The following is a 53,911-nucleotide window of genomic DNA, read 5'->3' as shown; positions in this document are numbered from 1 at the left end:
ATCGCGGTGACCGGCAGCGCGAGCGAGCGCGCGCTGGTCGACGCGGTGTGCGAACGCGCGGGCCCGCGCGCGGTGCCGCTGGCCGGCGCGCTGCCGCTCGGCGAACTCGGCGCGCTGATCGAGACGGCCGACCTGCTGCTGTCGAACAACAGCGGACCCGTGCATCTGGCCGCCGCGCTCGGCACGCCGGTGGTCGATCTGTACGCGCTGACCAATCCGCAGCACACGCCGTGGCGCGTGCCGCACCGTGCGCTGAACGTCGACGTGCCGTGCCGCAACTGCTACCGCAGCGTGTGCAACCAGCCCGGCCATCCGTGCCTGACCGGCGTGAGCGTCGACGACGTCGTCGCGGCGACGCACGCGCTGCTGCGCGGCAGCGAGCGCCATGCGCAGCGGGCGGCCGCGCGAGCCGCCGCGCACGGCGACGCTGTCGCGCTCGACGCATCATCGAACGTGATTCCCTTCGCGCACGTCATCACAAGGAGCTGACGCATGCCCGAACCGATCTATACGCTCGGCATCAATGCCGCGTTCCACGACAGTGCCGCGTGCCTCGTGCGCGACGGCGTCGTCATCGCGGCGGCCGAGGACGAACGCTTCACGCACGTGAAGCACGCGAAGCGCCCCGTGCCGTTCTCGACGTGGGAGCTGCCGTATCACGCGATCGACTACTGTCTGGCCGAAGCGGGCATCGCGCTCGCGGACGTCCATCACGTCGCGTACTCGTACGACCCGTGGCTCGAGCTCGACCGTCACGGCGACGAGCCGGTGCTGACGCTGCCGCTGTCGCCGTCCGCGCATGCGCCGCGGGCGGACGGCGCGTCGCCGTGGCATCCGCTGTTCCTGTCGTCGATCGTGAACGCGCCGCGCCAGCTCGCGGGCGGCGCGCCGCACCATCTGCAGCGGCGCTTTCGCGGCGTCACGCACGAAGGGCCGTTCCGCTGGCATTTCGTCGAGCATCATCTCGCGCACGAGGCGAGCGCGTTTCTCGCGGCGCCGTTCGAGCGCTGCGCGGTGATGACGATGGACGGGCGCGGCGAGCGCGCGACGACCAGCTACGGCGTGTTCGACGGCCGCGACTACCGGCGCATCGGCCAGGTGAACCTGCCGCATTCGCTCGGGCTGCTGTACGAGCGCGTCACGCAGTATCTCGGCTTCCTGCATTCGTCGGACGAGTACAAGGTGATGGCGCTCGCGTCGTACGGCAAGCCGGTGTATGCCGACCAGATGCGCAAGCTCGTCCGCTATCGCGGCGAAGGGCGCTACGAGGTCGTCAACGAGGATCTGGTCGCGCTGTTCGGTCCCGCGCGCGAGCGTGGCGGGTCGATCGAGCCGCATCACTGCGACATCGCGCACGCGCTGCAGCTCGTGCTCGAGGAGACGGCGCTGCAGGCGGTCGACTGGCTCGCCGCCGAGACCGGCGAGAAGAATCTCGCGATGGCGGGCGGCGTCGCGCTGAACTGCGTGATGAATGCGCGGATCCGCGATCGCGGTCCGTTCGACGACGTGTGGGTGCAGCCGGCCGCCGGCGACGCGGGCACCGCGCTCGGCGCCGCGCTGTGGACCGATTTCCGGATGCGCGGCGCGCGCGGCGACTGGCGGATGGACCACGCGTATCTCGGCCCGTCGTATAGCGACGACGCGATCGAGGCGTTCCTCAAGGAAGCGCAGCTGCCGTACCGGCGGCTCGACAACGTCGCCGCGCAGACGGCCGCGCTGCTCGCCGCCGACCGCGTGATCGGCTGGTTCCAGGGGCGCATGGAGTTCGGTCCGCGTGCGCTCGGCGCACGTTCGATCCTCGCGTCGCCGATCGATCCGGACATGCAGCGCAAGCTGAACCGGATCAAGGATCGCGAGGACTTCCGGCCGGTCGCGCCGGTCGTGCTCGAGAGCAAGTCGCATCACTGGTTCACGGGCGGCCGGCGCCGGCCGCTGCGCGCGCCGTTCATGCTGTTCGTGTACGACGTCGCGCCGGGCGCCGACGAGACCATCCCCGCGGTGCGCCACATCGACGGCACCGCGCGCGTGCAGACCGTCGACGAAAGCCAGCATCCGCTGCTGCATGCGCTGCTGACGGAGTTCGATGCGCTGACCGGCGTGCCGGTGCTCGTCAACACGTCGTTCAATACGCGCGGCGAGCCGATCGTCTGCACGCCGCGCGACGCGATCGAGTGCTTCTGGACGTCGCCGCTCGACGCGCTCGTGATCGGTTCGTTCCTGCTGGAGAAGCAGCGATGAACATGCGCGACACGCAGCTGCCGCCGACCGTGTCGGTCGTCGTGCCGACCTTCCGCCGGCCCGACCTGCTCGAACGCTGTCTCGACGCACTGTGCGCGCAGGTGCTCGATCCGACGACGTACGAGATCGTCGTCGTCGACGACGATCCGGCCGGCAGCGCGCGGCCGGTGGTGGACGCGTGCCGCGCGCGCGTGAGCGACGTGCCGGCGATCCGCTACATGACCGCGCCCGATACGCAGGGGCCGGCCGGCGCGCGCAACGTCGGCTGGCGCAGCGCGCGCGGCGCGCTGATCGCGTTCACCGACGACGATACGATTCCCGACCCGACGTGGCTCAAGCACGGCGCGGCCGCGCTGCTCGCCGAGCCGTCGGCGGCGGCCGCGGCCGGGCGCATCGACGTGCCGCTGCGCCCGCGCCCGACCGACTACGAGCGCGACGCGGCCGGTCTCGCGCACGCGGAGTTCGCGACCGCGAACTGCTTCGTGCGGCGCGCGGCGCTCGAGCGGGTCGGCGGCTTCGACGAACGCTTCACGCGCGCGTGGCGCGAGGACGCGGACCTGATGTTCGCGCTGCGCGAGCATGCGGGGCCGATCGTCGAAGTCGACAATGCGCGGATCGTGCATCCGGTGCGTCCCGCGCGCTGGGGCGCGAGCATCGGCCAGCAGTCGAAGGTGTATTTCGACGCGCTGCTGTACAAGAAGCACCCGACCACGTATCGCCGCCATATCCGCCCGGTGCCGCCGTGGAACTACTACGCGGCCGTGCTCGCCGCGCTGGCGGCGATCGTGTGCTTCGCCGCGCGCTGGCCGGGGGCCGGCATCGTCTGTGCGCTCGCGTGGGCGGCGATCACGGCCGCGTTCTGCGTGAAGCGGCTGCGCGGCACGCAGCTCACGCCGTCGCACATCGCCGAGATGATCGTCACGTCGATCGCGATTCCGCCGGTGTCGCTGTACTGGCGCCTGCGCGGCGCGCTCCATTTCCGCGTGTTCTTCCTATGAAGCCCGAATCCGATTTCTCGTCCGGCCCGCCGCGCATCGCGGTGTTCCGTGCGCTGCAGCTCGGCGACATGCTCTGTGCGGTGCCCGCGCTGCGCGCGCTGCGACGCGGCGAGCCCGATGCGCGCATCACGCTGATCGGCCTGCCGTGGGCGCGCGAGTTCGCGTCGCGCTTCTCGGAGTACATCGACAACTTCATCGCGTTTCCCGGCGCGCCCGGTCTCGCCGAGCAGCCGGAGCCGGACGCGGCCGCGCGCGAGGCGTTCATCGCCGAGTGTCGCGCGCGCGACTTCGATCTCGCGATCCAGCTGCACGGCAGCGGCGTGCAGACGAACGCGATCGTCGCGTCGCTCGGCGCCGCGCGCGTCGCGGGCTTCGTGCCGGACGACGGCGGGACGACCGCGCTCGACTGCGCGCTGCCGTGGCGCGACAGCGAACCGGAGGTGTCGCGCTGCCTCGCGCTGATGCGCAAGCTCGGCTATCCGGACTGGGGCGACTACCTCGAATTCCCGCTCGGCGGGCTCGACTACGCGCTATGGCACGTGCTGCGCGACGAGCATGCGCTCGTGCCGGGCCGCTACGTGATCGTGCATCCCGGTGCGCGGATGGCGTCGCGGCGCTGGCCGATCGAGCGCTTTGCCGACGCGGCGCGGCAGCTCGCCGACGAAGGCTGGCAGATCGTGCTGACCGGCACGCGCGCGGAGCTGTCGCTGGCCGCCGCGTTCGCCGAGCAGCTCGGCCGGCCGTGCGTGAACCTGTGCGGCCGCACGCCGCTCGGCGCGCTCGCCGCGCTGATCGGCCGCGCACGGCTGCTGCTGTGCAACGACACGGGCGTGTCGCATGTCGCGGCGGCGCTCGGCACGCCGAGCGTCGTCATCGCGTGCGGCAGCGATACGGCCCGCTGGGCGCCGCTCGACGGCGAACGCCATCGCGTACTCGCGAGCTACCCGGCCTGCCGGCCGTGCATGTTCGATACGTGTCCGTACGGACACGAGTGCGCGACGGCGATCGGCGTCGACGACGTGATCGATCGGGCGGGCGAACTGCTCGCGGAGGAGAGACGTCATGTCACGTAAGCGGTTGCGCGTGCTCACCTGGCACGTGCATGGCAACTATCTGTATTACCTGTCGCAGGCGCCGCACGATTTCTACATCGTGACGAAGCCGCAGCATCCACCCGGCTATGCGGGCCGCGTCGGGCATCTGCCGTGGGGCGACAACGTGCACGAGGTGCCGGCGGAATGCGTGCGCGATACCGCGTTCGATTGCGTGCTGTATCAGCATCACACTCACTACCAGCACGATCGAATGCATCTGCTCAGCGACGCGCAGCGCACGCTGCCGACGCTGTTCGTCGAACACGATCCGCCACGCGAGCATCCGACCGACACGCTGCATCCGGTGCAGGATCCGAACGTGCTGCTCGTGCACGTGACGCCGTTCAACGCGCTGATGTGGGATAACGGCGTCACGCCGACGCGCGTGATCGAACACGGCGTGCTGATGCCGGAGCCGGTCGAGTATCGCGGCACGCTGCCGAAGGGCGTGACGGTCGTGAACAACCTCGCGCGCCGCGGCCGGCGGCTCGGCGCCGATCTGTTCGAGAACGTGCGGCAGCACGTGCCGCTCGATCTCGTCGGGATGGGCTCGACCGAGCTCGGCGGAATCGGCGAGGTGCCGAATCCGGCGCTGCCGCAGTTCCTGTCGCACTACCGGTTCTTTTTCAATCCGATCCGCTATACGAGCCTCGGGCTCGCGGTGATCGAGGCGATGATGGTCGGGCTGCCGATCGTCGCGCTCGCGACGACCGAGATGGCGCAGGTCGTGAGGACCGGCAGCAACGGCGTTGCGGACACGCGGCCGGCGGTGCTGATCGATGCGATGCGCATGCTGATCCGCGATGCGGATCTCGCGCGCGAGTGGGGCGCGGCCGCGCGCCGCGATGCGTGCGAACGGTTCGGCATCGAGCGCTTCGTGCGCGACTGGGACGGCGCGCTGCGCGACGTCGTCGGGTGACGGCGCCGCGCGCGGCGGCGACGGTTACGGGTTCGCGGTCGGTACGCTCGTCGGGCTCGCTCCGTTCGCCGCAGTCGCGGCGCTCGCCGCGCTCGACGCACCGGATGCGTTCGCACCGCCCGGCGTACCGATCGCGTTGATCGCGTTGCGCTCGTGCTCGGGCAGCAGCGCGAGCCGGTTGTACAGCGTCTTCAGGCTGATGCCGAGCGCTTTCGCGGTGCGCGGCTTGTCGCCGTTGAAATGCCGCAGCGACGCGACGATGAAGCGTTGCTGCGTATGCGCGAGCGTGCTGCCGATGTGCAGCGTCATCGCGTTGTGACGCACTTCCTCGCGCGGCGGCTGCCGGCGCGGCAGCTGCAGCTCGATCTGCTCGTCGGCGAGGATGAACGCGCGCTCGAGCGCGTTGCGCAGTTCGCGCACGTTGCCGGGCCACGTATACGCGCGCAGCGCCTTCATCGCCTGCATCGACAGGCGCTTTCGCGTGCGGTGCCGCGCGTTCAGGCGATCGACGATCTCGACCGCGATGTCGCCGACGTCGTCCTCGCGCTGCCGCAGCGCGGGCACGTGCAGCGCGACCGTCGCGATCCGGAAGAACAGGTCTTCGCGCAGGCGCCCGCTGCGCACCGCGTCGACCGGATCGTGATGCGTGGCCGCGACGATCCGCACGTCGAGCGGAATCGCTTCGTGACCGCCGACGCGCACGATCGTGTTCGTCTCGAGCGTGCGCAGCAGCTTCACCTGCAATTCGGCCGGCATTTCGGCGATTTCGTCGAGAAACAGCGTGCCGCCGCGCGCGGCTTCGAACATGCCGACGTGCTGCGCGACCGCGCCGGTGAAGCTGCCTTTCTCATGACCGAACAAATGCGACTCCGCGAGGTCCTTCGGAATCGCGCCGCAATTGACCGGCACGAACGGACCGCGGCGCCGCGGGCTCATGTCGTGCAGCAGCCGCGCGACGATGTCCTTGCCCGCGCCGCTTTCACCGACGATCAGCACGCTCACGCGGGTCGTCGCCACGCGCGACACTTTCAACAGCAGGTCCTGAATCGAACGCGAGTGGCCGAACAGCCGCGCGCCTTCATCGTCGGATTTCGACATGGCGTGATATCGATTTGGGAAATTTTGACCGGATGCGCGGGCGCTGAATGAAAAAATGACGGATTAAAACCGTCGCTTTTCATGTACAAAGCATACCTGTTGCACCGTATTTCCGGCATTGAATCTGACAATGCGGCTTTCAAACACGGATAGATTTATTCGATGAGCCGCGAATGCGTAACGCGCTTCTTCTATACTTCCAAGCACCATTTGAATCGCAGGACAATTTGTCCCTCCATTCATGTGCAGCGTGACGATGCGTCGCCGTGTGCCCGGCGGCGCGCCTGCACCGACTACTCATTGCGGACCGGCGAAGCACCGGCCGCATCACAAGGAGCCCAAATGCCTTATGTGCTGATCGTCGAAGACGATGCCGATACGCGGGCGATGCTCGCGGAGCTCGCGCGCGCGCAGCAGCTGACGTGCGACACCGCCGCGACGCTCGAGGAAGCCCGCACGCTCGTCGCGACGCATACGCCCGATCTCGTGCTGTGCGATCTCGTGCTGCCCGACGGCAACGGGATGGATTTGTTCGACGCGTTGCCGAAACGCGCACATTGCGAAATGGTATTGACGACCGGCCACGCGAGCCTCGAAACGGCAATCGATGCATTGCGCCGCGGCGCGACCGATTATCTGGTGAAGCCGCTGAACATGCAGCGGCTGAACAGCATCTTCGCGCGCGTGCCGCGCACGACCGCGCTGCACGAGGAAATCGCCGAGCTGCGCTCGGAGCTGCAGCGTCTCGGCCGCTTCGGCCGCATGCTCGGCAGCTCGCCCGCGATGCAGGCCGTCTACGATGCGATCGGCCGCGTCGCGCGCACCGAAGCGTCGGTGCTGCTCACAGGCGAATCGGGCACCGGCAAGGAACTGGCCGCGCAAACGGTGCACGACCTGAGCCTGCGGCGCCGCGGCCCGTTTCTCGCGGTCAATTGCGGCGCGATTGCCGCGAACCTCGTCGAGAGCGAGATGTTCGGCCACGACCGCGGCAGCTTCACCGGCGCGGAGCGGCAGCACAAAGGGTTCTTCGAGCGCGCGGACGGCGGCACGCTGTTTCTCGACGAAATCACCGAGATGCCGCTCGAGTCGCAGGTCAAGCTGCTGCGCGTGCTCGAGACGGGCCGCCTCACGCGGCTCGGTTCGACGCGCGAGGTCGACGTCGACGTGCGCATCGTCGCCGCGACGAACCGCGATCCGGAAGCCGCGATGGCCGACGGCAAGCTGCGTCCCGACCTGTATCACCGGATCAACGTGTTCCCGATTCCGCTGCCGGCGCTGCGCGAGCGCGGCGACGACATCCCGATGCTCGCCGATGCGTTCCTGCAGCGCTTCAACGAGGAAAGCGGCCGCAACCTGCGCTTCGCGCCGGCCGCGCGCGAGGCGCTGAAAACCTACTCGTGGCCCGGCAACGTGCGCGAGCTGCGCAACTTCGTGCAGCGCGCGAGCATCTTCAGCGACTCCGACGTGATCGAAACGCTGCCGCCGCCGATCATGGACGAACTGTCGAACATGGTCGATTCGCATGAAGATCGCGTGACGGTGCCGTTCGGCACGCCGCTGGAGGAAGTCGATCGCCGCCTGATTCTCGGCACGATCGCGCAGTGCGGCGGCGTGAAGGCGCAGGCGGCCGAAGTGCTCGACGTCAGCCTGAAGACGATCTACAACCGCCTCGCGCAACTCGAAGACGAAACGGACAAGCCCGAGTCCTGATCGACGCTCGCGTGCCGGCGCTCATGCGTGCGTCTCGGGCCGCGGCCCGGCTCCCGGCCGCGGGCTTGCGTCGTCGAGCCGGCGGCGCATGCGTTCGACGTGCGGCGGAATCGCGCGCCGCTCGCGCAGGATCCACGGCAATCCGGCGAACGTGCTGACGAGCCCGCGTTCGCGCCGCAGTGTCGGCAGCAGCCGCACCGTATGCGCGAGCGCGGCGCCGGCCGGCCATCTGAGCCACGCGGTCCATACCGCATTGCGCGCCGATACGCTCGCGCGCGTGCGCGCATCGCGCTGCGTGGACGGGTAATGATGAACGGTCAGTTGCGGCGCATAGACGAGCCACGCGCCGGCGCGGCACAGGTCGAGCGCGAGCAGCGCTTCCTCGCCGCCGATGAAGTAGCGCGGATGGTAGCCGCCCGCACGCAGGAACGCGTCGCGGCGGAACGCGGTCGCGCCGGCGAGCAGCCCGAGTATCGGTCGGCCCGGCAGCGTGACGGGCGCATCGAGCGGGCTGTCGGCCATCAGCCGGCACGTCGGGTCTTCGCGTTCGTCGGGGCCGACGAGCACGCGCGCGGTCACCGCCGCGACGTGCGGATACGCGTCGAGCAGGTTCGCGGCTTCGGTCAGCGAGCCGGGCGCCCACCACGTGTCGTCGTCGCAGAACGCGACGTGCGGCGTGCGTGCGACGGCCACGCCGAGATTGCGGCCCGCGGCGCCGAGATTGGTCGGCGCATGCACGAGCACGACGTGCGGAAAGCGCTCGCGCACGAGCGCGGCGGTTGCGTCGTCCGAGCCGTTGTCGACGACGACGATCGCAGGCCGATCGGGTAGCGCCGACAACTGCGACAGCGTGCGCGCGAGCTCGTGCGCACGCCGGTAGGTCAGCACGACGGCGGTCATGCGCGTCTCGCGCGGCGGCAGCGCGACGCGGGCCGGTGTTATGCGCACGTGCGGTCGCATTCGAGTCGCCAGTACGTTTCGGGTTCACGGAGGGTGGCCTGCATATGAGGTTCGAGCAGCGAAACCTGGCTCGCATACGCGGCGACGGCAGCGGCCTTCGCGGCTTCCGCGGCTGCGCGGTCGCGCACCGCGAGTTCGGCGGGCCGCGCGATCCAGCCTTGTTCGCGCCAGCCGGCCACGCGTTTGGCCATCAGCCCGTCGATCCGGCGATACGGCGCATCTTCATAGAACCGCCATGTGTGCGATGCATCGTCGTCGCGCAGCAGCGATAGCACCGCTTGCTGCACCTGCAGGTGATCGTGATGGAACAGGCCCGCCGGCGCGAGCACGCGATGACCGGGATGCGCGTCGATCGCGTCGGCCAGCGTCGCGGCGATCGCCGTCGACGCGGCCGGCATCTCGTACTGATCGTCGAAGAAGTCGAGCCACACGGGCCGTGCATCGAGCAGCGCGAGCGCGCGGCTGTCTTCGTCGCGGCGCGCGCGCATCGCTTCGTCGGCGGTGCGGAATCCCGCGCGGCGGTCCCACGGCGGTGCCGCGGTGCCGCGCGGCGGAATCCCCGCGAACACGGTGACGACGACCGAGCCGGGCGACTGCGCGAGCAGCTGCCCGCAACTGAAGACGGCGTCGTCCAGATGCGGCGATACGACGATCCAGCGTGTCGGAGCGGTCATGGCTTGAAGCTCTCCTTCGTAGGCGGCCGGGCCGGCAGTCCGGACCGCCAAGCATTCGCCGTGCCCGTGCGCTGCGCCGCGGCGCGTTCCCGTTTTCCGTCCGGCAGGAGCCCGTCCGGTGACTGAAATTGCAAGGCCGCGAGCCGGAAATTACGCGATCGCGGTAATGCTCGTCGCGATCGCGACCGTGCTGCATGCGCTCGTGGTCCGCTTCGGCGGCCAGAACATGCCGTTCCTGCTGTACTACCCGCTGCTCGCGGGCGTCGCGTGGTGCACGTCGCTGCTGTTCGGCACGGTGTCGACCGGTCAGCGCGCTACTGATGTGGACGCTGTTCCTGACCGATCCGGCCGCGTATGCGGGGCCGCTGTTCGACCGCGTCGTGCGGCTCGTCACGTTCGTGCTGACCGCTCTGCTCGTGCGCACGCTCGCCGCGATGCCGCGCCGCGCGCGGCGTGCGAACGATGTCGCGCATCGACGCGACGCGGCCGCACGCCGGCGGCTCGAACGCATGCTGCACGCGCTGCCGCACGGCGTGATCGCGATCGACACGCGTGCGCGCGTCACGTATATCAATAGCACCGCGGCCGACCTTGTCGACTGCCGGCCCGACGATGCGACAGGCCGGCCGGTGCGCGACGTGCTGCATCTGTGCGACCGCGACGGCTTCCGGCTGCTCGATGCGCTGCGCCGGCGCGACGCGAACGGCGCAGCGCCGCCGTCGAAACCGCGCGTGCTGGCCGTGACCGCGCATGCGGGGATCGCCGACGAGCGGCGCGCCATCGAAGCCGGGTTCGACGGCTATCTGCGCAAGTCCGTCGACGTGCGCGAACTCGCGGGCAAGATCGCACGCGTCATGCGGCGGGACGGCTGACGCGCAGCCGGCATCGGCCGCGCATCGAGCGCCGCGCCGCGCGGGCATCGCTCAGGTCGTCGGTGCCGCGCGATTCTGCGTGCTGATCTGCGCGAGCATGTGCGACGCGATCTGCGTGCTGCGCACCAGATCGCCCGGCCTGTGCTGCATCGCCTGCCGATGAATGAAGTAACGCGCGGTATGCGCGAGCCCGGTCGCGAACGACGTCGTCGCGCGCCAGCCGAGCCGCCGGCGCGCGGCGTCGAGATTCGGGCGGCGCTGACGCGGATCGTCGGACGGCAGCGGCCGAAACTCGATCGGCACCGTCGCGCCGACCACGCGCACGACTTCGCGCGCGACGTCGATCATCGCGATTTCGTTGTCGCTGCCGAGATTCACCGGTTCGCTCGCGTCGCCCGGTTCTTCCATCAGCCGGATCAGCGCGTCGATCATGTCGTCGACGTAGCAGAACGAGCGCGTCTGCTTGCCGTCGCCGTACACGGTCAGCGGCTGGTTCGCGAGCGCCTGCGTGATGAAGTTCGACACCACGCGGCCGTCCGCCGGATGCATGCGCGGGCCGTACGTGTTGAAGATCCGCGCGATCCGGATGTCGACGCCGTACTGGCGGTGATAGTCGGTAAACAGCGTCTCCGCGCAGCGCTTGCCTTCGTCGTAGCATGCGCGGATGCCGATCGGATTCACGCGCCCGCAGTAGTGCTCGTCCTGCGGATGGACGTCGGGGTCGCCGTACACCTCGCTGGTCGACGCCTGCAGGATGCGCGCCTTCACGCGCTTCGCGAGGCCGAGCAGATTGATCGCGCCGTGCACGCTCGTCTTCGTCGTCTGCACCGGGTCGCGCTGATAGTGGACCGGCGATGCGGGGCACGCGAGGTTGTAGATCTCGTCGACCTCGACGTACAGCGGGAACGTGACGTCGTGCCGCATCAGCTCGAAGTTCGGCGCGTCGAGCAGATGCGCGATGTTGTCCTTCGCGCCGGTGTAGAAGTTGTCGACGCACAGCACGTCGTGCCCGGCCGTCACGAGCCGTTCGCACAGATGCGAACCGAGAAAGCCGGCACCGCCGGTCACGAGCACGCGTTTTCGGTCGTAGCCCCTCATCATGCATTCTCCTTGCGGTGCGCGAGCACGGGCGGCGTGGTCGCGACCGGCGTACGGCGGCTGGTCGCCGCCGTGCCGGCGCGCGGCGGCTGCGCGACGTCGCGATAGATGTCGACGAGGCGATCGGCCACGCCGCGCCACGTGTAGAACCGGTGCGCGCGCAGATAGCCGGCGCGGCCGAGCGCGTCGCAGTGCTCGGGCTGCGCGCGCAGCTGAACGAGCCGTTCGGCGAGCGCGGCCGGATCGCGCGGCGGCACCAGATAGCCGGTCTTGCCGTCTTCGACCGTCGTGCGGATGCCGCCGACGTTGCTGCCGATCACCGGCGTCGCGCACGCCATCGCCTCGACCGGCGTGATCCCGAACGGCTCGTACCACGGCGTCGTCACGAACACGTCGGCCGCGCTGTAGTACAGATGCAGCGCGTCGCGATCGCGCCGGCCGACGAACGTCACGCGATCGGCGATCCCGTTGTCGTGCGCGAGCGCGGCGAGCCGCGCAAGCTCCGGGTCGCCGGCCGGATCCGGCTCCGCCTGACTGCCGCCGACGACGTACAGGCGCGTCGGCCGATGCGGATCGCGCGGCATCCGCGCGAGCGCGTCGATCACGTTGTCGATTCCCTTGCGCGGCACGAGCCGCCCGAGCTGCAGCACGATGAACGCATCGTGCGGCCAGCCGAGCCGCGTACGCGCATCCGCGCGCGGCACCGGCCGGAACTCGCGTTCGTCGAACCCGCACGGGACGATTTCGATGCGCGCGGCGTCGGCGCGATAGTGCGTCGTGAGATCGAGCGCATCCTGCGGGCATTCGGCGATCAGCCGGTCCGAGCGGCGCGCGAGCGTGTCCTCGATCTTGAAGCGCTCGTCCGGAAAGCCGTCGGCCGCGCCCTGGTGCAGCCGGCGCACGCGCCCGAGCGCATGAAACGTCGTGACGAGCGGAATGCCGAGACGTTTCTTCACACGCAATGCCGCATGGCCCGACATGAAGAAGTTCGCGTGCATCACGTCGACCGGATCGGGCTCGCGCCGCATCCGCTCGATCATGTAGTCGGCGAACGCGTCCATGTACGGCAGCAGCCGCTCCTTCGGCAGATCCGCGGGCGGGCCGGCCGGCACGTGAATCACGCGCATGCGCGGGCCGATCTGCACGACCTCGGGCAGGTGCGGGTTGTCGCAACGCGTATAGACGTCCACGTCGAGCCCGCGCTCCGCGAGCTGCTTCGCGACGTTCGCGACGTAGATGTTCTGGCCGCCCGCGTCGACGCCGCCGATCACCCCGAGCGGCGATGCGTGTTCACTGATCAACGCAATTCTTTGCATGGTGTCGCTCCCGATGTCGGGGCCGCGCCGGTGGGCCCCGTTCACGCTCCTTCGGCAATCGCCGTGCCCGGCGCTTTGCGGGGCGAAACGCATGCGTGTGTGCCGAAAAAATTACAACGCGTTGGATGAAAGGGCGTCCGATCGCGCCATCGTACGCGCAAGCGGCGCATGGGCCGCGGCACGCGATTTGCGTCGCTTGCCGATGCCCGCCGGCGATGCCGGCCTGACGAAAGGAGGTCACGATGAAGGTATTCCCGCTGCAAGCACGGTCCGCCCGGCTGCGCCGCCTGCCCGCCCGGCGGATCGGGATGGCGGTTGCGATTGCCGCGGCCGCCGCGTGTGCGGTCGTCGCGCCGAACGCGTTCGGCGCCGGCGACGACAGCGCCGCGTCGTCGTCTTCGTCGTCGTCGTCGCATTCGACGACCGGCGCGAAGATCCGCGACGCGACGATCACGACGAAGGCGAAAGCCGAACTCGTCGGCACGAGCGGCCTGTCGGCCGGCGACATTCACGTGAAGACGCGGCACGGTGTCGTGACGCTCACCGGCAGCGTGCCCGACGAGCAGCAGCGCACGCAGGCCGTCAGCGTCGTGAAGCAGGTCGACGGCGTGCAGAGCGTGCGCGACCAGCTGACGATCCGGCCGAAATAACCGCAGCGCCGCAAAAGGAGTCCAGCGATGAAATGCATGCTCAAACCGGTCGGCGAGCAGACGATCGTGATCACCGGCGCGACCAGCGGCATCGGCCTCGTGACCGCGCGCAAGGCCGCGCGGCGCGGCGCGAAGCTCGTGCTGTTCGCGCGCAACCAGGAAGCGCTGAACACGCTGTGCGACGAGATCCGCCAGCATGGCGGCCTCGCGGTGCCGGTTGCCGGCGACGTCGGCAACCTCGAGGATCTGCAGCGCGCGGCGGCGGCCGCGGTGGACACGTACGGCGGCTTCGATACGTGGGTGAACAACGCGGGCGTGTCGATCTTCGGCACCGCGTCGACCGTGCCGCTCGAAGACCAGCGCAAGCTGTTCGACACCAACTACTGGGGCGTCGTGCACGGCTCGCTCGTCGCGGCCGACCACTTCCGCCGCAAGAGCGATTTCCACGGCGGCGCGATCATCAACATGGGCAGCGAGGCGTCCGACGCGCCGTTGCCGCTGCAAAGCGCGTATGTCGCGTCGAAGCACGCGGTGAAGGGCTTCACCGATTCGCTGCGCCTCGAGATGGAAGCCGACCATCTGCCGGTGTCGGTCACGCTGATCAAGCCGGCTGCGGTCGACACGATGTTCGTGATGCACGCGAAGAACTACATGAACGTCGAGGCGAAGCTGCCGCCGCCGATCTACGACCCCGACATCGTCGCCGACGCGATCCTGTTCGCCGCGTCGCATCCGCGCCGCACGCTGTTCGTCGGCGGCGCCGCGAAGTTCACGTCGGCGAGCGCGTATCACGCGCCGCGCCTGTTCGACCGCGTCGCCGCGACGCTGTTCTCGCGCGGCCAGCGCACGGTGCGCCCCGCGCGCCCGCGCGACGACAACGCGCTGTACGAGTCGCGGCACGCGCTGCACGAGCGCGAAGGCATGGAAGGCACCGTGCTGCGCGCGTGCGCATACAACGCGGTCGTGCAGCGGCCGAAGGTCGCCGGCGCGGTCGCGGTGGGCGCCGCGGCGCTGATGCTCGCCGCGCTGGCGCGCTCGCGCCGCACGTCGTCCGCCTGATTTCCGGCTCGATACCGGCCGGCTTGATTCATTCAATCCCTGAAGGAGGCTTCAATGACATCGCGACAACATACGGGCCACGAGCACAGTCATTCGCGCGCGCACGAAGGCGAGCGCACGCAGCAGGACCACGACAAGGGCGGCCATCAGACCGGCCACGGCAAACCGCCGAGCCCCGTCGACGTGCAGAAGGCGCTGAAGGGCATGGACTATCCGGCGAGCAAGTCCGACGTCGTCGAGTGCGCGGAGCGCTCGCATGCGGACCCGCAAGTGATCGAGATGCTCAAGCGCATTCCGGATCGCGAATACGAGACGCCGGCATCCGTGTCGAAGGAACTCGGGCGGCTGATGTGAGCGCCGCCGCGCCGCGAGCGACCCGCGCGCGGCGCACCACGCATCATTACGGAGGAGCACGAGCATGGCGATGATCGTCGCAGGTCGTTTCACGACGTTCGATGAGGCGGAGGGAGGCGCGCGCCACCTTTACGAGCGCGCCTTCGGCCCCGACGACGTATCGATCTTCTTTCTGAATCCCGGCGGCCAGCACGCACGCTTTCCGATCGGCGGCGACGTGTATGCGGATTCGGCCGCGAAACCCGGCGGCCGCGGCGCCGTGGTCGGCGCGATGCGCGGCTTGCTGATCGGCGTCGTCGTCGGGCTGATCGCGTATGCGCTCGGCGCGCGCTACTGGTTCGTGCCGGCCGCCGGTGCGCTGGCCGGTGCGTATCTCGGCGCGTTCGGCGGTGCGCTCGGCCGCATGCGCGGCGAGCGCGCGGAAGGCAAGGGCACGCTCGCCGCCACGGAAACCGGCGTGATCCTCGCCGCGCGCGTGACGCCGAGCACCGCGAGCACCGCGGAAGACGTGCTGCGCGCCACGGGCGCGACGTCGATCGAGCGCGTCGAAGGCGACTGGCAGGACGGCGAGTGGCGCGACTTCGACCCGGTGCGCCGGCCCGACGAAGCGACGTCCGAGAGCCGTCGTTGACGCGCGCATTTTCTGCACACGCTTGCAACACGGTCGCCGCGATCCGCGGCGAACCGCGTGCAATCGGCGCGTTGCGTGCGGCACGCGTCTTGCGTCGTGTCTCCGACACCTGAACGAGGAGGAATCCATGACCACCGCACAGACCCCGCCGCCCCAGAAGCAGACTCAGCAGCCGGGCACCGAGCGGGACATGAATCCGAAGCCGCGCGACGAAGCGGCCGATTACGTCGGCAGCGGCAAGCTCGCCGGCAAGGTCGCGCTCGTGACCGGCGGCGACAGCGGCATCGGCCGCGCGGTCGCGATCGGCTTCGCGAAGGAGGGTGCGGACGTCGCGATCGTCTATCTGAACGAATCGGACGACGCCGCGCACACGAAGAAACTGATCGAGCAGACCGGCCGGCGCTGCGAGGCGATCGCGTGCGACATCGGCGATCGCAAGCAGGCGTACGACGCCGTCGCGCGGACCGTCGAACGCCTCGGGCGCCTCGACGTGCTCGTGAACAACGCGGGCGAACAGCATCCGCAGCCGGGCATCGAGGACGTGACCGAGGAGCAGCTCGAGCGCACGTTCCGCACCAACGTGTACGGGATGTTCTTCTGCACGCAGGCCGCGCTCGCGCACATCAAGGCGGGCGGCCGCATCGTGAACACCGCGTCGGTGACCGCGTATCACGGCAGCCCGAAGCTGCCCGACTATTCGGCGACCAAGGGCGCGATCGTCGCGTTCACGCGGTCGCTGTCGATCGAACTGGCCGAGCGCGACATCCGCGTGAACGCGGTCGCGCCAGGGCCGATCTGGACGCCGCTGATTCCGTCGACGTTCACGGCCGAGCAGGTGGCGAAGTTCGGCTCGAACGTGCCGCTCAAGCGGCCCGGCCAGCCGGACGAGCTGATCGGCTGCTACGTGCTGCTCGCGTCCGAAGGCTCGAGCTACATGACGGGGCAGACGTTGCACCCGAACGGCGGCTCCATCGTCGGCGGCTGAGCGCCGCGCCCACTCAAGGAGAAACCGGATGAAACGACCCAACTGGACGATCGCGGCGCTCGCCGCCGGCGTGCTTGCGATGTCGGGCGTCGCCCGCGCACAGATGCCGAGCGAGCCGCCCGCATCCAATTCGCACGCGCCGAGCGGCGTGATCAATCCGTCGTCGGGCGCCGGCGACGCGGCGATCGCGAAGGCGCCGCAAGGCAGCGACGCGGAATTCGTCGACAAGGCCGCGCTCGGCGGCAAGACCGAAGTGCAGGCGAGCCAGCTCGCGCTGAAGCAGGCGAAGTCGCCGGACGTGCGCGCGTTCGCGAAGCGCATGGTCGCCGATCACGGCAAGGCCAACGCGCAGCTCGCGAAGCTCGCCGCGCGCAAGGGGATGAAGCCGCAGACCGAGCAGATCGCCGACCCGGACGTCGACGCGCTGCGCGGCAAGAGCGGCCACGACTTCGACGTCGCGTACGTCGCGGCGGCCGGCCCCGAAGCGCACCGCAAGACGATCGCGCTGTTCGAGAGCGAGGCGCGCGACGGCAAGGATCCCGATCTGCGTGCGTTCGCGAAAGCCACGCTGCCGACGCTCAAGCATCACCTGAGCATGGCGGAGTCGCTCGAACGCAAGGTGGGCGCGCAGTAACGCGCGCCCGAGTCAACCCCTGGGCCGCGCGTGCGGCCCGCTTTTTCGGAGGCAGTCATGGCCCAACGCCAATCGAAGCACGAAGGCATCCTCGAACTGCTCTGCCAGGCGTACGAGACCGAGCTTGGCGGCGCGAAGATCTATGAGGCCGCGCTGCAGTGCGCGACCGACGAGGACCTGCACAAGGAGTGGGAGAGGTACCATCGCGAAACGCTGCATCACCAGGAGGTGCTGCGCAACGTGTTCAAGACCCTCGGCCTCGATCCCGATGCGCAGTCGCCCGGCCGCGCGGCGGTGGCGGCCACCGGCGAATCGCTGGTCCAGGTGATCGAGCAGGCGCGCAAGCAGGCGGACCCGGCCGTCGCGCAGGTCGTCGCGGCCGAGTGCGTGGTGCTCGCCGAAACGAAGGACCACCTGAACTGGGAGCTGATCGGCTATGCGGCGGACCAGCTGCCCGACAGCGAAGCGGCGAAGGTGTTGAAGGCCGCGCACGACGAGGTCGAGGCCGACGAGGATCATCACCTGTATCACACCCGCGGCTGGGCGCGCGAGATGTGGATCCAGTCGATGGGCTTCAAGGCCGTGCTGCCGCCGCCGGAGGAAGTGAAGAAGGTGGAATCGGCAGCCGACGCGGCGCGTGCCGAGCGCTCGCGCGGCAAGATGATGTAACGGCGCGCGGCCGGGGGAGCGTGCCGATGATGGCGTTGTGCTGGCACGGCAAGCGCGCCGTGCGCTACGAACGGGTCGACGATCCGGCGATCGAGCATCCGCGCGACGCGATCGTGAAGGTCACGCTGTGCGGGATCGGCGGCGCCGACCTGCATCTGTACGATGCGGCGATGCCGGGCCTGAAGGACGGCGCGATCCCCGGCCGCGAATTCATGGGCGAGGTCGTCGAAGTCGGACGCGACGTCGATGCCGCGCGGCTGCGCGTAGGCGATCGCGTCGCCGTGCCGTTCGCGATCGCGTGCGGCGAGTGCCGCGCGTGCCGGCGCGGCGACTACGCGGTGTGCGACGCGTCGAACCCGAACCGCGCGTTCGTGCAGCGCGTGTACGGACGCGGCACCGGTGCACTGTTCGGCGGCGGCCATCTCGCCGGCGGCTATCCGGGCGGCCACGCGGAGTACGTGCGCGTGCCGTACGCGGACGTCGGCCCGATCAAGATTCCCGACGAAATCGACGACGAGCGTGCGCTGCCGCTCGGCGATGCGCTGCCCGCCGGCTGGCAGGCAGCGGTGCAGTGCGAGATTCGCCCGAACGAGACCGTCGCCGTGTGGGGCGCGGGGCCGGTCGGGCTCTACGCGATGCTGGCCGCGCGCGTGCTCGGCGCCGGCCACGTGATCGCGATCGACTGCGTGCCCGCGCGGCTCGAACGCGCGCGCATGCTCGGCGCGACGCCGATCGATTTCACGCGGCTGAGCGTGGCCGACACGCTCGCCGACCATACGCACGGGCGCGGCCCGGACAAATGTATCGACGCGGTCGGACTCGGCGCGCATGCGGTCGGCGCGATCGATGCGCCGCTCGACCGTTTCGACGAGACGTCGGCGCCCGGCGTCGATTCGCCGCACGTGCTGCGCGAGGCGATCTACGCATGCCGGCCGGGCGGGATCGTGTCGGTTGCCGGGCTGTACGGCGGACTCGTCGACAGCGTGCCGGTCGGCGCGCTCGTCAACAAGGCGCTGACGCTGCGCGCCGCGCAGGCGCACGTGCAGCGCTGGTCGCGCGACCTGCTGACGCGCATCGCGAACGGCCAGATCGATCCGTCGTTCGTCGTCACGCATCGCGCACGGCTCGAGGACGGTCCGCAGTTGTACGAGACGAGCCGTAGTCGTGCGGACGGATGCATCAAGGCTGTGATGCGGCCCGGCGATTGATTCGCGTTCAATCCACGCTCGACCCGTGTATCGGTTCAGGCCTGCGCGCAAATGTGCGCGAGCGTCGGCTCGCGCGTTCGGCCGTGCCGCAGCACGCGGCGCATCACGACAGCACGTCGACGAACATCGTCACGACGGCCACCACCATCAGCGCAACTGCGAGCCAGCCGAGCGTTCTCGCGACGATTCCGCTGCCCGGCTGTCCGGACGCGGCGCGCTTCTTCGCCAGCAGCATCACGAGCACCAGCATCGGCACCGCCGCGACGCCGTTCAGCACCGCGCTCCAGTACAGCGCCTTGATCGGATCGATCGGACTGAAGCAGAACCCGATGCCGGCGATCACGCACAGCGCGAGCACCGCATAGAACGCCGGCGCACGCCGCACCGGCTCGTTCAATCCTTCGCGAAACCGCCACGCTTCCGCGCAACCGTAAGCGGCGCTGCCCGCGAATGCCGGAATCGACAGCAGCCCGCAGCCGACGATGCCGAACGCGAATACCAGAAACGCCGCTTCGCCCGCGAGCGGCCGCAGCGCTTCGGCCGCCTGCGCGGTCGAGCCGATGTCGTGCCGGCCGCGCGTGAAGAACACCGCCGCGCCGATCACCATGATGCAGAACGACACTGCGTTCGTGACGATCATTCCCGTCCACGTGTCGAACGTGATGCGGCGCTCCGCCGCGCGGCGCGTGCCCGGCGAGCACGCCGTATCGCCGTTGCGCGCTTCGGCCGCCGTTTCCTCGACTTCGAGCGCCGCCTGCCATACGAACAGGTAAGGACTCAGTGTCGTGCCGAGCACCGCGACCGCGGTCGTCGCATACGCGTGCGTGAACGCGATCTGCGGCAGCACCAGCGCGTGCAGCAGGTTGCCCCAGTCGACGTGCACGAAGCCGAGTTCGACCACGTAGGCGATCAGGCCGAGCGTCATCCACTTCAGCCAGCGCGAATAGCGCTCGTACGACAGCGTCATCTGCAGCGCGAGCGACACGATTCCATAGACGGGCGCATACCAGTAGCTGCGGCCGCCGACCACGAGCGCGGTCGCGTCGCCCATCGCGGCGAGATCGGCGCCGACGTTCACCACGTTGACGAGCGCGACCATCACGATCAGCGCTTTCGCGAGACGGTCGGAGAAATGCTCGCGGATGCCGGCGACCAGCCCCTGACGATTGCTGCGCCCGACGAATGCCGACGCGAGCTGCACGGCCACCATCATCGGCAGCGTGACGACGATCATCCACAGCATGTTGAAGCCGAACTGGCTGCCGGCCTGCGCGTAGACCGCGACGTTGCTCGGATCGGCGTCCGACGCGCCAGCGAGCAGGCCGGGGCCGAGCCTGCGGTACCACGGCTTCTCGGCGACCGGTGTCGCAGACGGCGCGTGCGGTGCGTTCGGTGCGACGTCGTCGGGGCCGAGGTCGCTCATTCGGCGGCTCCACGTGTGTCGCCGCCGGCATTCGCGCCGTGCGCGGGCCGCGTCGCGGTGCGCAATGCGCCGACGCAAGTGTCCGGCGCGTGGCCGTCGACGGGCGACGCGGCCGTAATCGTGCGCGTGTCGGGCGCGATCGTCGTGCGGCATCGCCCGCGTGCTGCAATCGGCACGGCGGCGCGCGATCGCGGCTCGCCCGCGTGCAGCGGCCGCGCGGCAGCGGCAGGCGGACGGCAAGCGCTACCGAAGCGAAAGAACGGCGTCGCGAGCATCAAAGGCTCCTGTGTCGATCATCGCGAACATGCAGCAACCGGCATGCCGCGTGCAGTCAATATGGGCGCGCAGTTTGCGTATGGGCCGCACCCGACGACAGGAGAAAGGCGATGCATACCGACCCCGGCGACGATCCGGCTGCCGACGACGTGCTGCTGTGGCGTGCGCCCGACAGCGTACCGCTGCGTCCGCGCCGCGTGCTGGTCGTCGACGACTATCGCGATGCGGCCGACGCGCTGCAGCTGCTGCTCGAGGCGCGCGGCTTCGAATGCCGGATCGCGGACGATCCGTTCGCCGTCTGCGACGTCGCGCGCGACTGGCAGCCGTTCGCGATCGTGCTCGACATCGCGATGCCCGGCCTCGACGGACTGCAGCTCGCGATGCGCCTGCGCGGCGATCCGCATACCGCCGACATGCTGCTCGTCGCGTGCAGCGCGTTCGCGTCGCCGCGTGACCGCGAGCGCGCGAGGGAAGCCGGATTCGACGCGCATTGCGCGAAGCCGCTGACGCCGCATCGGCTGCTGCGCTATCTGGAAGCCGCGTGTACGCGCGCGGCGCCGCCGGACGGGGACGTTACACGGCGGTTGTAAAACGGTGCCGGGGAGGCGATGCGGGGTTGCAACGCTTCATTCGACGCTCGCCCGAAACGCATCGGCTTTCAAGCCGACACAGAGCGAGCCGACGATGCCGATCGCAACGCGAGCGCGTTCCTGGCGACGCTGACCGGCCGAAAGCGCTGCGCCATGTTGTTCCGGATACAGAACGCGAGAAAGCCCGATACGCGGGCGCGCAAGATCGAAGCGTTCATCGGCATGCTGAATCGCGGCGCGACTATTCATCCGTAGACCGCCATTCGCCACGGCGTCGGGTGTGCGATCGCCGTCGTGCGTACAACGTCGGCGATCACATGGCAGACGGCCTACGTACCAAAGCGAACCGCCGGCGAAAGGGTGAAGGACTCGCGCATGTCGCGCGCCTCCTCGACCGGCGTTCTTCCGAAAAGGCGCTTGAACTCGCGGCTGAACTGCGAAGTGCTTTCATAGCCGACGCGTCCCGCCGCCGCAGCGGCGGTGATGCCGTCGCGAATCATCATCAGGCGCGCGTGGTGAAGCCGCGTGGACTTGATATACTGAATCGGCGACGTCTGCGTCACCGCGCGGAAATTGGCATGAAACGCCGGCACGCTCATGCCGGCTTCTTCGGCAAGACGCGGCACGTTGAGGGGCGACGCATAGTCGGCGTGGATGCGCTTGAGCGCCTTCGCCACACGGCCGAACCGTCCGTGGTGCCCGAGCGCCGCACAGAGCGCGCCGCCTTGCGCGCCGGCCAGCACCCGGTAGCAGATTTCCCGCACGAGGCTCGGCCCCAGAATCTGTGCGTCCATCGGCACCGTCAATGCCTCGAGCAGCCGCACCGTCGCATCGGCGAGCCGGCCGTCGAGCGGTGTGGACACGATGCCGTTCGGCGCCGCATCCGGCAGACGTCCGAGCGCACCGATCTGCGCGATCAAGTCGCTGAGCTCGATGAGGTCGAGGCGGATGGATACCGCGAGCATCGGTTCGTCGCGCGACGCGTGGGTTTCGGTCGAGAACGGCAGCGGTACGGACAGCACGAGGTAGTGCTGCGCGTCGTAAATATAGACGTCGTTGCCCAGGAACCCGAGCTTGCGGCCCTGGCAAACGATCACGATGCTCGGCTCGTACAGCACGGGCGTGCGCCCGAGCGGGCGGTCGGAACGCATCAGCCGCACGCTGTCCAGCGCCGACTGCGTATATCCCTCGCTCGGCGCCAGCTTCTCGATCAGGCGGACCATCTTGACGGACGCGGCAGAGCGGATCTTCGACACGTCGTTCTCCTGTTGCTCGCTATACGCGCCATTCTAGCTTCGCGCCGGATGCGCCGCCAGACCACTCGATAGGAATAGGCAATAACGCCATCGTTACGTGTATTCGCGCGACGGCAACCCGTTCCTATCATTCGATCACTGGCCAACGAACCGTATCGCTTCATTCGATGCAGCGACGAACGGCGGACGTTCGACGGATGAGCGCGAACGGCAGCGGCCAATCCATAGCCAACGATAGGAGTATGCAAGATGGCAAACACCTCCAACGAGTCGAAAACCATCCTGATCACCGGCGCGAGCAGCGGCATCGGCGAAGGCGCGGCGCGCTTGCTCGCCGCACAGGGGCATCGTGTCGTGATCGGCGCTCGCCGTACCGACAGGCTCGCCCGGCTGGCGGAATCGATCGAAGCATCCGGCGGCATCGTTCGTTATCGCGAGCTCGACGTGACGTCGGCCGACGACGTCGCGGCATTCGCGCGCTTCGCGCTCGATGCATTCAGCCGCATCGACGTGCTGATCAACAATGCGGGCGTGATGCCGCTTTCGCCGCTGAACGCGCTGAAGCTGGACGAATGGAACCGGATGATCGACGTGAACATCCGTGGCGTTCTGCACGGCATTGCCGCCGTGCTGCCGACGATGGAAGCGCAAGGTCGCGGCCAGATCGTCAATATTTCGTCGATCGGCGGCCTTTCCGTGTCGCCGACTGCCGCCGTCTACTGTGCGACCAAGTTTGCCGTGCGCGCGATCTCCGACGGCCTGCGCCAGGAAACCGACAGGATTCGCGTGACCGTGATTTGCCCCGGCGTCGTGGAGTCCGAGCTGGCCGACTCGATTTCGGACGACACCGCACACACGGCAATGCAGACCTTCCGCCGCATCGCGATCACACCCGACGCCATCGCGCGCGCGATCGCTTACGCGGTCGAGCAGCCGGACGACGTCGACGTCAGCGAGATCGTCGTGCGGCCGACCGCGAGCCCGTTCTGACCGAACCGAAACGCAACGTTCAACGCATCCGATCCTGGAGCACACCATGACATCACCCAGCACCGCAAGCGACGCCTTCGCAGGCAAGGTCGCCATCGTGACCGGCGCAGCCAGCGGCATCGGCCTCGCCACGACCGAACTGCTTCACGCCGAAGGCGCGAACGTGATCGCCGTCGGACGCGGCAGCAACGTGGAAGCGCTGGCCCGTCCCGGCATCGTGCCGCTCGTCGCCGACGTGTCGCGCGAGGACAGCGCCGTGCGTGCCGTCGCGACCGCGATCGACCGGTTCGGCCGGCTCGACGTTCTGGTCAACAACGCAGCGATCATCATCAACAAGCCGCTGATCGATATGTCGCTCGACGACTGGAACGGCATTCAGGCCGTCAATGCGACCGGCGCATTCCTGTTCTCCCGTGAAGCGATGCGCGCGATGGTGCCGGCAAAGACCGGGGCCATCGTGAACGTGGGTTCGTACGCTTGCTATCAGGCATTTCCGCTGATCTCCGCGTATGCGGCGTCGAAGGGCGCGCTCGCGCAGCTGACGCGCGCGCTGTCGCTCGAGGCGATCGAACACGGCATCCGCGTGAATGCGGTCGGCTCCGGCGACGTCATCACCAACATTACCAATCACATCCATGCGGACGGGCAGGCGTTCCTCGCGGAGCACGGAAAGAAGGCTCCGATCCGTCGCGCCGCGCAGCCGAAGGAAATTGCGGAGGTGATCGCGTTCCTCGCGTCGGAGAAAGCCAGCTTCATCGTCGGCGCGGTCGTCATGGCCGACGGCGGCATGAGCGTCGCGCTTCCCTGAACGCGGCAATCCTTCCAGCACTCCATTTGCAACTCGAAGAGGTTCATCATGAAATCGGTATCCCGCACGTGGTTCGTCACCGGCGCGTCGAAAGGCGTCGGCCGGAAACTCGTCACCCGTTTGCTCGAACAAGGCCACCGCGTCGCGGCGACGTCGCGCGCCGCGGCATCGCTGACCGACGTTTTCGGTCACGCGTCCGAGCGCTTTTTGCCGCTGGAGGTCGATCTGACGAACGATCGAAGCGTCCAGCATGCAATCGAGAAGACCGTGCAACGGTTCGGCGCGATCGACGTCGTCGTCAACAACGCAGGGTATGCGCAGCAAGGCACCGTCGAGGCGTTGTCGGACGAAGAGCTGCGCCGGAACTTCGAAGTCAATTTCTTCGCGCCGATGGCCGTCATGCGCCATGCGCTGCCGCACCTTCGTCGCCAGCGCAGCGGGCACATCATCAACATCTCGTCCATCGTCGGCTATCACGGCGGATATGCGGGATGGGGCAGCTACGTCGCAAGCAAGTTCGCGCTGTCGGGCGTGACGGAATCCGTTGCGGCGGAAGTCGCCGAGCTCGGTATCCGAGCGACGGTCGTGTATCCCGGGCCGGTACGCACGGACTTCCTGTCGAGCGATGCGCTCGCGGTGGCCAAGCGGCAGATCGACGATTACTCGGAGGCGAAGGCGTCGCTGGACTTGCATCTCGACACGTTGCACGGCCGTCAGGCCGGCGACCCCGACAAGCTCGCGCTTCTCATCATCCAGGCTGCGAACGTCGAATCGGCTCCGCTGCACCTGTTCGCGGGCAAGATCGCGAACGAACTCGCGTCGGTAAAGGCGAGCGCGGTCGCGAAGGATCTGGACGCGTGGAAGGGCTCGTCCGAAGCGACCGACTTCGCCGATTGATCCGAATGTGAAAATGTCCCGGCCTTGCCGGGACGTTCGTTGAGGCCGGGCGACGCAACGCGCGTGGTAGGCCGTCTATCCAGACGGTCTTTCGGAGCACGCGGGGTCCACGTTCTCGATCATTTGCAGGCCAGCGAGACGTGGGCTGCCCCATACGTGACTCGTCTGGTTCCGGTCTCGCCAACCGGATATTCCGATGGCAGACAACGGTCAGAGATCGCCGCGTACTTCGCCGGTTCCGAGCGCACTCCGCTGCCGGTTCACTTCCGCCCAAAGCGCGTCGCTGTCGTCGTTGCGCAGCACGATCATCCAGTCGAGCTGCTCGTCGGTCACGCCGAAGTATTCGAGAATCTCCCGGCGAACCGCATCGATGAACTCGGCGTATTCCGGCGTTGTCTGCGCTTGCGCGTGCAACGCGTCGTATTCGGCATCGTCGTCGCCGCCGCCGTGCTCGTCGATATAGCGAGAGATCCACTGGTCTCGTTCGCGATCGTAATCGGCCTCGGCGCGCATCGCTTGCACAGCCGTGTAGAAATCCAGTTGCGCGAACGCGGCGATCGCCGCCGTTGTCGCTTCGTCGAATGTCGTCGTCATGTCATTTCTCGCGTTGAGTCGGCGTACGTCATTGCATCGTGCGGCTCGCGGGCAAGTGTTGCGAGCGGACGGTGCGAGACGTGGTCTGGCGCCGGCGTTTGGGCCGTGCAGAGACCAAGATTGTCTGCGATCCGGGCGCTGCGGTCGAGTGCCTGAAAACGATCCGAGCGCCCGTTGGACGCCAACCGCCTTGGCGTTCCAGTTCAGCAGCCAAATTTCCACAAACCGCCTTTTCATTGATCGCAGCGACCCACAAAGCTGTGTCTATTCCAGCGACAAGAAATCGGCACGGCAACCAGCGCCCGCTACGCCGCCCGCAAATCGCCCAACACATCGAGCACGTACTGCGTCGCACGCTCGACGTACCCCGCGCGGTACGCGATCCCCAACCGCCGCCATAACGCCGGCCGCAACGGCCGCATGACGACGCGCGTATCGGGTAGCGGCGTGGCGCTCTCGTTAGGCAACAGCGCCGCGCCGTAACCTGCCGCTACCAGGCTCTTGATCGCGTCGTTGTAGTTCAGCTGAATGCGCGGCACCGGATGATGTCCTGCGCTGGCGAACCACTCCGCAGTCAGACGCGACAGATGTGTCGTCGCGTCGTTCAGAACGAGCGGCCGAGCAGCGATCCACTCGGGCGTCACGCGGGCCGGACACCGCCAATGCGCGGGAACGAACGCCATCACGGGGTCGCGGCGCCAAGGCTTGATCACGAGCCCGGCGACCGGCGGCTGAGGCAACGCGACGATCCCCACGTCGAGCGTTCCATCCATCAGCCGGGACAGCGTGTCTTGCGAAGTCAGCACCGCGATCTGAACGTCGATCGCGGGATGGCGCTCGCGCAGCGTTTCGAGCGCTTGCGGCAGCAGATGCGCGATCACGCCCGTGGATGCGCCGAGACGTACGCGTCCTTCGAGCCCGTCGACCTGGCGTCGAATATCGTCCAACGCCTGCTCCGCGTCGGCCAGCAGCCGACGGGCGCGCTCCACCAGCACGTCGCCTATCGACGTCGGTCCGACGTGGCCGCGCTTGCGTAACAGCAGCGGAGCGCCGATGCGGTCTTCGAGTTCGGCGATGTGGAGGCTGACGGTCGGCGGCGCCAGGTTCAATGCACGCGCCGCGTCGGCAAACGAACCGCGGTCCGCAACGGCGACCAGCGTGCGCAAGCGGTCCAGACTGATTTCTCGCATGATGCTGCCCCACGGTTCAGAGAAACTGAATGCCGGCGTTGTGAAATTCAACTTTCACTATTCTAGCCGCGAGCGCAACATCGACACTCGTCTCACTTGTCACGACCCACAGTCAGCGGAGTCATCCACCTATGAGCGCTCCCGTAGTTTTCATCGACGGCGACCAAGGCACCGCCGGGCTGCAAATCCACGACCGGTTGCGCGGCCGGACCGATATCAGACTGCTCACGCTTGCCGCGGCGGATCGCAAAGATTTGCGGCGCCGGGCAGAAGCGATCAACGCATGCGACATCGCGATCCTCTGTCTGCCGGACGCCGCCGCGCGCGACGCGGTCGACGCCATCGTCAATCCCGCCGTACGCGTGATCGACGCGAGCTCCGCTCACCGCACACATCCGGACTGGACATACGGTTTTCCGGAGATGACGCCGGGCCAGGCCGACAAAATTGCGAACGCATCTCGCGTCACGAATCCCGGTTGCTATCCGACCGGCGCGGTCGGCTTGCTGCGGCCGTTGGTAGCGGGCGGGCTCATACCCGGCGATTACCCGATCAGCATCCACGCGGTGTCCGGCTACTCCGGACGCGGTCGCGCGGGCGTGGAAGAGCACGAGGGCCCGGCAGCGGCCAACGCACTTCCGTATCAGGTCTATGGGCTGGAACTCGCGCACAAGCACACGCCCGAGATTCGGCAGCATGCCGGGCTTGCGCGACGTCCGATCTTCGTCCCTGCGTACGGCGCGTTCCGCCAAGGCATCGTCCTCACGGTGCCGCTCGCATTGCGGCTGCTCGCACCCGGCGTGAATGCGTCAACGCTACACGCGTGCCTCGCACGCCATTACGCGCAGGCAACCCGCGTACGCGTATTGCCGCTGCACGAATCGAGCGTGCTGAAACACCTCGATCCGCAAGCGCTGAACGGGACGAACGACATGCAGTTGAGCGTGTTTCACGACGCCGGGCACGAGCAGGTTCTGCTGTCCGCGGTTTTCGACAATCTTGGCAAAGGCGCGTCCGGGGCGGCGGTTCAGAACCTGGATCTCATGCTTGAGCGGTAGTCGCGCGCGGTGGTCCGATCGATCCATCGAGCTCGCCGCGTTCATATCCGCTTACGGAGGCAATGATGAACGTGTCAGACCAGGAACCGTTCGAGCGCCGACAACACTTCGTTTGGCGCATCCTCAGCGAGCAGATGGCCGCCGGGCAATTCGTTGCCGGTCACGTGCTCCGCCCATCTGGACCAGATATCGACAGGCGACGTGCGCGCGGCCTTCTGCTCGCGCGCGCTCCATAGCACCAGCACCGGACACGCGAGTTTCCGGCCCGCCGCGAAATCGCTTGCATCATGATCGAGATCCTCGGACGCAGCAGCGCGATAGTCTTCGCATATCGCGTGGCGCACGTGCGGGTTCCGAAACGCGACTCGATACGCGTCGAGCGCCGCCGGGTCGATCCGGTCGAGCCCGCCCGCCATCTTCGCGAGCGCGGTGTCGATATAGGCGTCAGGATCGGCCGCCAGCATTCGCTCAGGCAGGTCCGCCGGCTGCGCCAGAAAGAACCAGTGCCATGCATTCAACGCGAACGTGTCGTCGATCGTTGCAAACGCATCGAGCGTCGGTACGACGGCGAGCGACACATACGCGCAGACGCGCGCCGGATGATCGAGCGCGAGCCGATACCCGGCGCGCGCGCCGCGATCATGTCCGGCCACGGAGAACCGTTCATACCCGAGCCGGTCCATCAAACCGACGAGCGCGTTCGCCACGCGACGTTTCGTCCAGCGGGACCGATCGTCGAGAATCCGGCTGTCGCCATAGCACGGCAGATCCGGAACGACGACGGTATGCGACTTCGACAGCGCCGGCGCAATCAATCGCCACGCAACATGCGTTTGCGGATAAGCCGTGCGGTAACAGCACCGGCGATCCGGTCCCGCCGATTCTCCCGCGAAACGCGACGCCGCCTGCTTCGACGTCGAGCCGCGCGAAGCCGGGGAAGAAGTCATGTCCTGCTGCCGATGTCGTGATCATGTCCGTTCCTCGCACGACTTCATTGCCGGGATACCGAGCCGACGAACTCGGCCAGATCGCGATTGAAACGCTCGGGCTCCTCGATGAACGGCGCGTGTCCTGAATCGGCGTACACGTTCGTGACGATGCGTGGATTCAACTCGGTCGCGCGTGCGAGCGTCGCGCGCGTGTCGACCAGTGCGTCGCGGCCGCCGTAAAGGAACAGCAGCGGCACGCGCGCTTTGCCGATTCCTTCGGCCGCGAAAACGGTCATCGTCGGGATCTCCCGCTGCATGTCCCACGATGCCATCGCGGCGTTCGCGAGCAGGCGTTCGAACGTTACGGCATCCGGTTGACGATGGAAGCAGAGCCGCACGAACGCGCGCTCTCCGTCGAGATGGGTTTTCAGGTCCGGCGAATTCATATCGCGATACACGTCGGGATGCGCGACGATCTGGCCTGGCGCCAGTTCGACTACGCCGTCGACGAACACCGCGCCGGCAATCCCGCGGTCGCCATACTTCGCGAGGTAGTTGGAAATCACGACGCCGCCGAGCGACCAGCCGACGATCACCGGCTTGCGCGCATGCGAGCCTGCGATCACCGCTGCGAGATCGTCGGCCCAGCGGCTTCCGTCGTGATACGGTGCGGCGCCGGACGGCTTGTCGGACTGCCCGTGTCCGCGCAGGTCGTACGTGATGATCCGGTACTGACGGAGTGCCGGGCTCGTCGCCTCGGCGTCCCAGTTCAGGCGGCTGCCGAGCAGGCCGTGGATCAGGATGATCGGCGTGCCGTCGGGATTGCCGCTTTCCTGAACCGCCAGCTTCACGCCGTCCGACGACGTCACGGTATACGCCGCCGGAGCGGCGGCCGCATAGGACGCGGGCACGAACAGCATCGCGGCCCACACGACGACCATCCGCACAATGCCGAACACGCTGGTGTGCATGAGATTCCTCCATGAGTTGAAGAGGGGCTCAGTCTGAACCCTCACACTGATGTGAGAGTCAAGCGAACCATGCTAACCTCGCGCTCATGAAGAAAACCCCTACGCAACAATTGCTGACGGTCGGCGAGCTGTCGCGCCGCACAGGCGCAAGCGTGCGGTCCATTCGGCATTACGACGAACACGGTTTGCTCGCGTCGGTACGCGCGAGCAATGGCTACCGTATGTTCCCCGACAAGGCGATCACGCAGGTCACGCAGATCCAGCGCATGATCGCGACCGGGTTCACGATCGAGGACATCCGCGGCTTTCCGGACTGCATGCTGTTGATCGAAGGCGCGCGTTCGTGCGACCAGATCGGCGAAGTGCAGCGCGAGCGGCTGAAGGCCATCGAGCGGCAGATCGCGGATCTGGAAAAACGCCGTGCGCGGCTCATCAAAATGCTGACGGACGGTGCGGCGCCGCCGGTCGAGTGACGCGGAAGCGACGGCCGTACGCATCCCGGCGTCGCTGTCATACGCATCGTTGCCGATGGAACGATGCCGACACTGGCATGGTCGGCGGCCGGTGTCGGCACTAGAACGTATGCCGAACGCCGACGGCGAACGTGTTGCCGGTCGCGCGGGCCGTCAGCTTGTCGTACGAATAAATCGCGTAGATGTCCGTCCGCTTCGACAGAAAATGGTCGTAACCGAACGACACCGTGTTGCGCAGGCTGTTGTTCGCGGGCCGCGGCCCCGATCGCTTCGTGCGCGCCCATTCTGCAAGCAGGAAGTCGGCCGGCGAGAACGGGATCGACAGACCGGCCTCGTACGTGTGGCTGCCCGTCGGCGTGCTGACGTCGCTCGTCATCGCCCATGCCGCATACAGCGTCGCGACCTTGAAGTCGTAGGCCGCACCCGCGAGATACGCGTACTGCGCGCCGACCGGCCCCGCCGCGGTATACCGCACGCGCTGACCGGACAGCACGGCGGTCAGCCCGTGGCCCTGATAACTGAAATGAACGCCGAGATTGCCGATGCCCGGCGAGCCGGCGACGCCGCCCAGTCCGTAGATGACCGTTGCGCCGAAGCCGCGGACGTTCGGCGTCGTGTATTGCGCGGTGTTGTTCCACACCGTGTCGCCGATCATCGTGCCGCCGTAGTTGGTCACGAACGTCTGCAGAACGAGCGGAGAAAAGACCGTCGACGACCCGAACGGATTGACGAGCGATTCCGCCGTATAAGTCGGATTCCTGTGCCGCCCGAACGTCAACCGGCCGAAGTCGCCCTGAAAGCCCAGGTACGCATTGCGCGACCAGAACGGATCGGTCGCATTGCGGCCCAGCGCGCCGTTCTGCGGCTGGAAGAAGCTTTCGAGCGCGAAGATCGCGCTGACGCCGCCGCCGAGATCTTCCTTGCCGCGGATGCCCCAGAACGACGTCGTCAATCCGCCGCTGCCCATCAGTGCGGCGGCTTGCGGCGTGTCGCTGCGTTTGACGCTGCCGACATAGGTGCCGACGATCCCGTACAGCTGGACTTCGGCGCCGCCCGCTGCGCGCGCGTCGACGAAGGTTGACGCGAGGCCCGCGCCGAGCGTCGCCGTGACGCCGAGTGTGCGCACGACGTTGCGCATGCGAGCGCGGGCCGCGATCGGTTGTGTCTGTTTCATTTCCGTTGTCTCCGTTCATGTTGTTATGGGCGAGCGCTGCCGCGCCGCATCCGGTCCGGATACGAACGAACGGCGTTGCAGCGTTGTCGCTGGTCCGCGAACCTGGCGCGCGGGAATTGAAGGTGCTGCGAGGCGGGGCGCTCCTTCTCTCGAGCCACATCGACAGAAGGAGCGCAACGAAAGCCGAGCGGCTATGGAGAGATTTCTTCGAGCGAACGATTGGTCGTCTCGACCATTCGTGTCGCGACGATGAAGCCGACTGCACTGACCACGGCAAACAGGATGAATACCGCGGCGATGCCTTTGTCCGTCAACACGACGCCGACAATGGCGGGGGCGGCAGCGGAAGCGGCGCGCAGCCAGGACGTCGCGAGACCGGTACCGATCGCGCGCATCCGGGTCGGGTAGATTTCGGGCGTGTACAGATACAGCAGGACGGTCGTGGTTGCCATCACCGCGTAGGCCGACGAACCCAGGAACATGACCGACGACGCGCTGCCGGCGCCATGGATGCCCAACGCGGCGAGCAGCGTTGCGCTGACGACGAAGCAGCCCATTGCCCAGCGGCGGCGCCCGACACGATCGATCAGCAACGCGCACGCGAGCACGCCGCATGTGCTCAAGACGTTCGAGATCGACGCCATGCGAAGCGACTCCTGCAGCGGCAGATGGTAGACCGTCTTGTACAGGCTCGGCAGCCAGTTGTTGATGCCGTTCGCGACGAAGTAGGACGTCGCCCAGAGCAGCCACACCGCGATCGTGCGCCCGCGGTAGAACGGCGAGAACAGTTCCTTCCACGATCCCTTCTGCTTCGACTGGAGACCGTTCAGAAGGCTCGCGACGCGCTCGTCGATTTCGGCCTTCTGCGTGCGACTGTCGAGGTTGCGCTTCGGCGTGCTCGCCTCGAGACGCTCGATGACGCGCTCCGCTTTGTCGAAGCGTCCCGTCGAGATGAGCCAGCGCGGCGATTCGGGCAGCCGCGCGATCAGGAACGCGACGACGATGCCCGGGATTCCGCCCACGAGGAACATGTATTCCCACCCGAAGCGCGGGACGATGAACGCACCGAGCTGCGCGGCGGCGAGCAGCCCCAGCGGAAAGATCAGCTCGTACAGAATGAAGAAACGTCCTCTGCCATGCGCCTGCGACAGCTCGTTGATGTACGTGGCCGCCACAGGCACTTCTCCGCCGACGCCGATGCCTTGCAGAAAGCGCATCAGGAACAGCATATGGAAGCTGCCGGTGAACGCGCAGACGATGCTCATCACCGACATCACGCCGACCGTGACCGTCGCGCTCGGCACGCGGCCGAAGCGCTCGGCAAGCCAGCCGAACGCCAGCGCGCCGACGACCTGGCCGAGATACCCGGCGGCGATCAGCACGCCGATCTGGCCGGGAGAAAGATGCCAGAGGCCGACCAATACCGGCAGCACGAACGCGAGCGACAGCGCGTCGAATGCGTCGAACAGCGTCGCGCTGCCCATGACGATACGGGCCTTCGTGTGCCAGCGGCAGAACGGCACGTTCTCGACGCGGAACAGCAGGTTGGCCGCACGCAGTTGCTCGCTCGCCGTGCGCGTTGCGCCGTCGGACCGGCCGACGTCGACGCTATAGGCGGTCAAAGGGGTGTTCATGCTGTCTCCTGAAAAGCTGCATTGTATGGACCCTCGGACGGCTTCTTGTTCTCACGCACCGATCGCGTTTATCCGTTGTTGTGCCGCGATACCGGTGCTCGTTCGGTCGTTTCCCGATCCTGTTGTGGGCGACGCGTGGAGCGAGGGCCCATGCGTCGCCGTTGCCGCTCGACGCGGACAGCGAAGCGGGGCAGCGCTTCGCTTCGCGATCGTCGAAGCGGTGACGAACGTGCTGCTGCCGCGTCAGTCGACGAGGCCCGCCGAACGCAGTGCATCGGCGATTTCGACGTCCGCGCCTTCCGCGAGCGGCAGCAACGGCGAACGGACGGTCGCATGCTCGAGAATGCCGCGCGCGACCAGACCGTGCTTGAGCGCGACGGTGCCTTCCATGTGCGAGCCGCGGTGGTACACGTTGCGCGTGACGGGCAGCAGCCGATCGTGGATCGCGCGCGCAGCCGGATAGTCTTTCGCCTTGCCGGCCTTGATCAGCTCGATGAGCGGCTCGGGCGCCAGGCCGCCGTAGCCGACCAGCGCACCGTCGACGTCGAACATCGTATGCAGCAGATACTCGTCGTGGCACGTGAGGATTTGCAGCTCGGGCCGCTCGCGGCGGATGATCGGAATCTCGACGTCCCAGCGCCGCATGTTGCGCACGCCGTTCTTCATCGCGAATACACCGGGTTGCGCGGCGATTTCCAGCTGCGTGTCGAGGTTGTAGGTTGCCTTGGTCGCGTCCGGATACTGGAACAGGATCAGCGGCAGCCCGCTGCCTTCGTAGATCGCGCGGTAGCGGTCTTGCGGCGCGCCCTTCTGATAGCCGAAGCGCAGCCAGCCGTGCGACGGATACACGAGGCCGGCCGACGCACCGGCCTGCACGGCGCGCTTCGCTTCGTCGACGGCGACTTGCGTGCCTTCGAGCGTGATGCCGGCGATGACCGGGATCTTGCCGTCGACGGACTTCACGAAACTTTCGATGACTTCGGCCTGTTCCTTTTGCGACAGGAACGTGCCTTCGCCGGCGTGGCCGAGAACCGTCAGACCTTTGACGCCGTCGATGCCGCCGAGCCACGAGCCCAGCCGCTGAATTGCCGCGTGGTCCACCGCGCCGTCGCGCGTGAACGGGGTAACGGGTGCCGGGACCAGCCCGCGCAGATCGATCGCTTTCATCACGTCTCCAGAATTGAGCTTACGGCTCCTCTTTCCGCGGAGGAGAGCCCGCTGCTCGTTTCGCATCGAGCTCGAACAACGGTGCATGCATTGCAGTGTAGGGATGCAGCGCCTATGCGGGAACTGCTTGACGGGGCATTTCAGCTATACTCGATCGGCATATCTTGATCGGAGGCGAATCGGTGGACTACGCGGCCTGGAAGCTGTTCATCGACGCGGCAGAACTCGGGAGCCTGAGCAAGGCGGCCGTGGCTTATGGAACGAGTCAGCCGCATATCAGCCGGCAGATCGCCGAACTCGAGCAGTACTGCGGCGGCCGCCTGTTTCAGCGAACGGGACGCGGCGTCGTATTGACCGATCTGGGCGCGCGGATCGCGCCGCGCGTGCGCGCGTGGCTTGCCAGCACCGAACAGTTGTCCAACGACATCCGCAGCGCGGCCGGGGAACCGATCGGCGTGGTGCGGCTCGGTATCCTGCCGTCGACCGCTCATCCGCTCGTCAGCGCGCTCTACCATCGTCTTCGGGAGCGCTATCCACTGGTGCAGCTGCAGGTGCGCGAAGGTCAGGGCGCGCTGCTCGACACGTGGCTGGAAAACGGCAGCGTCGATCTCGCGATCCTGTTTCGGAACAGCCCGACGCCGAAAAACGGCGACGTGTATCTGGTCGAAGCGGCGACTTACCTGGTCGGTGCGGAAGGCGATCCTTTGACCAAACGCCCGACGGTGGCCTTTTCGAAGCTCGACGGCATTCCGCTGGTGTTCTTCTGCCGGCCGAACAGCTGGCGCGACCGGCTCGAGCAGATTGCGGGCGAACACCACGTGTCGCTGAATTTCGCCGCGGAAGCGGACTCGCTGACGTTGCAGGCGCATATGGTCGCCGACGGCGGAATCTACGCGTTGCTCGGGCCTTACGCGATCGCCCACCTCGAAAAGGAATGTCGGCTGCAGGCGTCGAGGGTCGTCGAGCCGTCCGTGCCGCGCTTCATCGCGCTTGCGATGTCGCCCCACGGCGAACTGACGCTCGCGTGCCGCACGGTGATGCAGCTCACGAAGGAGATTGCGCAGTCGCGCAATCTGGCGTCGCACCTTCGGCTCGGCGTGTCGGCGGCGTTCGTGCGGTCGATTTGATGGCTGTATCGCGTTCGCCAGTGTCGGCGTCCGATCGTTACGTCAGTTCGTGCGTCAGCCGGAAATGCCTGTCGCTTCCGAGCGACCGGTTGCCGTCGTTACAGATGTTCCAGCGGGAATCGCTATCCGCGCGGCGAACTGCCGGGTGCGCGAGAACGCGCCATTGAATCGAACTCGGCGCCGGACGACGAAGTCGCGTTCGACGTGTGCCGGCAGACTGACCGCCGGCCCGCTCATCGTCTTCGGAGCGCTCTGCGGCGCCCGCCACGTCCTCACGAGAATCAAATTTACGAACCGATACTCTGGTCGCGTGCAGCACGTTGGCGTCGCCGCGCGACTGCGAGCGCGCGAGGGAAGCCGGATTCGACGCGCATTGCGCGAAGCCGCTGACGCCGTATCGGCTGCTGCGCTATCTGGAGGCCGCGTGTACGGGCGCGGCGCCGCCGGACGGGGGCGTTACACGGCGGTTGTAAAACGGTGCCGGGAAGGCGATGCGGTGGTTAGCCGTGCGCGGATTTGGCGGCCGTGGCGGCGAAGCGGTCGACTACGGCGGCGAATGCCCCGGGACCATGAACGATGTGTCTTTCATCGAACGGCTGTCGATGATGAGTCGGCTGCAGACAAGCTGCCTGCCCCGGCCGCTCGGCAGTTCAGGATGGTTACGCTACCGCCGACGTATCCGTTGTAGCGATTTCTTGTAGAACCTAACGGAAAGCCTGATATACGTATGGCGTCCGGGCGAATAGATTGCTGGACGAAATCTAAAAGACAGTCAGAGGGAAAATTGCGGATTTTTTATTCGAATGAAAGCATTCGCGAAATGCTTTCTTCAAATGACGACCCTTCATCCAAACGGGCTCGGGAAACGAGGCAACTATTTCTAGAGCTTGACAGAATCGACTCATCAAGTAACCGTTTCGACGATAAGCAGGTCCTTCTAAAAGGGAATTCGAAGAAATTGTCTATTATCGCGATATTGATGGGTGCCAATTCATTGCGCGTCGTGACGGAAAATGTTCATCGGGTGTCGCGTGCGATTATTCCAAGGGATACGCTGTCGTGTCCCTCGCAGGGTGAAATGTCATGTCGCTCGGAATTGAGAGAACAGTTTTTTGCGGAAGATCTGTCGAAGCCAATTTGCCAGAAGGAGGCTGCGTATCGCATTGATTTTCCGGTGACTCCTCTGGCTACTAAAAGAACAATTGTCAATCATCCGCGCGATGAAGAGGAAGTTGCTGCCAGAAATTCCGGTCACGCAGGCGGTGACTCGACGGCAATTGAAATGTCGACAGTTCTGTTGCCACTCGTGGCACCTGTAGTTGGAGACGGACTGCCGTCGACATGGGCAGGATGGAAAAGCACTATATTTCGGACAGCGGCGTGCGGGTTTTTTTTAACCACCGGCGGTCTTTTGGCTCGATATTTTTTTAATCGGGGTGGAGCCGGCCAGTTTGAGGAGAAAGGATCTGCGTTAAAAGTAATTTCCAGTCTGGAAGAATACTTTGCTGTCGATGATTTTCGGGGTGGCGATAATACTCTCGAGAGTGACGAATCTTGGGAAGTTGTACCTGACAATCAGTCCACGCCGAAGGCCGAAGCATACGTGCTGCCGAATTCCAATAAGAAAGCAGGCTCGAAGGATGTGCCGGCCTCACCTCCTCTGGATGAGCCAAAGATCGAAAAAATGGATTTTTCGTGCATTGAAGAGCGCACGTCCATAACATGGGAGATCGCTTTTCGTCAGATCGGAAAGACACTAAAGGATCCGTTAAATGAGTTGGCGAAAGAATCGCAGGTTATATATTATTACAATAATTATGAAAAATGCCCTGAGAAGGCCGATGTTGATAAGTTGTCGTATGTTATGGAGAGAATTGATTTTGCTGCTAAATTTATTATGTCAATGTCGCCTTCATTAAATCGGGTGGTCGTTGTCCAGGATATCGGATCTGAATTGTTTCAGAGAATGGCGGACGAAATTTCGAAGCAGGCTGATGTCCGGAAATATGGAGAATCCTGGCAGCTCCTCTTTGATGCAGTGAGCGTTGGGCGCCGGGATCTGATCGACCCCACTTATGAGGAGCGCAGGGGGCCGTTTCACGATGTATATCACCAGAATAAAGGCGCGGCATACGCTGTAATTCGCGGTGAAGTATGGAGATTATCCATTCGGGATGGAAAAATTTTTGCATCTCGCAAGAATGAAGATCTGGAAGTGAAATTTATTATAGGGAAGTTGGGGCATAGCGGGAGATGGAAGTTTGCCGATGAGGCAGTGAACGAATTTATGTTGCATGATGTTGAAGCGGAATTTTTGAAAGATGTAACCGTTGTGCCTAGCCGATTTACGGGAATCCGACGTGATGAGGGTGCGGCGATTTTTGACGTCGAATTGAAAGACGGCATGAAATTGAAGTGCGTCCACATTGATGGTCACATGGTTCCAGTTCGGAATTCCGGACGCGGCACTGGAGTTGAAGCTTATAACGCTAATTCGCCTTCCGACGTAGGTAGGCCGATAGTCCGAAGCGGCCGAATCTGGAAATTCGGAACGTTGAAAAAACCAAGACTGTATTTTACGTCTGAGGAGAGTAATGCCGGACGTGGCATCGTGTCAAACTCACTGCGACAATCCCTTGCCCAGAATTTTTTGAGGAGTGACATCGATTCGTCCTCTATGTCTCGTCCAGATAGTCGCGGAATAGTGACGTCGAACGATGGCAAGGATTATTTGGAATTCCAGGAGGGTTTGATAGAGATTGAATCGATTCCGCGTGCAGCAAACGCGTATATTATTAAAGGGCAAGGTGGGCTGAAAATTGTTTCCCGTTATGACGCGGAAAGTCAGCAGTTCATCGATGAATATGAAGACGGAAAGTATTTGAATGCCCGTGAAGACGGAACCTACGAATGGATGCCTTGCGCGCAGCCGACGAGACGGAAGCGGGGCGCTGCGAGTTCGTGTCTCCGTAGATCCGAGGAAGGGCGAGCTGCCGAAGAATTTCCTCTCGAGGAGTATGAGCCAATTAGGGAGCAAACCACTGATCGGCAACCATCTCGTTTGGATCAGGACATTGGTGCACCGGAGTTACTGACGAGGCTTGACAATATTCCGGAAATCGGTAATGCGATACGAAGTCCGGATGGCAAGTGTGACGCAATTATTCCAACTGTTGCCAAATTCGCATTGGAAAACGGCTTCTCCAATGTTCGCTATCGGGCAATCGTAATGTGGTCCGGCGCTACGATGACATCGAGAATGGTTAATCATTATGCAGTTGTTGCTCGGAAAAATGGAATGGATTACGTTTTTGATCTGACTGCGGGTCAGTTTGAAAACCGAATGCCAGGGCTGGTTGGGCCGATCATTGCGCGGGAAGAGGATTGGGCTGAAATTTATATTTCCGGTAGCCGGACATGGCTGATTAAATTTCGGGATTTTGATGACAGGCAAAGTGCGATCGATCATTTCTCGGTTCCGGTAATGGACCCAATGCAACCCATTGAGAATGCTGTCGTACTGAAGGCTCCCTCGTGGTATATGAAAATACGGAATGGGGAAGTATCCCGGAACTTCTAGGTGTTCGCGATGGCGTGAACCGGTTTGCCGGTCGGGCGATGTGAAGTGGGGCCGTTGTGCCGCATGGGCGCAAATGTGCGGTCGATTCGGCATTACGACGAACACGGTGCGCTCGCGTCGGTACGCGAGCAACGGATATCGCATGTTCCCCGACGACGCGATCACGCATGTCACGCAGGTCCAGCGCATGATCGCGATCGGCTTGACGGTCGACGACATTCGCGGCTTTTCGGATTGCATGTCGCTGATCGAAGGCGCGCGCTCGTGCGACCGGCTCACCGAAGTGCAGCGCGAGCGGCTGAAAGCCATCGAGCGGCAGATCGCGGATCTGGAAAAGCCTCGCGCGCGGCTCATCAAAATGCTGACGGAGTGCGGCGCCGGACGCGGAAGCGACAGCCGCACATATTCCGACGCCTCGGTCATACGCATCGTTGTCGGTGGAACGACGCCGATCAGTGGCATGGTCGGCCGTCGGCATCGGCGCTAGAACGTATGTCGAATGCCGTCGGCGAACGTGTTGCCGGCCGCATGGACCGTCGCTTCAGCAGAGCGCGGTACGTCGATAGGCGTGGTAAGCCCAAGCCTTGCCCGCGGCGATCCACACGACAACCGCACCATCTCGTGGACGCAACGAACCGGACACGCGTCCGTTGCGACGCCAGCAAGAAGGACGAGGCCGCGTCGGTGGGCCGCCGCATGCAGTCCGGCGCGTCGGCTGGAGCCGGTGGCTGCATCGAATCGTGCCGGCTTCCGGCGGCCCGCGCTGTTCGGTCGCTCAAGGTTTGATCGTGACGCCGCTCCCGAGCTTGTCCACGAGGCTCGTCGAGTTCTTCGATACGGGAGCCGCTCCGTTCGTCGTGCTTTGAACTGATGTGACGATACGAAGGTCTACGGCGTTGCTTCGCCTATGTCCGCGGTTAAACCCATACTCGGACTGTCTGGCGCCTTCGATGTGCTTGCTGAACGATGACGACGCGCTGTGCGACTTGTTGCTTCCTGACGTGGTGTAACCGCTGTAACTGCAACCGTTTCCAATTCCATCAATCGGCATGATCTAGACTCCTGTCAAAAGCCGCCAAGGTATAGCGCCGTCCGGAATGGAGCATTCAAAAAACGCGCGACGGTGGATGCCGGTCTTGCCGACGCGCGGCCCCCTGTATGCACCGACCGAGACGTCGGCGGATCGCGCGCTTGTTGTGCGGCCTGCGGCAGATACGGCGAATTTTCCAGTTGCCGGTCGCTCAGGCGTCGACAGCGAACGGAGCGGGCTTGACCGGTTTTCGATGGACCGCAAACGGTGCACGGCTCTCAGCCGTTGACTCCGGACGCGTGAGGGCGCGGTTCGTACCGGGTAGGTTCCGCTGCTTTGTCGCCCGCGCTTCCCAGCCGGCCAACCACGGTCTTTGCATTTCCGAGCATTTTGTCGAGCGGGTCTTGCATGCACTGGATATCCGCGTCGACATAACCGATAACCGGGATTTGCAGCACGTCCGCCAGCCGTTGCGCGAGTCCGTCGCTGCCCCCGGAATAGCAGGACATCAAATGCAATTCTTGTTTATCTCTGACCAGCGCATTGAGGTCGATCGACCGGGCGCTCAAAAGATATTCAACATACTGCTCGGCGTTTTTTTGCAGGAGCCTCATCGCCAGGTCCTGCCGCATGATGCTTCATGTTCTGCCGGTAAAGGGCGGGCGTTGTTGCGAAGTAACGATCGTTGTCGATTTTCGCGCCATGCACGATCAGCGCCGGGTTGCCGGTTCTCGCAAAATTGCTGACAAAACCCGTTCGCGCACACATGCTCAGTATTTTTCCGTTCCGCTTTGAAACGATGCAGTCGATTCCCGTCGCTTTGTAAAACTCCGTGGGATGCAAATCGATGACGGGCGCCGGGCGCTTTTACGAAAAAACGTCTGCGCGACGGCATTGCAAGCTCGACGGATCCGCTGAGAAAAATCCGATTTTCGTGACGCTTCTGCACGGTGGGAAAGGCTGCCGAATACGCGGTGTCGATCGATTCTCATTGCTGGTCGTCATAAATCGCGATTCTCGACGATGTACGTTGCCGCGCGTGCCGACTATTCCAAATCGATCATCGTCCCGCTCGGCCGCGCCTTTTCAGTCCGGCTCACAAAAAAAGCGCCCCGCATCGCGGGGCGCAGCGAACCGCATGTGCCGGCAAGCCGGCACCGTATCGTCGTCAGTGCCGGCCGCTCGGCGAGCGCGGGTTCAGATCTTCGGTGGGGTCCGTCAATCCGAGCTCGTCGCCGGCGCTCCAGTACGGCGTGCTGCCGTAGTACTCGTGCAGCGGCTCGGCCCATTGCGGGTCGGCCATTGCCGGCCAGTGATCCTTGTCGAAGCCGGGCGCGTTGCGGATGCGCTCCGACGACACCGACAGCAGGAAGCACTTGCGCTCGGTATCGAGCGTCAGCGCGCTCCACGGAATCGCGAGCAGCTTGTCGCCGATGCCGAGCAGGCCGCCGCTCGACAGCACCGCATAGGCGACGCGTCCGGAACGCACGTCGAGCATGATTTCCTTGATCTTGCCGACGTCGTCGCCGTCCGTCGTGTAGACCTTGTTGCCGTCGAGCGTGCTGGCGGCCATCACGTCCGGGCCCGGGCCGGCCGCGGTCGCGGCGCCCTTGCCGACGATACGGGTCTGACCTTGATCGGAAGTCTGCATGGTTGTCCTCCTGGCTGCGTGGGGCGCGACGGGGCCCGGTCGGGCCGCCTGTCGCGCGGGTTGGCGGAACGGGGCGACGAACGCCCCGTCAGCTCTGCTTCGGTTGCGACACGCGTTCGAGCGTGTTCGCGACGTCGTCGCGGACCGGCCCGGCGCTGCGCGTCGCGATATCGGCGAGCGACAGCATGCCGACCAGCCGCTTGTCGTGATCGACGACGGGCAGGCGGCGTAACTGCGCATCGGCCATGTAGTGCTGGATCTCCTCCAGCGAGTCGTCGTCGAAGCACCACTCGATCGGGCCCGACGCGACTTCGTGCACGCGCGTCTCCGGCGGCTTGCCGGCCGAGATCGCGCGCACCGCGATGTCGCGGTCGGTCACCATCCCGACCAGCCGGTTGTTGTCGCAGACCGGCAGCGCGCCGACGTCGTAGCGCTCCATCAGCTGCGCGGCATGCCGGATCGAGTCGGTCGGCGCGATGCGCACGACGTCCTGCGACATGATTTCGTTCACACGATGCATAGGTTCTCCTTGCGGTTGAATGCGGCGTTCAGCAAGCTGCATGCCGTCCGGCCGCTGCGTGGGTCGCCGTCGACCGTCACTCGTCGCGGCGTTCGCGCTTGTCCTGCCATGGCCCGTCGTCGTGCGTGCCGGGCGGCGTGTCGGGTTCGATGCGCGTGACGCCGCCGGTGGACGGCGCGTCGCTCGCCGGAAACGTGTCCTCGATCTGCTTGTCGATGTGGCGCTCCGAACGGCGCGTGCGCGCGCTGTCCTGGTCCTTCAGCGGCGGCGTCGGGTCGGCTTCCTTGTCGCGCGTGGGCGTGTCGTGCCCCGCGCGGGTCGTATCGTTCATGGCGAAGCTCCGTGTCGTGACGATGACGCATTCGATGCGCAACCTCCGTTCCCGCAGCGATGCGGCGGCACGCGATTTGCCGCCTTCCGTGCGACGACAACGGCGCGCGACGCATCCGATACGGGCTCGCGCCCCCATCGAGCGGGAGGCACGACGATGATTCCGAAACGGCGACAAGGCGTCCGCTACGAAGTGAACGTATGCGGCGGCGGATTCGATTCGGTGAAGAGCCATTTCAATACCTGGAAGCAGGAACCGCTGATCTACCGGCCCGAGCGCCGGATGTTCGAAGGCAAGGCGGACGTACGGCCGCTCGGCGACGAGACGTTCGGCGCGACCGAGCCCGCGCGCTTCGCACTGCAGCGTGCGTGCGAGCCGGCCGATCCGTACGCGCTCGCCGCGCGCGTGCGCGACGACGGCCGCGAGCTGTGGCTCGTGATGGCCGCGTACGACACATAGCGGCGTGCTTGCAAGATTTGCAGCGGACGGTGTAGCGAAGTCACGGCACGCCGCGGCGTGTCGCCGGTGCGCGCGCGCATGCGCACGTTCGCGGCGCGCATCGACGGCACGGCGCTTGCGGACCGGTGCTCGGCGACATCCGTCAACTGCGAGGAGGGAATGCCGATGAAACACGACCCTGCGTTGTCGCTGCACCGGCCCGATCCGCCGATGCCCGACATCGATCCGGATCCGGCGCCGTCCGCCCCGGACGTGCCGCCCGATCTGCCCGAGCCGTACCGTCACCCCGAGGGCGATCCGCCCGAGCATCGGCCGCCGGAGCGCGAGCCGCCCGCCGAGCCGCCCGCCCACGTTCCGCCGCCGAGCGCCGTGCGCGCGGCGCAGCCCCGCCAACCGGAGGACCGGCGATGACCATCCGTGTGAAGCCCGGCATGCTGCGCGACCTGGCCGAGACGTTCGGCCGTCATTTCGAAGCGCGCGAGCTGCCGTTCCATGTCGAAGAGAACCCGGCCGGCGCGCTGCATATCGGCTTTCGTGTGGACGGCCATCCGGCGTCGCTGACGGTGACCTTCGATGCGCACGCGTTCGCCGAACTCGAGCGCGCGGACGTCGCGCGGCAGCGCGGCGCGCTCACGCGCGTCGCGGCCGAGTTCGACCAGATGATGGCGCGCCGCGCGCCCGCCGCGTATGCGGGCGATTTCCATTTCAACCGGCTCTGAGCGTGCCGTTTGCGCACGCGCGGAGCCGTGCATTCACGGGAGGATTCCGATGAAACCGATCGACACGATACGCGCCGCCGCGTGTGCGGCCGTCGCCGCGTGCGCGCTCGGCGCGTGTACGCAGCCCGATACGTACGGCACGCCGTACGGCACGCACCGCGCGCCGCCGGCGCCGCCCGACGGCCGCGGCGCGTCGCCGACCGCGACGATGCCGGACGCGAACACGCGCTATGAAACGCGTCCGTCGCCGGGCAACACGATGCCGCCCGGCGCGACGGCCGGCGAGCCGGTCGACGTGCCGCCGCCGGGCCCGAACGGCGTGCAGGGCGACGATCGGCCGCTGCCCGGCACGCCGCCGCCGATGCAGTACTGACGTGACGCCGCGCGCGCGACACAGGCCCGGCCGCACGCGAACGCCATGCTGCGGCCGGCGCGCTGCGCGTCGCACGTCGCGCTCGAGACCCTGCACCGCCCTGACCGGAGGAACGATGGCGAACCCGCACGAACATCTGGAAGACTGGCTGCGCGACGCGTATGCGATGGAGCGTCAGGCCGAAACGCTGCTCGACGCGCAGATGAAACGCGTCGACAACTATCCGCTGCTGCAGGACCGGCTGCGGCTGCATCTGGACGACACGCTCGGCCAGCAGGCGCTCGTCGAAGCATGTCTGCAGCGGCTCGGCACGACGCCGTCGGCGATCAAGGATCTGGCCGCGCGTGTCGCCGCGTACGGGCAGATCGCGAGCGCGATGCTCGCGAGCGACGAAGCGGTGAAAGGCGCGATGGCGGCTTATGCGTTCGAGCAGGTCGAGATCGCCGCATACACCGCGCTGATCGCGGCCGCACGCGCGGCCGGCGAAGACGAGATCCGCGCGTGCTGCGAACGGATCCTGCAACAGGAGCGCGACATGGCGTCGTGGCTGCTGCGCCATCTGCCGGACCTGACGACCGCGTTTCTCGACCGCTCCGCCGTCGATCGAACCGACGCGAAGCGCTGACCCGCCACGCGTGCGATAGCGGCGTGAAGCCGGCGTTTTCCGGCCGCGCGAAATGCGTGCCCAATCTTGCCGGCGCCTTGTAAAAAAGCTGCCTACGGACGCCGCGGAACGGAGAAGAAATCCCCGCAAAGCCGCGCCGGACGGGCGCCTGCGGGCCTGGCACGGAAGCTGCATGGATCCTGCGTACGAATACCGCAAACCATCCAGGAGGCACGTCGATGTCCGTCACGCTTGCGTTGCAGATGCGTCAGCATCTGGCACTCACGCCAAGGCTTCAGCAGTCGCTGCGCCTGCTGCAATTGTCTTCGCTCGAATTCCAGCAGGAATTGCGACAGGCGCTCGATACGAATCCGTTTCTCGAAGATGGTCAGGGCGACGACGAAGTCGTCGGCGACGCACCGGAGCCGAGCGCCGACGCGGCGTCGGCCGAGCCGCTGCCCGAGCGCGACGAGATCCGCCCGCCCGATGCCGACGTGTCGTACACGGCGGCGCCCGCGCCGCGCGGTGCGGGCCGTCAGGGCGAGGACGGCGGCGACCTGTCGCCCGGCGAATGGATGGCGGCCGAGCCGTCGCTGCATCAGCAGCTGCACGATGCGCTGCGTCTGTATCCACTGAACCGGCGCGACCGCGAAGCCGCGCGCATGGTCATCGATGCGCTCGACGACGACGGCTATCTGCGTCAGGAGCTGTCCGAGCTGCTCGTTGCGGCCGACCCGGCACTGATGCTGTCCGAGCAGGACCTGCTCGTCGCGCTGCGGCTCGTGCAGATGCTCGATCGTCCCGGCATCGCCGCGCGCTCGCTGTCCGAATGCCTGCTGCTGCAGCTCGACGCGATTCCGGCCGGCACGCCCGCGCTGCCCGAAGCGAAGGCGATCGCGCGCGAGCACCTCGAGCGGCTCGCGCGCCGCGAGACGGCCGAGATCCAGCGCCGCCTCGGCTGCAGCCAGCAGACGATGCAGGCCGCGTGCGCGCTGGTGCGCGGGCTCGATCCGCGTCCCGGCAATCATTACGGCAGCACGCGCGGCGACTACGTGGTGCCCGACGTGATCGTGCGTCAGGTGCGCGACGAGTGGGTCGTCACGATCAATCCCGCGGTGCTGCCGCGCGCGCGTCTGCACGAACGCTACGCGACGCTGTTCGCGCAGTCGAGCGGCGAGCGCGACTCGCCGCTCGGCCAGCAGCTGCAGGAAGCGCGCTGGCTGATCCGCAACGTGCAGAAGCGCTTCGACACGATTCAGCGCGTCGGCGAATGCATCGTCGCGCGTCAGCGCGATTTCTTCCGCTACGGCGAGATCGCGATGAAGCCGCTCGTGCTGCGCGACATCGCCGAAGAGCTCGACCTGCACGAATCGACCGTGTCGCGCGCGACGGGCGACAAGTACATGGCCACGCCGCACGGCACGTTCGAGTTCAAGCACTTCTTCCCGCGCAAGCTCGAAGCGGCCGGCCGCGGCGTGTGCTCGGCATCGGCCGCGAAGGTGCTGATCCGCGACATGATCGCCGCCGAGCGGCCGAACGATCCGCTGTCGGACGTCGCGCTCGCGCAGAACCTCGCGGGCCGCGGCATCCTTCTTGCGCGTCGTACGGTCACCAAGTATCGGCAGGCGATGAAGATTCCGCCGGCCGAGCTGCGTCGCCGCGACGCCGCGTGACGGTGCCGGCGGCCGAACCGCGCGCGCGGCGCGTATCGCGTCGCGCGTCAACGAGAGGAGGGAAGCCATGCCAGCGAAATCCCAAGCGCAGCAGCGCGCCGCGGGGGCCGCCCTGTCGGCCAAGCGCGGTCGCACGAAAATGAAGGACCTGAAGCCGCCGTCGAAGTCGATGGCCAAATCGATGAGCGAAAAAGAGCTCGAGAAAATGGCATCGACGCCGACTCACGGCAAACCGATGCACAAGCACGATTCTTGATCGACGACGACGGGCGTCGACGATCGCCGTTCCCCAGGAGGAATCCATGCTTCGATACGCAATCATCTTCTTCATCATCGCGATCATTGCAGCCGTGTTCGGCTTCGGCGGCATCGCTGCCGGCGCGGCCGAGATCGCGAAGATCCTGTTCTACATCTTCGTCGTGATCTTCCTGGTCACGCTGCTGCTGGGCGTCGTTCGCCGATGACGGTAGGGCCCGATCGTGCGCAGCGCGTCGCCGAGCTCGAGCACGCGCTTGCGAACGGTTTTCCGTCGCAGTCGACGGTGGTCGTGCATGCGGACGACGCGTCCGGAGCGCTCACGATCCAGGTGTCCTGGGTGCGCGAGCCCACCGACGAAAGCGCGCGCGAGTGGCGTTGCGCGGTCGATCTCCGGTTCGCGCCGGACGTGATCGACCGCTATGCCGCGCTCGACACCGCCGACCGGCTGCGGATGCGCACGCATCTGTGCGACATCGCGCGGCGCGCGATCGACGAACGCAAGCCGCGCGTGGAGGACGCCGCGATCGACTGCAGCGTCGCGCTCGACGTGACGGCGGCCGAGGTCGATACCGCGCTGCGGTTGCCCTGACGCCGTCGGCATCGCGGGCCGGCCGTATCGGCTGCTGTGCCGACGGCCGGCCCGTTCCGCATTCGCGTGCGGCGCGAGCAGCGTCGCGCGGCGGGTGCCAACCGCGTTGCGGCCGGCCGGTCGCGACGCGATGCTGCGCCGGGCGCGGCGAACGCGTCGGCGCTGCGCGCGACATCGACCGCGACCGGCAACGCCGTTCGACGCGTGCAGCGCACGACACGCGGCCGCTCGCGATCGACGACATCATGTAGCGCCGGACCCGGCAAGGAGGATAGGCATGGCACGCATGATATGGAAGGGCGCGATCAGCTTCGGGCTCGTGCACGTGCCGGTGCAGCTGTTTCCGGCGACGCGCACGGTGAAGCCGTCGTTCCGGATGCTCGACAAGCGCTCGATGGATCCGATCGGCTACCGGCAGATCAACAAGCGCACCGGCAAGGAAGTGTCGCGCGACGACATCGTGCGCGGCTACGAATACGAAAAGGAGCGCTACGTCGTGCTCAGCGACGACGAGATTCGCGCGGCCAACCCCGAATCGACGCAGACGGTCGACATCCTGACGTTCGTCGAGCAGGACGCCGTGTCGTTCCTGTATCTCGATACGCCGTACTACCTGGTGCCCGACCGCAAGGGCGAGAAGGTCTACGCGCTGCTGCGCGACGCGCTGAAGGACAGCGGCAAGATCGGCATCGCGCTGGTCGTGATGCGCGATCGCCAGCATCTGGGCGCGCTGATTCCGGTCGGCCCGCTGCTCGCGCTCGATACGCTGCGCTGGCAGGAAGAGCTGCGGCCGCTCGACGAGCTGACGGTGCCGGCCGAGGACGCGAAGCGCGCGGGCGTGACCGCGCGCGAGTTCGCGATGGCGAAGAAGCTGATCGACGACATGTCGGGCAAGTGGACGCCGGACGAATATCACGACACGTTCCGCGACGACATACTCGAACTGGTCGAGCGCAAGGTGCGCGAGGGCAAGATCGAGGAGATCGAGGAGCGGCCGGCGCAGACCGGGCGCGCGGCGAGCAACGTCGTCGATCTCACCGAGCTGCTCAAGCGCAGCCTGCGCGGCGGCTCGCGCGCGGCAGGCTCGCGCGACGAAGCCGATGCCGACGACAGCGCGGACGAAGACGCCGACGATTCGACGTCGAAGAAGACCAGATCCGGCGCGCGCAAGCCGGCTGCGAAGAGCGGCGCGCGCGCGGCGAAGACCGCCGCGAAGCGACCGGCCGCGAAGCGCGGCGGGTCCGGCTCCAGTGCGCACGCGGCGAAGAAGACGACCGCGCGCCGCAAGCATGCGGCGTGACGCCGCGCGAAGCAGGGTGATGCGATGGCCGACAAACTCGATCTGTATCGCCGCAAGCGTCACTTCGACGCGACCCCGGAACCGGCCGGCGCGCGCGGGCGCCGGCGCACGAAGCCGGATGCCGCGCCGAAGGACCGCAGCCGCGCGGCCGCCCGCGGCAGTCATCCGCTGCGCTTCGTCATACAGGAGCACCACGCGCGACGCCTGCATTACGACTTCCGGCTCGAACTGGACGGCACGCTGAAGTCGTGGGCCATACCGAAGGGGCCGAGCTTCGATCCGTCGGTGAAACGGCTCGCGGTGCACGTCGAGGATCATCCGCTCGAATACGCGTCGTTCGAAGGCGAGATTCCGGCCGGGCACTACGGCGCCGGCTCGGTCGTCGTGTGGGACGAAGGCACGTGGACGCCCGAGGGCGGACTCGCGAAAGCGCGCGAAGGCTACCGCGCGGGCAAGCTGAAGTTCCGGCTCGACGGCGAGAAGCTGCACGGCGGCTGGGCGCTCGTGCGCAGCGGCCGGCAGGAAGGGCGGCAGGAGCAGTGGCTGCTGATCAAGGAGCGCGACGACGAAGCACGCAGCGCGGACGAGTTCGACGTGGTCGGCGAGCGGCCGGGCAGCGTGCACGCCGGAGACGGCCGGCCGCCCGACGCGCCGCTTGCGCCGCAGGACGTCGAAGGCGCGGTGCGTGCGCCGCTGCCGGAACGCGTCGCGCCGCAGCTCGCGACGCTCGTCGATGCGCCGCCGACGCACGGCGACTGGCGCTACGAGGTCAAGTTCGACGGCTACCGGATGCTCGCGCGCGTGTCGGGCAAGGGCGCACGGCGGCGCGTGACGCTGATGACGCGCGAAGGCCGCGACTGGACGCCCAAGCTGCGCGCGCAGCGCGACGCGCTCGCGGCGCTCGACGTCGACGACGCGTGGTTCGACGGCGAGGCGGTCGTGCTGCGCGAGAACGGGCTGCCCGATTTCCAGGCGCTGCAGAACGCGCTCGGCGCGGGCCGCTCGGACGAGATCACGCTGTTCGTGTTCGACCTGCCCTATCTGAACGGCTATGACCTGCGCGACGCGCCGCTGACCGCGCGCCGCGCTTTGCTCGAACCGCTGCTGGCCGACAGCGACCCGGCGCGGCTGCGCTATTCGCCCGATCTCGGCGACGACGTCGTGTCGCTGATCTCGAGCGCATGCGACACAGGGCTCGAAGGACTGATCGGCAAGCGCGCCGATGCGCGCTATCGGGCCGGACGCTCGCCCGCGTGGATCAAGCTGAAATGCCGCCGCCGGCAGGAGTTCGTGATCGGCGGCTACACGGAGCCTTCCGGCAGCCGGCACGGTCTCGGCGCGCTGCTGCTCGGCGTGCACGAGCCGGCGCCGGACGGCAAGCGGCGGCGCGGGCCCGGCCCGCTGCGCTACGTCGGCCGCGTCGGCACCGGCTTCGACTCGCGGATGCTCGACCGGCTCGCGGCGCGCCTGCGCAAGCACGAGCGCGACACCGCGCCGTTCGATCCGGCGCCGAACGAATGGTCGCGCACGCCCGTGCACTGGGTCGAGCCGACGCTCGTCGCCGAATGCGAATTCGCGGAATGGACCGGCGACGGCATCGTGCGGCAGGCGGCGTTCATCGCGCTGCGCGACGACAAGCCGGCGTCGCAGATCGTTCGCGAGGTGCCGCGCCACACCGAAACGGAGACGACGATGGACGACCGCCACACGGAACAGGACAAGCCGGCCCGGCACGCGCGCAGCGCGCCGCGCGGGCATGCATCGAACGGCGACGCGCGCGGCTCGCATTCGCGCGCGTCGGCACGCGGCACGGCGAGCACACGCGGTACGAGCGGCACGAGCGGCAGCGGCACGAGCGGCACGAAGGCCGGTTCCGGCCCGGACCAGGTCGGCCGCGTGCGCATCACGCACCCCGAGCGCGTCATCGATCCGCAGCACGGCACGCGCAAGATCGATCTCGCGCATTACTGGCAATGGGTCGCGCCGTGGCTGCTGCCGGACCTGAAGGGGCGGCCGGTGTCGCTCGTGCGCGCGCCCGGCAATATCGAAGGCGAGCTGTTCTTCCAGAAGCATGCGGACCGTCGCGAGATTCCGTTCGTCACGCGGCACGAAGGCCTCGATCCCGGCCACGGCGCGCTGCTGTCGATCGACAGCGTCGATGCGCTGCTCGGCGTCGCGCAGATGGGGACGATCGAGCTTCATACGTGGAATGCGCACGTATCGAACATCGAGCGGCCGGACCGCATCGTGTTCGACCTCGATCCCGATCCGGCGCTGCCGTGGTCGACGATGATCGAAGCCGCGCAGCTGGTGCGCGGGCTGCTCGACGAGCTCGGCCTCGTGTCGTTCTGCAAGACGAGCGGCGGCAAGGGGCTGCACGTGGTCGTGCCGCTCACGCGGCATGCGGGCTGGGACGACATGAAGGATTTCTCGCGCGCGGTCGCGCAGCACGTCGCGGGCGCGCTGCCCGACCGCTTCACCGCGACGATGGGGCCGCGCCACCGGCGCGGCAAGATCTTCATCGACTATCTGCGCAACGGACGCGGCGCGAGCACGATCGCCGCATATTCGGTGCGCGCGCGGCCCGGGATGGGCGTGTCGGTGCCGATCGGCTGGGACGAGGTGCCCGGCACGACCGGCGGTGCGCAATGGACGATCGACACGCTGCACGAACGGCTGGACCGGCTCGAGCGCGATCCGTGGGAAGCGTATGCGCAAACGCGCCAGCGCGTGACCGCGAAGATGCGCGCGCGGCTCGGGATGTCGTGAGCGCTCAGCGCCGGCGCTGCTGCAGATCGTGATACCAGTTCATCAGCGGCGTCGCCGAGATCCCGTGCGCGATCACCGACGCCGACACGATCGCCAGCACCGGCGCGCCGAGCGGACGCACGACGCCTGACGGCCCGTGCTCGAGCGCGAACAGCAGGTAGTAGAACGAGCCGATCCCGCGAATGCCGAACCAGGCCATCAGCCGCCGCTGCGCAATCGTCGCGCGCGAACCGGCGAGCGTGACGCGCACCGCGAGCGGCCGCACGACGATGAACAGCAGCACGGCCAGCGCGGCAGCGCCCCACGTGAAGAGCGGGCCGGGCGGCGTCGTCAGCATGCTGCCGATCATCGTCATCACGACCGCCTCCGCGATCCGTTCGAGCTCGATCGTGAAGCCGAGCACCGATTCGGCCATGAACGCGTGCGCCTTGTCCGGATCCTTCTCGGTCGCGCTGACGTCCTCCGGATCGATCTGGCCGATCACCTCGCGCGGCGGGCGATCGCCGCTCGCCTGATGCTCGACGCGCCGCATCGCGACGCCGGCCGCGAACGTCGCGATGAACCCGAACGTGTGCGCGAGCTGTGCGGCGCCGAACGACAGCACGATCAGCGCGAGCGCGAAGAAGCCTTCGAAGCCGAGCGCCTGCGCGTAGCGCGTGCGCAGCCAGCCGATCGACTTGGTCGTGATCCAGCCGAGACCGCCGCCGATCGCGGCCGCGCCGGCGATCCCCCACAGCACGACGAGCGCGAACTTCGCGGACAGCGGCGGCACGCCGTGCGTCGCGTCGGGCGCGCCGCACAGCGCGAGGCCGGCGAGTGCGAACGGCAGCGCGATTCCGTCGTTCATGCCGCCTTCGCCGGACAGCGCGAAGCGCAGCACGTCGCGATCGCCCGGATCGTGCACCTGCACGTCGTGCGCGAGCACCGGATCGGTCGGGGCGAGGATCGCCGCGAGCAGCAGCGCCGGGCCCCAGTCGATCCGCAGCGCGAGCACCGCGCACGCGGCGAGCAGCGGCACGGTGACGACCATCGCGAGCAGGCCGAGCCGGCATGGCACGAGCCACAGCCGGTCGGACAGCGGCACGCGCAGCCGCAGCCCGATCGCGAACAGCGACACGAGCAGCGCGACTTCGACGACCACGCGCAGCGCCGGCGCGTCGCGTTCGAGGTCGAAGCGCAGCAGCCCGGCGCCGCTCGGGCCGAGCGCGATGCCGAGCACCAGATAGATCATCGCGGTGCTGCACGGCAGATGGCGCAGCGCGGACGTCGCGACGCCCATCGCCATCAGCACCGCGCCGATGATGAGATACCACAGGGTTTCGTGCATGCGGACAGCGGGAAGACAGGACAAACGGGACGAAAAGGGAGCGGGCGGCCGCCGTCACGGCTTGCGGCCGAATGCCTCGCGCAGTTTTCGTTTCGCGCGGTCGAGCGTCGCGCGACGCGTTTTCGGCAGGTTGCGGCCTGCGCGGTTCACATAGAAGTTCAGCATCGACATCGCGGACTGGAACGGCGTCGCCTTGCGGCGGCGGCTGTGCTCGGCCGAGCGTTTCAGCGACGCGGCGATCTCGCCGGGATCGTCGGATTTGAAGATGTCGGGTTCGAGGTCGAGCGCGTCGCTGTGGCGCGTGACGTCGCCGGACCAGCGCTTGCGGTGTCGCGGATCGGCACTGCGCGCGCGGCCCGCGCGCCGCGTCGTGCGCTTGCCGCGTGCGGATGAAGTGGACGCTGTAGGCATTGCAAGGCTCCGCAGGAATGTCGTGGAAGTGCGGCGCGCGCAATCCGCGTGCCGCGCGACCGCGCGCCGGCGGCGAGCCGCTTTCGCGGTCGGCGGCATGGGCCTTGCTGAAAACCCGGGGCAGGACATTCCACTCCACTACCACCTTGGTTCAGGGGGAAAACGCCATGAAGCCAGCATTCGAATCGAAGTCCGTCGCCCGCCACGTGCTCGCGTGCGCGGCCGTCGCGCTCGTCGCAGCCGCACCGGCCGCGTGGGCGCAGAACTCGCAGCGTCCGGGCGAAGGCACCGGCGCGCCGATTTCCGATACGTCGACGCAGGGCGCGAACGGCAATACGTCGGCCCCGCCGCCGGCGGCAGGGACGGGCACCGGCACCGACGCCGACAGCGGGATGCAGAAACACGGGAAGGGGCAGCGCGGCTCGACGTCGCACAGCGGCGCCTACGGTCATGCGAAGCCGGGCGTGAAGCCCGGCGGCCCGAGCGCCGCCGGTCAAGGCGGCAGCGGCGCCACCGGCGGCATGTCGGGCGGGACGTCCGGCGGGACATCGGGCGGCACGGCGGGCGGCACGGCCGGCGGGACGTCGGGCGGC

Annotated in this window: 55 protein-coding genes and 3 pseudogenes; 38 read left to right on the top strand and 20 right to left on the bottom strand. The window is 66.9% G+C overall.

Annotated features, from left to right (window positions below; genetic code table 11):
• The 5 genes from BUB20358_RS18925 to BUB20358_RS18905 all read left to right on the top strand — a co-directional run.
• Window positions 1–489: glycosyltransferase family 9 protein (locus BUB20358_RS18925; protein WP_254593970.1), on the top strand; the 489-nt coding region annotated here is incomplete at its 5' end.
• A gap of 3 nt (window positions 490–492) precedes the next feature.
• Window positions 493–2,238, top strand: a complete 1,746-nt coding sequence (locus BUB20358_RS18920; protein ID WP_035975953.1) for a carbamoyltransferase family protein — start codon at window positions 493–495, stop codon at window positions 2,236–2,238.
• Window positions 2,235–3,236 carry a glycosyltransferase family 2 protein gene (locus BUB20358_RS18915; RefSeq protein ID WP_035975952.1) on the top strand — a complete coding sequence of 334 codons (1,002 nt, stop codon included), beginning with the start codon at window positions 2,235–2,237 and terminating at the stop codon, window positions 3,234–3,236. Before BUB20358_RS18920 ends, BUB20358_RS18915 begins: the two co-directional genes overlap by 4 nt.
• Window positions 3,233–4,309 (top strand): glycosyltransferase family 9 protein, encoded by a 1,077-nt coding sequence (locus tag BUB20358_RS18910; protein WP_006767462.1) that lies wholly within the window; start codon window positions 3,233–3,235, stop codon window positions 4,307–4,309. Before BUB20358_RS18915 ends, BUB20358_RS18910 begins: the two co-directional genes overlap by 4 nt.
• Complete coding sequence (locus BUB20358_RS18905; protein ID WP_006767461.1) at window positions 4,299–5,249, top strand: glycosyltransferase; 951 nt, start codon at window positions 4,299–4,301, stop codon at window positions 5,247–5,249. The genes BUB20358_RS18910 and BUB20358_RS18905 overlap by 11 nt, the downstream gene beginning before the upstream one ends.
• 24 nt (window positions 5,250–5,273) lie before the next feature.
• Here BUB20358_RS18905 and BUB20358_RS18900 read toward each other — a convergent pair whose 3' ends face one another.
• Window positions 5,274–6,347, bottom strand: coding sequence for a sigma-54 interaction domain-containing protein (locus BUB20358_RS18900; RefSeq protein WP_035975951.1), 1,074 nt, complete (start codon window positions 6,345–6,347; stop codon window positions 5,274–5,276).
• 342 nt (window positions 6,348–6,689) lie between these two features.
• Between BUB20358_RS18900 and BUB20358_RS18895 the strand changes: the two genes are divergently transcribed.
• Window positions 6,690–8,057, top strand: coding sequence for a sigma-54-dependent transcriptional regulator (locus tag BUB20358_RS18895; RefSeq protein ID WP_035975950.1), 1,368 nt, complete (start codon window positions 6,690–6,692; stop codon window positions 8,055–8,057).
• Window positions 8,058–8,078: 21 nt separating this feature from the next.
• Here the strand turns inward: BUB20358_RS18895 and BUB20358_RS18890 are convergent, their stop codons facing one another.
• Both BUB20358_RS18890 and BUB20358_RS18885 read right to left on the bottom strand, forming a co-directional pair.
• Window positions 8,079–9,017: a glycosyltransferase family 2 protein gene (locus BUB20358_RS18890; protein WP_006767458.1), complete on the bottom strand. Its 939-nt coding sequence runs from the start codon at window positions 9,015–9,017 to the stop codon at window positions 8,079–8,081.
• Complete coding sequence (locus BUB20358_RS18885) at window positions 8,996–9,691, bottom strand: PIG-L deacetylase family protein (protein ID WP_006767457.1); 696 nt, start codon at window positions 9,689–9,691, stop codon at window positions 8,996–8,998. Before BUB20358_RS18885 ends, BUB20358_RS18890 begins: the two co-directional genes overlap by 22 nt.
• Before the next feature lie 320 nt (window positions 9,692–10,011).
• Here BUB20358_RS18885 and BUB20358_RS18880 point away from each other — a divergent pair, with 320 nt between their 5' ends.
• Window positions 10,012–10,563 carry a PAS domain-containing protein gene (locus BUB20358_RS18880; protein ID WP_035975948.1) on the top strand — a complete coding sequence of 184 codons (552 nt, stop codon included), beginning with the start codon at window positions 10,012–10,014 and terminating at the stop codon, window positions 10,561–10,563.
• 51 nt (window positions 10,564–10,614) lie between these two features.
• On the opposite strand, the gene BUB20358_RS18875 is transcribed toward BUB20358_RS18880, so the two are convergent.
• Both BUB20358_RS18875 and BUB20358_RS18870 read right to left on the bottom strand, forming a co-directional pair.
• Window positions 10,615–11,661, bottom strand: a complete 1,047-nt coding sequence (locus tag BUB20358_RS18875; protein WP_035976244.1) for a UDP-glucuronic acid decarboxylase family protein — start codon at window positions 11,659–11,661, stop codon at window positions 10,615–10,617.
• Window positions 11,661–12,977, bottom strand: coding sequence for a glycosyltransferase family 4 protein (locus tag BUB20358_RS18870; RefSeq protein ID WP_045552343.1), 1,317 nt, complete (start codon window positions 12,975–12,977; stop codon window positions 11,661–11,663). The genes BUB20358_RS18875 and BUB20358_RS18870 overlap by 1 nt, the downstream gene beginning before the upstream one ends.
• Before the next feature lie 242 nt (window positions 12,978–13,219).
• On the opposite strand from BUB20358_RS18870, the gene BUB20358_RS18865 reads away from it, so the two are divergent.
• The 8 genes from BUB20358_RS18865 (at window position 13,220) to BUB20358_RS18830 (ending at window position 19,167) form a co-directional block, all read left to right on the top strand.
• The gene (locus BUB20358_RS18865) at window positions 13,220–13,627 is read left to right on the top strand and encodes a BON domain-containing protein (protein WP_035975945.1); all 408 of its coding nucleotides are present in this window, start codon (window positions 13,220–13,222) and stop codon (window positions 13,625–13,627) included.
• Between the two features lie 27 nt (window positions 13,628–13,654).
• Window positions 13,655–14,686, top strand: coding sequence for an SDR family oxidoreductase (locus BUB20358_RS18860; RefSeq protein WP_006767452.1), 1,032 nt, complete (start codon window positions 13,655–13,657; stop codon window positions 14,684–14,686).
• A 54-nt stretch (window positions 14,687–14,740) separates the two neighbouring features.
• Window positions 14,741–15,040 carry a DUF2795 domain-containing protein gene (locus tag BUB20358_RS18855; RefSeq protein ID WP_006767451.1) on the top strand — a complete coding sequence of 100 codons (300 nt, stop codon included), beginning with the start codon at window positions 14,741–14,743 and terminating at the stop codon, window positions 15,038–15,040.
• 64 nt (window positions 15,041–15,104) lie between these two features.
• Window positions 15,105–15,671 (top strand): hypothetical protein, encoded by a 567-nt coding sequence (locus tag BUB20358_RS18850; protein ID WP_006767450.1) that lies wholly within the window; start codon window positions 15,105–15,107, stop codon window positions 15,669–15,671.
• 127 nt (window positions 15,672–15,798) lie between these two features.
• Window positions 15,799–16,656 carry an SDR family oxidoreductase gene (locus BUB20358_RS18845; RefSeq protein WP_006767449.1) on the top strand — a complete coding sequence of 286 codons (858 nt, stop codon included), beginning with the start codon at window positions 15,799–15,801 and terminating at the stop codon, window positions 16,654–16,656.
• 28 nt (window positions 16,657–16,684) lie between these two features.
• Window positions 16,685–17,290 carry a DUF4142 domain-containing protein gene (locus BUB20358_RS18840; RefSeq protein ID WP_035975943.1) on the top strand — a complete coding sequence of 202 codons (606 nt, stop codon included), beginning with the start codon at window positions 16,685–16,687 and terminating at the stop codon, window positions 17,288–17,290.
• Between the two features lie 57 nt (window positions 17,291–17,347).
• On the top strand, window positions 17,348–17,959 hold the full coding sequence (locus BUB20358_RS18835; protein WP_035975942.1) for a DUF892 family protein: 612 nt from the start codon (window positions 17,348–17,350) through the stop codon (window positions 17,957–17,959).
• Between the two features lie 26 nt (window positions 17,960–17,985).
• Entirely contained in the window at window positions 17,986–19,167 is a 1,182-nt protein-coding gene (locus BUB20358_RS18830; RefSeq protein WP_035975941.1) for a zinc-dependent alcohol dehydrogenase, read from the top strand.
• 103 nt (window positions 19,168–19,270) lie between these two features.
• On the opposite strand, the gene BUB20358_RS18825 is transcribed toward BUB20358_RS18830, so the two are convergent.
• Complete coding sequence (locus BUB20358_RS18825; protein ID WP_035975940.1) at window positions 19,271–20,590, bottom strand: NRAMP family divalent metal transporter; 1,320 nt, start codon at window positions 20,588–20,590, stop codon at window positions 19,271–19,273.
• Between the two features lie 386 nt (window positions 20,591–20,976).
• On the opposite strand from BUB20358_RS18825, the gene BUB20358_RS18820 reads away from it, so the two are divergent.
• Both BUB20358_RS18820 and BUB20358_RS18815 read left to right on the top strand, forming a co-directional pair.
• The gene (locus BUB20358_RS18820) at window positions 20,977–21,456 is read left to right on the top strand and encodes a response regulator (RefSeq protein WP_035975938.1); all 480 of its coding nucleotides are present in this window, start codon (window positions 20,977–20,979) and stop codon (window positions 21,454–21,456) included.
• Window positions 21,457–21,474: 18 nt separating this feature from the next.
• Entirely contained in the window at window positions 21,475–21,711 is a 237-nt protein-coding gene (locus BUB20358_RS18815) for a YdeI/OmpD-associated family protein (RefSeq protein ID WP_035975936.1), read from the top strand.
• A gap of 74 nt (window positions 21,712–21,785) precedes the next feature.
• Here the strand turns inward: BUB20358_RS18815 and BUB20358_RS18810 are convergent, their stop codons facing one another.
• Window positions 21,786–22,679, bottom strand: coding sequence for an AraC family transcriptional regulator (locus tag BUB20358_RS18810; RefSeq protein ID WP_045552373.1), 894 nt, complete (start codon window positions 22,677–22,679; stop codon window positions 21,786–21,788).
• 282 nt (window positions 22,680–22,961) lie between these two features.
• Between BUB20358_RS18810 and BUB20358_RS18805 the strand changes: the two genes are divergently transcribed.
• From BUB20358_RS18805 to BUB20358_RS18795, 3 genes are read left to right on the top strand one after another with little or no spacing between them, the layout of a single operon-like run.
• Window positions 22,962–23,702, top strand: coding sequence for an SDR family oxidoreductase (locus BUB20358_RS18805; RefSeq protein WP_006767442.1), 741 nt, complete (start codon window positions 22,962–22,964; stop codon window positions 23,700–23,702).
• 46 nt (window positions 23,703–23,748) lie between these two features.
• Window positions 23,749–24,510, top strand: a complete 762-nt coding sequence (locus BUB20358_RS18800; protein WP_006767441.1) for an SDR family NAD(P)-dependent oxidoreductase — start codon at window positions 23,749–23,751, stop codon at window positions 24,508–24,510.
• A 48-nt stretch (window positions 24,511–24,558) separates the two neighbouring features.
• Window positions 24,559–25,407: an SDR family NAD(P)-dependent oxidoreductase gene (locus BUB20358_RS18795; protein WP_006767440.1), complete on the top strand. Its 849-nt coding sequence runs from the start codon at window positions 24,559–24,561 to the stop codon at window positions 25,405–25,407.
• 210 nt (window positions 25,408–25,617) lie between these two features.
• Here BUB20358_RS18795 and BUB20358_RS18790 read toward each other — a convergent pair whose 3' ends face one another.
• Entirely contained in the window at window positions 25,618–26,001 is a 384-nt protein-coding gene (locus tag BUB20358_RS18790) for a hypothetical protein (protein WP_006767439.1), read from the bottom strand.
• Window positions 26,002–26,306: 305 nt separating this feature from the next.
• Entirely contained in the window at window positions 26,307–27,191 is an 885-nt protein-coding gene (locus tag BUB20358_RS18785; RefSeq protein WP_006767437.1) for a LysR family transcriptional regulator, read from the bottom strand.
• Between the two features lie 131 nt (window positions 27,192–27,322).
• Here BUB20358_RS18785 and argC point away from each other — a divergent pair, with 131 nt between their 5' ends.
• Entirely contained in the window at window positions 27,323–28,249 is a 927-nt protein-coding gene (argC, locus tag BUB20358_RS18780) for an N-acetyl-gamma-glutamyl-phosphate reductase (RefSeq protein ID WP_035975935.1), read from the top strand.
• A 74-nt stretch (window positions 28,250–28,323) separates the two neighbouring features.
• Here the strand turns inward: argC and BUB20358_RS18775 are convergent.
• Together BUB20358_RS18775 and BUB20358_RS18770 are read right to left on the bottom strand one after the other, a co-directional pair.
• Window positions 28,324–29,221 (bottom strand): annotated as a pseudogene (locus BUB20358_RS18775) (alpha/beta fold hydrolase).
• A gap of 19 nt (window positions 29,222–29,240) precedes the next feature.
• Window positions 29,241–30,119 carry an alpha/beta fold hydrolase gene (locus BUB20358_RS18770; RefSeq protein ID WP_045552372.1) on the bottom strand — a complete coding sequence of 293 codons (879 nt, stop codon included), beginning with the start codon at window positions 30,117–30,119 and terminating at the stop codon, window positions 29,241–29,243.
• Window positions 30,120–30,235: 116 nt separating this feature from the next.
• Here BUB20358_RS18770 and BUB20358_RS18765 point away from each other — a divergent pair, with 116 nt between their 5' ends.
• A complete protein-coding gene (locus BUB20358_RS18765) occupies window positions 30,236–30,622 on the top strand; it encodes a MerR family transcriptional regulator (protein ID WP_006767434.1) in 387 nt (128 codons plus the stop codon).
• Window positions 30,623–30,722: 100 nt separating this feature from the next.
• Here BUB20358_RS18765 and BUB20358_RS18760 read toward each other — a convergent pair whose 3' ends face one another.
• The 3 genes from BUB20358_RS18760 to BUB20358_RS18750 all read right to left on the bottom strand — a co-directional run bounded on the left by BUB20358_RS18760 (window position 30,723) and on the right by BUB20358_RS18750 (window position 34,597).
• Entirely contained in the window at window positions 30,723–31,796 is a 1,074-nt protein-coding gene (locus BUB20358_RS18760) for a porin (RefSeq protein WP_006767433.1), read from the bottom strand.
• 191 nt (window positions 31,797–31,987) lie between these two features.
• A complete protein-coding gene (locus BUB20358_RS18755; protein ID WP_006767432.1) occupies window positions 31,988–33,430 on the bottom strand; it encodes an MFS transporter in 1,443 nt (480 codons plus the stop codon).
• A gap of 243 nt (window positions 33,431–33,673) precedes the next feature.
• Complete coding sequence (locus BUB20358_RS18750; protein ID WP_035975933.1) at window positions 33,674–34,597, bottom strand: dihydrodipicolinate synthase family protein; 924 nt, start codon at window positions 34,595–34,597, stop codon at window positions 33,674–33,676.
• 182 nt (window positions 34,598–34,779) lie between these two features.
• Between BUB20358_RS18750 and BUB20358_RS18745 the strand changes: the two genes are divergently transcribed.
• The 4 genes and pseudogenes from BUB20358_RS18745 to BUB20358_RS18735 all read left to right on the top strand — a co-directional run bounded on the left by BUB20358_RS18745 (window position 34,780) and on the right by BUB20358_RS18735 (window position 39,791).
• Window positions 34,780–35,724: a LysR family transcriptional regulator gene (locus tag BUB20358_RS18745; RefSeq protein WP_006767430.1), complete on the top strand. Its 945-nt coding sequence runs from the start codon at window positions 34,780–34,782 to the stop codon at window positions 35,722–35,724.
• A gap of 302 nt (window positions 35,725–36,026) precedes the next feature.
• Window positions 36,027–36,197 (top strand): annotated as a pseudogene (locus tag BUB20358_RS28445) (response regulator); the annotation flags it as partial.
• A 506-nt stretch (window positions 36,198–36,703) separates the two neighbouring features.
• On the top strand, window positions 36,704–39,304 hold the full coding sequence (locus BUB20358_RS18740; RefSeq protein ID WP_158380459.1) for a hypothetical protein: 2,601 nt from the start codon (window positions 36,704–36,706) through the stop codon (window positions 39,302–39,304).
• A gap of 63 nt (window positions 39,305–39,367) precedes the next feature.
• A pseudogene (locus tag BUB20358_RS18735) lies at window positions 39,368–39,791 on the top strand (MerR family transcriptional regulator).
• Window positions 39,792–40,612: 821 nt separating this feature from the next.
• Here BUB20358_RS18735 and BUB20358_RS18730 read toward each other — a convergent pair.
• The 4 genes from BUB20358_RS18730 to BUB20358_RS18715 all read right to left on the bottom strand — a co-directional run bounded on the left by BUB20358_RS18730 (window position 40,613) and on the right by BUB20358_RS18715 (window position 42,836).
• Complete coding sequence (locus BUB20358_RS18730; RefSeq protein ID WP_035975932.1) at window positions 40,613–40,966, bottom strand: hypothetical protein; 354 nt, start codon at window positions 40,964–40,966, stop codon at window positions 40,613–40,615.
• Window positions 40,967–41,502: 536 nt separating this feature from the next.
• The gene (locus tag BUB20358_RS18725) at window positions 41,503–41,985 is read right to left on the bottom strand and encodes a PRC-barrel domain-containing protein (RefSeq protein ID WP_035975931.1); all 483 of its coding nucleotides are present in this window, start codon (window positions 41,983–41,985) and stop codon (window positions 41,503–41,505) included.
• Window positions 41,986–42,073: 88 nt separating this feature from the next.
• A complete protein-coding gene (locus BUB20358_RS18720; protein WP_035975929.1) occupies window positions 42,074–42,505 on the bottom strand; it encodes a CBS domain-containing protein in 432 nt (143 codons plus the stop codon).
• 76 nt (window positions 42,506–42,581) lie between these two features.
• Window positions 42,582–42,836, bottom strand: coding sequence for a hypothetical protein (locus BUB20358_RS18715; protein ID WP_035976237.1), 255 nt, complete (start codon window positions 42,834–42,836; stop codon window positions 42,582–42,584).
• A gap of 156 nt (window positions 42,837–42,992) precedes the next feature.
• On the opposite strand from BUB20358_RS18715, the gene BUB20358_RS18710 reads away from it, so the two are divergent.
• The 11 genes from BUB20358_RS18710 to ligD all read left to right on the top strand — a co-directional run bounded on the left by BUB20358_RS18710 (window position 42,993) and on the right by ligD (window position 51,580).
• Window positions 42,993–43,295, top strand: a complete 303-nt coding sequence (locus BUB20358_RS18710; RefSeq protein WP_006767426.1) for a hypothetical protein — start codon at window positions 42,993–42,995, stop codon at window positions 43,293–43,295.
• A gap of 165 nt (window positions 43,296–43,460) precedes the next feature.
• Window positions 43,461–43,706, top strand: coding sequence for a hypothetical protein (locus BUB20358_RS18705; protein WP_035976236.1), 246 nt, complete (start codon window positions 43,461–43,463; stop codon window positions 43,704–43,706).
• Entirely contained in the window at window positions 43,703–44,014 is a 312-nt protein-coding gene (locus BUB20358_RS18700) for a hypothetical protein (RefSeq protein WP_035975928.1), read from the top strand. Before BUB20358_RS18705 ends, BUB20358_RS18700 begins: the two co-directional genes overlap by 4 nt.
• 49 nt (window positions 44,015–44,063) lie before the next feature.
• Window positions 44,064–44,387: a hypothetical protein gene (locus BUB20358_RS18695; RefSeq protein WP_035975927.1), complete on the top strand. Its 324-nt coding sequence runs from the start codon at window positions 44,064–44,066 to the stop codon at window positions 44,385–44,387.
• A gap of 115 nt (window positions 44,388–44,502) precedes the next feature.
• Window positions 44,503–45,012: a ferritin-like domain-containing protein gene (locus BUB20358_RS18690; RefSeq protein WP_035975925.1), complete on the top strand. Its 510-nt coding sequence runs from the start codon at window positions 44,503–44,505 to the stop codon at window positions 45,010–45,012.
• A 218-nt stretch (window positions 45,013–45,230) separates the two neighbouring features.
• Window positions 45,231–46,664: an RNA polymerase factor sigma-54 gene (locus BUB20358_RS18685; RefSeq protein ID WP_006767423.1), complete on the top strand. Its 1,434-nt coding sequence runs from the start codon at window positions 45,231–45,233 to the stop codon at window positions 46,662–46,664.
• 67 nt (window positions 46,665–46,731) lie between these two features.
• Entirely contained in the window at window positions 46,732–46,920 is a 189-nt protein-coding gene (locus BUB20358_RS18680) for a DUF3008 family protein (protein ID WP_035975910.1), read from the top strand.
• Window positions 46,921–46,966: 46 nt separating this feature from the next.
• On the top strand, window positions 46,967–47,128 hold the full coding sequence (locus tag BUB20358_RS18675) for a DUF1328 family protein (RefSeq protein WP_006767422.1): 162 nt from the start codon (window positions 46,967–46,969) through the stop codon (window positions 47,126–47,128).
• On the top strand, window positions 47,125–47,511 hold the full coding sequence (locus BUB20358_RS18670; RefSeq protein ID WP_006767421.1) for a DUF3022 domain-containing protein: 387 nt from the start codon (window positions 47,125–47,127) through the stop codon (window positions 47,509–47,511). The genes BUB20358_RS18675 and BUB20358_RS18670 overlap by 4 nt, the downstream gene beginning before the upstream one ends.
• Before the next feature lie 277 nt (window positions 47,512–47,788).
• Window positions 47,789–48,811: a non-homologous end joining protein Ku gene (gene ku, locus BUB20358_RS18665; protein ID WP_035975907.1), complete on the top strand. Its 1,023-nt coding sequence runs from the start codon at window positions 47,789–47,791 to the stop codon at window positions 48,809–48,811.
• A gap of 24 nt (window positions 48,812–48,835) precedes the next feature.
• Window positions 48,836–51,580 (top strand): DNA ligase D, encoded by a 2,745-nt coding sequence (ligD, locus tag BUB20358_RS18660; protein ID WP_035975904.1) that lies wholly within the window; start codon window positions 48,836–48,838, stop codon window positions 51,578–51,580.
• A gap of 4 nt (window positions 51,581–51,584) precedes the next feature.
• Here ligD and BUB20358_RS18655 read toward each other — a convergent pair whose 3' ends face one another.
• Both BUB20358_RS18655 and BUB20358_RS18650 read right to left on the bottom strand, forming a co-directional pair.
• On the bottom strand, window positions 51,585–52,907 hold the full coding sequence (locus BUB20358_RS18655) for a cation:proton antiporter (RefSeq protein ID WP_006767418.1): 1,323 nt from the start codon (window positions 52,905–52,907) through the stop codon (window positions 51,585–51,587).
• A gap of 54 nt (window positions 52,908–52,961) precedes the next feature.
• Window positions 52,962–53,318, bottom strand: coding sequence for a DUF3175 domain-containing protein (locus BUB20358_RS18650; RefSeq protein WP_006767417.1), 357 nt, complete (start codon window positions 53,316–53,318; stop codon window positions 52,962–52,964).
• Window positions 53,319–53,485: 167 nt separating this feature from the next.
• On the opposite strand from BUB20358_RS18650, the gene BUB20358_RS18645 reads away from it, so the two are divergent.
• Window positions 53,486–53,911 (top strand): hypothetical protein (locus tag BUB20358_RS18645; protein WP_174905097.1); only part of this gene is annotated, 426 nt, incomplete at its 3' end.

This window comes from Burkholderia dolosa (genome assembly GCF_902499135.1).
GTDB classification, from domain to species: domain Bacteria; phylum Pseudomonadota; class Gammaproteobacteria; order Burkholderiales; family Burkholderiaceae; genus Burkholderia; species Burkholderia dolosa.
This window is presented reverse-complemented; position numbering and strand designations above follow the sequence as displayed.

Bases quoted from the DNA above. Each gene is read 5' to 3' on its own strand.
- BUB20358_RS18850 (WP_006767450.1), top strand. From the start codon at position 15,105: ATGGCGATGATCGTCGCAGGTCGTTTCACGACGTTCGATGAGGCGGAG.
- BUB20358_RS18880 (WP_035975948.1), top strand. From the start codon at position 10,012: ATGTGGACGCTGTTCCTGACCGATCCGGCCGCGTATGCGGGGCCGCTG.
- ligD (WP_035975904.1), top strand. From the start codon at position 48,836: ATGGCCGACAAACTCGATCTGTATCGCCGCAAGCGTCACTTCGACGCG.
- BUB20358_RS18650 (WP_006767417.1), bottom strand. From the start codon at position 53,318: ATGCCTACAGCGTCCACTTCATCCGCACGCGGCAAGCGCACGACGCGG.
- BUB20358_RS18820 (WP_035975938.1), top strand. From the start codon at position 20,977: ATGCATACCGACCCCGGCGACGATCCGGCTGCCGACGACGTGCTGCTG.
- BUB20358_RS18900 (WP_035975951.1), bottom strand. From the start codon at position 6,347: ATGTCGAAATCCGACGATGAAGGCGCGCGGCTGTTCGGCCACTCGCGT.
- BUB20358_RS18845 (WP_006767449.1), top strand. From the start codon at position 15,799: ATGACCACCGCACAGACCCCGCCGCCCCAGAAGCAGACTCAGCAGCCG.
- BUB20358_RS18705 (WP_035976236.1), top strand. From the start codon at position 43,461: ATGAAACACGACCCTGCGTTGTCGCTGCACCGGCCCGATCCGCCGATG.
- BUB20358_RS18895 (WP_035975950.1), top strand. From the start codon at position 6,690: ATGCCTTATGTGCTGATCGTCGAAGACGATGCCGATACGCGGGCGATG.
- BUB20358_RS18730 (WP_035975932.1), bottom strand. From the start codon at position 40,966: ATGCGGCAGGACCTGGCGATGAGGCTCCTGCAAAAAAACGCCGAGCAG.
- BUB20358_RS18715 (WP_035976237.1), bottom strand. From the start codon at position 42,836: ATGAACGATACGACCCGCGCGGGGCACGACACGCCCACGCGCGACAAG.
- BUB20358_RS18770 (WP_045552372.1), bottom strand. From the start codon at position 30,119: ATGGTCGTCGTGTGGGCCGCGATGCTGTTCGTGCCCGCGTCCTATGCG.
- BUB20358_RS18670 (WP_006767421.1), top strand. From the start codon at position 47,125: ATGACGGTAGGGCCCGATCGTGCGCAGCGCGTCGCCGAGCTCGAGCAC.
- BUB20358_RS18805 (WP_006767442.1), top strand. From the start codon at position 22,962: ATGGCAAACACCTCCAACGAGTCGAAAACCATCCTGATCACCGGCGCG.
- BUB20358_RS18810 (WP_045552373.1), bottom strand. From the start codon at position 22,679: ATGGTCCGCCTGATCGAGAAGCTGGCGCCGAGCGAGGGATATACGCAG.
- BUB20358_RS18905 (WP_006767461.1), top strand. From the start codon at position 4,299: ATGTCACGTAAGCGGTTGCGCGTGCTCACCTGGCACGTGCATGGCAAC.
- BUB20358_RS18785 (WP_006767437.1), bottom strand. From the start codon at position 27,191: ATGCGAGAAATCAGTCTGGACCGCTTGCGCACGCTGGTCGCCGTTGCG.
- BUB20358_RS18840 (WP_035975943.1), top strand. From the start codon at position 16,685: ATGAAACGACCCAACTGGACGATCGCGGCGCTCGCCGCCGGCGTGCTT.
- BUB20358_RS18690 (WP_035975925.1), top strand. From the start codon at position 44,503: ATGGCGAACCCGCACGAACATCTGGAAGACTGGCTGCGCGACGCGTAT.
- BUB20358_RS18695 (WP_035975927.1), top strand. From the start codon at position 44,064: ATGAAACCGATCGACACGATACGCGCCGCCGCGTGTGCGGCCGTCGCC.
- BUB20358_RS18910 (WP_006767462.1), top strand. From the start codon at position 3,233: ATGAAGCCCGAATCCGATTTCTCGTCCGGCCCGCCGCGCATCGCGGTG.
- BUB20358_RS18835 (WP_035975942.1), top strand. From the start codon at position 17,348: ATGGCCCAACGCCAATCGAAGCACGAAGGCATCCTCGAACTGCTCTGC.
- BUB20358_RS18920 (WP_035975953.1), top strand. From the start codon at position 493: ATGCCCGAACCGATCTATACGCTCGGCATCAATGCCGCGTTCCACGAC.
- argC (WP_035975935.1), top strand. From the start codon at position 27,323: ATGAGCGCTCCCGTAGTTTTCATCGACGGCGACCAAGGCACCGCCGGG.
- BUB20358_RS18830 (WP_035975941.1), top strand. From the start codon at position 17,986: ATGATGGCGTTGTGCTGGCACGGCAAGCGCGCCGTGCGCTACGAACGG.
- BUB20358_RS18855 (WP_006767451.1), top strand. From the start codon at position 14,741: ATGACATCGCGACAACATACGGGCCACGAGCACAGTCATTCGCGCGCG.
- BUB20358_RS18725 (WP_035975931.1), bottom strand. From the start codon at position 41,985: ATGCAGACTTCCGATCAAGGTCAGACCCGTATCGTCGGCAAGGGCGCC.
- BUB20358_RS18915 (WP_035975952.1), top strand. From the start codon at position 2,235: ATGAACATGCGCGACACGCAGCTGCCGCCGACCGTGTCGGTCGTCGTG.
- BUB20358_RS18875 (WP_035976244.1), bottom strand. From the start codon at position 11,661: ATGAGGGGCTACGACCGAAAACGCGTGCTCGTGACCGGCGGTGCCGGC.
- BUB20358_RS18860 (WP_006767452.1), top strand. From the start codon at position 13,655: ATGAAATGCATGCTCAAACCGGTCGGCGAGCAGACGATCGTGATCACC.
- BUB20358_RS18675 (WP_006767422.1), top strand. From the start codon at position 46,967: ATGCTTCGATACGCAATCATCTTCTTCATCATCGCGATCATTGCAGCC.
- BUB20358_RS18755 (WP_006767432.1), bottom strand. From the start codon at position 33,430: ATGAACACCCCTTTGACCGCCTATAGCGTCGACGTCGGCCGGTCCGAC.
- BUB20358_RS18865 (WP_035975945.1), top strand. From the start codon at position 13,220: ATGAAGGTATTCCCGCTGCAAGCACGGTCCGCCCGGCTGCGCCGCCTG.
- BUB20358_RS18720 (WP_035975929.1), bottom strand. From the start codon at position 42,505: ATGCATCGTGTGAACGAAATCATGTCGCAGGACGTCGTGCGCATCGCG.
- BUB20358_RS18750 (WP_035975933.1), bottom strand. From the start codon at position 34,597: ATGAAAGCGATCGATCTGCGCGGGCTGGTCCCGGCACCCGTTACCCCG.
- ku (WP_035975907.1), top strand. From the start codon at position 47,789: ATGGCACGCATGATATGGAAGGGCGCGATCAGCTTCGGGCTCGTGCAC.
- BUB20358_RS18700 (WP_035975928.1), top strand. From the start codon at position 43,703: ATGACCATCCGTGTGAAGCCCGGCATGCTGCGCGACCTGGCCGAGACG.
- BUB20358_RS18795 (WP_006767440.1), top strand. From the start codon at position 24,559: ATGAAATCGGTATCCCGCACGTGGTTCGTCACCGGCGCGTCGAAAGGC.
- BUB20358_RS18740 (WP_158380459.1), top strand. From the start codon at position 36,704: ATGGGTGCCAATTCATTGCGCGTCGTGACGGAAAATGTTCATCGGGTG.
- BUB20358_RS18680 (WP_035975910.1), top strand. From the start codon at position 46,732: ATGCCAGCGAAATCCCAAGCGCAGCAGCGCGCCGCGGGGGCCGCCCTG.
- BUB20358_RS18760 (WP_006767433.1), bottom strand. From the start codon at position 31,796: ATGAAACAGACACAACCGATCGCGGCCCGCGCTCGCATGCGCAACGTC.
- BUB20358_RS18890 (WP_006767458.1), bottom strand. From the start codon at position 9,017: ATGCGACCGCACGTGCGCATAACACCGGCCCGCGTCGCGCTGCCGCCG.
- BUB20358_RS18870 (WP_045552343.1), bottom strand. From the start codon at position 12,977: ATGCAAAGAATTGCGTTGATCAGTGAACACGCATCGCCGCTCGGGGTG.
- BUB20358_RS18655 (WP_006767418.1), bottom strand. From the start codon at position 52,907: ATGCACGAAACCCTGTGGTATCTCATCATCGGCGCGGTGCTGATGGCG.
- BUB20358_RS18765 (WP_006767434.1), top strand. From the start codon at position 30,236: ATGAAGAAAACCCCTACGCAACAATTGCTGACGGTCGGCGAGCTGTCG.
- BUB20358_RS18790 (WP_006767439.1), bottom strand. From the start codon at position 26,001: ATGACGACGACATTCGACGAAGCGACAACGGCGGCGATCGCCGCGTTC.
- BUB20358_RS18815 (WP_035975936.1), top strand. From the start codon at position 21,475: ATGCGGGGTTGCAACGCTTCATTCGACGCTCGCCCGAAACGCATCGGC.
- BUB20358_RS18800 (WP_006767441.1), top strand. From the start codon at position 23,749: ATGACATCACCCAGCACCGCAAGCGACGCCTTCGCAGGCAAGGTCGCC.
- BUB20358_RS18710 (WP_006767426.1), top strand. From the start codon at position 42,993: ATGATTCCGAAACGGCGACAAGGCGTCCGCTACGAAGTGAACGTATGC.
- BUB20358_RS18685 (WP_006767423.1), top strand. From the start codon at position 45,231: ATGTCCGTCACGCTTGCGTTGCAGATGCGTCAGCATCTGGCACTCACG.
- BUB20358_RS18825 (WP_035975940.1), bottom strand. From the start codon at position 20,590: ATGAGCGACCTCGGCCCCGACGACGTCGCACCGAACGCACCGCACGCG.
- BUB20358_RS18885 (WP_006767457.1), bottom strand. From the start codon at position 9,691: ATGACCGCTCCGACACGCTGGATCGTCGTATCGCCGCATCTGGACGAC.